The 57,671-nt window shown below is 56.6% G+C and carries 53 protein-coding genes and 1 tRNA gene (2 of these 54 running past the window's edge); 30 read left to right on the top strand and 24 right to left on the bottom strand.

The genetic code is table 11. The features are described 5' to 3' along the window. From ACR0LN_RS01815 to ACR0LN_RS01835, 5 genes are all read right to left on the bottom strand, one after another. Positions 1–983 carry the 5' portion of a sensor histidine kinase gene (locus ACR0LN_RS01815; protein WP_480427374.1) on the bottom strand. The gene continues 388 nt to the left of window position 1, outside the view, so the window shows 983 of its 1,371 coding nt (coding positions 1–983); its start codon is at positions 981–983; the stop codon falls past the left edge of the window. After that, a complete protein-coding gene (locus tag ACR0LN_RS01820) occupies positions 976–1,656 on the bottom strand; it encodes a response regulator transcription factor (RefSeq protein WP_480427376.1) in 681 nt (226 codons plus the stop codon). Before ACR0LN_RS01820 ends, ACR0LN_RS01815 begins: the two co-directional genes overlap by 8 nt. A 180-nt stretch (positions 1,657–1,836) precedes the next feature. After that, positions 1,837–3,273, bottom strand: a complete 1,437-nt coding sequence (locus ACR0LN_RS01825) for a Do family serine endopeptidase (protein ID WP_480427378.1) — start codon at positions 3,271–3,273, stop codon at positions 1,837–1,839. A gap of 750 nt (positions 3,274–4,023) precedes the next feature. Continuing rightward, the gene (locus tag ACR0LN_RS01830) at positions 4,024–4,623 is read right to left on the bottom strand and encodes a nucleotidyltransferase family protein (RefSeq protein ID WP_480427380.1); all 600 of its coding nucleotides are present in this window, start codon (positions 4,621–4,623) and stop codon (positions 4,024–4,026) included. Between the two features lie 31 nt (positions 4,624–4,654). Then, positions 4,655–7,072, bottom strand: a complete 2,418-nt coding sequence (locus tag ACR0LN_RS01835) for a GcvT family protein (protein ID WP_480427382.1) — start codon at positions 7,070–7,072, stop codon at positions 4,655–4,657. Positions 7,073–7,265: 193 nt separating this feature from the next. Between ACR0LN_RS01835 and ACR0LN_RS01840 the strand changes: the two genes are divergently transcribed. After that, a complete protein-coding gene (locus tag ACR0LN_RS01840; protein WP_480427383.1) occupies positions 7,266–8,834 on the top strand; it encodes an ABC transporter substrate-binding protein in 1,569 nt (522 codons plus the stop codon). A 43-nt stretch (positions 8,835–8,877) separates the two neighbouring features. Here the strand turns inward: ACR0LN_RS01840 and ACR0LN_RS01845 are convergent, their stop codons facing one another. The 4 genes from ACR0LN_RS01845 to ACR0LN_RS01860 form a co-directional block, all read right to left on the bottom strand. After that, on the bottom strand, positions 8,878–10,185 hold the full coding sequence (locus ACR0LN_RS01845; protein ID WP_480427385.1) for an HlyC/CorC family transporter: 1,308 nt from the start codon (positions 10,183–10,185) through the stop codon (positions 8,878–8,880). Positions 10,186–10,248: 63 nt separating this feature from the next. Continuing rightward, positions 10,249–11,202 carry a site-specific tyrosine recombinase XerD gene (locus tag ACR0LN_RS01850; protein ID WP_480427387.1) on the bottom strand — a complete coding sequence of 318 codons (954 nt, stop codon included), beginning with the start codon at positions 11,200–11,202 and terminating at the stop codon, positions 10,249–10,251. A gap of 2 nt (positions 11,203–11,204) precedes the next feature. Continuing rightward, positions 11,205–12,728, bottom strand: coding sequence for a hypothetical protein (locus ACR0LN_RS01855; protein ID WP_480427389.1), 1,524 nt, complete (start codon positions 12,726–12,728; stop codon positions 11,205–11,207). Continuing rightward, positions 12,718–12,867 (bottom strand): hypothetical protein, encoded by a 150-nt coding sequence (locus ACR0LN_RS01860; RefSeq protein WP_480427391.1) that lies wholly within the window; start codon positions 12,865–12,867, stop codon positions 12,718–12,720. Before ACR0LN_RS01860 ends, ACR0LN_RS01855 begins: the two co-directional genes overlap by 11 nt. Positions 12,868–12,946: 79 nt before the next feature. On the opposite strand from ACR0LN_RS01860, the gene ACR0LN_RS01865 reads away from it, so the two are divergent. Both ACR0LN_RS01865 and aroB read left to right on the top strand, forming a co-directional pair. Further along, positions 12,947–13,534 (top strand): shikimate kinase, encoded by a 588-nt coding sequence (locus ACR0LN_RS01865; protein ID WP_480427392.1) that lies wholly within the window; start codon positions 12,947–12,949, stop codon positions 13,532–13,534. Next, entirely contained in the window at positions 13,534–14,646 is a 1,113-nt protein-coding gene (aroB, locus tag ACR0LN_RS01870) for a 3-dehydroquinate synthase (protein WP_480427394.1), read from the top strand. The genes ACR0LN_RS01865 and aroB overlap by 1 nt, the downstream gene beginning before the upstream one ends. Here the strand turns inward: aroB and ACR0LN_RS01875 are convergent, their stop codons facing one another. Both ACR0LN_RS01875 and ssb read right to left on the bottom strand, forming a co-directional pair. Beyond that, positions 14,647–15,717, bottom strand: a complete 1,071-nt coding sequence (locus ACR0LN_RS01875; protein ID WP_480427396.1) for a site-2 protease family protein — start codon at positions 15,715–15,717, stop codon at positions 14,647–14,649. A gap of 18 nt (positions 15,718–15,735) precedes the next feature. Further along, on the bottom strand, positions 15,736–16,242 hold the full coding sequence (gene ssb, locus ACR0LN_RS01880; protein ID WP_480427399.1) for a single-stranded DNA-binding protein: 507 nt from the start codon (positions 16,240–16,242) through the stop codon (positions 15,736–15,738). Between the two features lie 205 nt (positions 16,243–16,447). Here ssb and ACR0LN_RS01885 point away from each other — a divergent pair, with 205 nt between their 5' ends. After that, positions 16,448–17,026, top strand: a complete 579-nt coding sequence (locus tag ACR0LN_RS01885) for a lytic transglycosylase domain-containing protein (protein ID WP_480427402.1) — start codon at positions 16,448–16,450, stop codon at positions 17,024–17,026. A 13-nt stretch (positions 17,027–17,039) separates the two neighbouring features. Here ACR0LN_RS01885 and ACR0LN_RS01890 read toward each other — a convergent pair whose 3' ends face one another. The 6 genes from ACR0LN_RS01890 to miaA form a co-directional block, all read right to left on the bottom strand. Then, positions 17,040–18,221, bottom strand: coding sequence for an MFS transporter (locus ACR0LN_RS01890; RefSeq protein ID WP_480427404.1), 1,182 nt, complete (start codon positions 18,219–18,221; stop codon positions 17,040–17,042). A 132-nt stretch (positions 18,222–18,353) separates the two neighbouring features. Then, complete coding sequence (locus ACR0LN_RS01895; protein WP_480427406.1) at positions 18,354–20,441, bottom strand: dipeptide ABC transporter ATP-binding protein; 2,088 nt, start codon at positions 20,439–20,441, stop codon at positions 18,354–18,356. Between the two features lie 91 nt (positions 20,442–20,532). Then, a complete protein-coding gene (locus ACR0LN_RS01900; RefSeq protein WP_480427408.1) occupies positions 20,533–21,996 on the bottom strand; it encodes an ABC transporter permease in 1,464 nt (487 codons plus the stop codon). A gap of 13 nt (positions 21,997–22,009) precedes the next feature. Further along, on the bottom strand, positions 22,010–23,056 hold the full coding sequence (locus ACR0LN_RS01905) for an ABC transporter permease (RefSeq protein ID WP_480427684.1): 1,047 nt from the start codon (positions 23,054–23,056) through the stop codon (positions 22,010–22,012). A gap of 137 nt (positions 23,057–23,193) precedes the next feature. Then, positions 23,194–24,864, bottom strand: a complete 1,671-nt coding sequence (locus ACR0LN_RS01910; protein ID WP_480427409.1) for an ABC transporter substrate-binding protein — start codon at positions 24,862–24,864, stop codon at positions 23,194–23,196. A 323-nt stretch (positions 24,865–25,187) separates the two neighbouring features. Next, complete coding sequence (miaA, locus tag ACR0LN_RS01915) at positions 25,188–26,081, bottom strand: tRNA (adenosine(37)-N6)-dimethylallyltransferase MiaA (RefSeq protein ID WP_480427410.1); 894 nt, start codon at positions 26,079–26,081, stop codon at positions 25,188–25,190. Between the two features lie 96 nt (positions 26,082–26,177). Between miaA and pyrH the strand changes: the two genes are divergently transcribed. The 11 genes from pyrH (at position 26,178) to ACR0LN_RS01970 (ending at position 39,977) form a co-directional block, all read left to right on the top strand. Beyond that, positions 26,178–26,930 carry a UMP kinase gene (gene pyrH / locus ACR0LN_RS01920; protein WP_480427411.1) on the top strand — a complete coding sequence of 251 codons (753 nt, stop codon included), beginning with the start codon at positions 26,178–26,180 and terminating at the stop codon, positions 26,928–26,930. Between the two features lie 243 nt (positions 26,931–27,173). Further along, the gene (locus ACR0LN_RS01925) at positions 27,174–28,400 is read left to right on the top strand and encodes an aminotransferase class V-fold PLP-dependent enzyme (protein ID WP_480427412.1); all 1,227 of its coding nucleotides are present in this window, start codon (positions 27,174–27,176) and stop codon (positions 28,398–28,400) included. 48 nt (positions 28,401–28,448) lie between these two features. Then, a complete protein-coding gene (locus tag ACR0LN_RS01930) occupies positions 28,449–29,873 on the top strand; it encodes a cryptochrome/photolyase family protein (protein WP_480427413.1) in 1,425 nt (474 codons plus the stop codon). Between the two features lie 69 nt (positions 29,874–29,942). Next, the gene (locus ACR0LN_RS01935; RefSeq protein ID WP_480427414.1) at positions 29,943–31,151 is read left to right on the top strand and encodes a class I SAM-dependent methyltransferase; all 1,209 of its coding nucleotides are present in this window, start codon (positions 29,943–29,945) and stop codon (positions 31,149–31,151) included. A gap of 16 nt (positions 31,152–31,167) precedes the next feature. Beyond that, positions 31,168–31,608 carry a TrgA family protein gene (locus ACR0LN_RS01940; protein WP_480427416.1) on the top strand — a complete coding sequence of 147 codons (441 nt, stop codon included), beginning with the start codon at positions 31,168–31,170 and terminating at the stop codon, positions 31,606–31,608. A gap of 29 nt (positions 31,609–31,637) precedes the next feature. Then, positions 31,638–32,753, top strand: a complete 1,116-nt coding sequence (locus ACR0LN_RS01945; RefSeq protein WP_480427417.1) for an NUDIX domain-containing protein — start codon at positions 31,638–31,640, stop codon at positions 32,751–32,753. A 69-nt stretch (positions 32,754–32,822) separates the two neighbouring features. Continuing rightward, positions 32,823–33,857 (top strand): cysteine synthase A, encoded by a 1,035-nt coding sequence (locus ACR0LN_RS01950; RefSeq protein WP_480427418.1) that lies wholly within the window; start codon positions 32,823–32,825, stop codon positions 33,855–33,857. Continuing rightward, positions 33,857–36,292: a DUF3772 domain-containing protein gene (locus ACR0LN_RS01955; RefSeq protein WP_480427419.1), complete on the top strand. Its 2,436-nt coding sequence runs from the start codon at positions 33,857–33,859 to the stop codon at positions 36,290–36,292. Before ACR0LN_RS01950 ends, ACR0LN_RS01955 begins: the two co-directional genes overlap by 1 nt. A gap of 90 nt (positions 36,293–36,382) precedes the next feature. Continuing rightward, positions 36,383–36,472: transfer RNA gene (locus tag ACR0LN_RS01960), tRNA-Ser, on the top strand. 175 nt (positions 36,473–36,647) lie between these two features. Next, the gene (locus ACR0LN_RS01965) at positions 36,648–38,279 is read left to right on the top strand and encodes a bifunctional aspartate transaminase/aspartate 4-decarboxylase (protein WP_480427421.1); all 1,632 of its coding nucleotides are present in this window, start codon (positions 36,648–36,650) and stop codon (positions 38,277–38,279) included. A gap of 24 nt (positions 38,280–38,303) precedes the next feature. Next, complete coding sequence (locus ACR0LN_RS01970) at positions 38,304–39,977, top strand: aspartate:alanine exchanger family transporter (protein WP_480427422.1); 1,674 nt, start codon at positions 38,304–38,306, stop codon at positions 39,975–39,977. On the opposite strand, the gene aspT is transcribed toward ACR0LN_RS01970, so the two are convergent. Next, positions 39,978–41,678 (bottom strand): aspartate-alanine antiporter, encoded by a 1,701-nt coding sequence (aspT, locus tag ACR0LN_RS01975; protein ID WP_480427423.1) that lies wholly within the window; start codon positions 41,676–41,678, stop codon positions 39,978–39,980. Positions 41,679–41,941: 263 nt separating this feature from the next. Between aspT and ACR0LN_RS01980 the strand changes: the two genes are divergently transcribed. The 5 genes from ACR0LN_RS01980 to ACR0LN_RS02000 are packed head-to-tail and all read left to right on the top strand — an operon-like array spanning position 41,942 to position 45,514. Next, the gene (locus ACR0LN_RS01980) at positions 41,942–42,532 is read left to right on the top strand and encodes a TetR/AcrR family transcriptional regulator (RefSeq protein WP_480427424.1); all 591 of its coding nucleotides are present in this window, start codon (positions 41,942–41,944) and stop codon (positions 42,530–42,532) included. Continuing rightward, positions 42,529–42,792 carry a hypothetical protein gene (locus ACR0LN_RS01985; RefSeq protein ID WP_480427426.1) on the top strand — a complete coding sequence of 88 codons (264 nt, stop codon included), beginning with the start codon at positions 42,529–42,531 and terminating at the stop codon, positions 42,790–42,792. Before ACR0LN_RS01980 ends, ACR0LN_RS01985 begins: the two co-directional genes overlap by 4 nt. 9 nt (positions 42,793–42,801) lie before the next feature. Next, on the top strand, positions 42,802–43,974 hold the full coding sequence (locus tag ACR0LN_RS01990) for an aromatic ring-hydroxylating oxygenase subunit alpha (protein WP_480427427.1): 1,173 nt from the start codon (positions 42,802–42,804) through the stop codon (positions 43,972–43,974). After that, on the top strand, positions 43,971–44,444 hold the full coding sequence (locus ACR0LN_RS01995; protein ID WP_480427429.1) for a hypothetical protein: 474 nt from the start codon (positions 43,971–43,973) through the stop codon (positions 44,442–44,444). Before ACR0LN_RS01990 ends, ACR0LN_RS01995 begins: the two co-directional genes overlap by 4 nt. 11 nt (positions 44,445–44,455) lie before the next feature. Further along, positions 44,456–45,514 (top strand): 2Fe-2S iron-sulfur cluster-binding protein, encoded by a 1,059-nt coding sequence (locus ACR0LN_RS02000; RefSeq protein ID WP_480427431.1) that lies wholly within the window; start codon positions 44,456–44,458, stop codon positions 45,512–45,514. Positions 45,515–45,575: 61 nt separating this feature from the next. Here the strand turns inward: ACR0LN_RS02000 and ACR0LN_RS02005 are convergent, their stop codons facing one another. Beyond that, on the bottom strand, positions 45,576–45,719 hold the full coding sequence (locus tag ACR0LN_RS02005) for a hypothetical protein (RefSeq protein WP_480427432.1): 144 nt from the start codon (positions 45,717–45,719) through the stop codon (positions 45,576–45,578). Between the two features lie 17 nt (positions 45,720–45,736). Next, entirely contained in the window at positions 45,737–46,015 is a 279-nt protein-coding gene (locus ACR0LN_RS02010; RefSeq protein ID WP_480427433.1) for an alkyl sulfatase dimerization domain-containing protein, read from the bottom strand. Between the two features lie 212 nt (positions 46,016–46,227). On the opposite strand from ACR0LN_RS02010, the gene ACR0LN_RS02015 reads away from it, so the two are divergent. Both ACR0LN_RS02015 and ACR0LN_RS02020 read left to right on the top strand, forming a co-directional pair. Next, positions 46,228–46,827, top strand: coding sequence for a hypothetical protein (locus ACR0LN_RS02015; RefSeq protein WP_480427434.1), 600 nt, complete (start codon positions 46,228–46,230; stop codon positions 46,825–46,827). After that, positions 46,814–47,479 carry a YrbL family protein gene (locus ACR0LN_RS02020; RefSeq protein ID WP_480427435.1) on the top strand — a complete coding sequence of 222 codons (666 nt, stop codon included), beginning with the start codon at positions 46,814–46,816 and terminating at the stop codon, positions 47,477–47,479. The genes ACR0LN_RS02015 and ACR0LN_RS02020 overlap by 14 nt, the downstream gene beginning before the upstream one ends. A gap of 32 nt (positions 47,480–47,511) precedes the next feature. Here ACR0LN_RS02020 and ACR0LN_RS02025 read toward each other — a convergent pair whose 3' ends face one another. Further along, positions 47,512–48,381: a LysR family transcriptional regulator gene (locus tag ACR0LN_RS02025; RefSeq protein ID WP_480427436.1), complete on the bottom strand. Its 870-nt coding sequence runs from the start codon at positions 48,379–48,381 to the stop codon at positions 47,512–47,514. A gap of 106 nt (positions 48,382–48,487) precedes the next feature. Between ACR0LN_RS02025 and ACR0LN_RS02030 the strand changes: the two genes are divergently transcribed. After that, positions 48,488–49,330: an alpha/beta fold hydrolase gene (locus ACR0LN_RS02030; protein ID WP_480427437.1), complete on the top strand. Its 843-nt coding sequence runs from the start codon at positions 48,488–48,490 to the stop codon at positions 49,328–49,330. 3 nt (positions 49,331–49,333) lie between these two features. After that, entirely contained in the window at positions 49,334–49,582 is a 249-nt protein-coding gene (locus tag ACR0LN_RS02035) for a hypothetical protein (RefSeq protein ID WP_480427438.1), read from the top strand. A 235-nt stretch (positions 49,583–49,817) separates the two neighbouring features. Here the strand turns inward: ACR0LN_RS02035 and ACR0LN_RS02040 are convergent, their stop codons facing one another. After that, positions 49,818–50,681 (bottom strand): LysR family transcriptional regulator, encoded by an 864-nt coding sequence (locus ACR0LN_RS02040; protein ID WP_480427440.1) that lies wholly within the window; start codon positions 50,679–50,681, stop codon positions 49,818–49,820. Positions 50,682–50,787: 106 nt separating this feature from the next. On the opposite strand from ACR0LN_RS02040, the gene ACR0LN_RS02045 reads away from it, so the two are divergent. The 6 genes from ACR0LN_RS02045 to ACR0LN_RS02070 are packed head-to-tail and all read left to right on the top strand — an operon-like array spanning position 50,788 to position 56,471. After that, positions 50,788–51,387, top strand: coding sequence for an amino acid synthesis family protein (locus tag ACR0LN_RS02045; RefSeq protein ID WP_480427441.1), 600 nt, complete (start codon positions 50,788–50,790; stop codon positions 51,385–51,387). Next, a complete protein-coding gene (locus ACR0LN_RS02050) occupies positions 51,359–52,138 on the top strand; it encodes an alpha/beta fold hydrolase (protein ID WP_480427442.1) in 780 nt (259 codons plus the stop codon). The genes ACR0LN_RS02045 and ACR0LN_RS02050 overlap by 29 nt, the downstream gene beginning before the upstream one ends. Further along, positions 52,135–53,055 carry a flavin reductase family protein gene (locus ACR0LN_RS02055; protein ID WP_480427444.1) on the top strand — a complete coding sequence of 307 codons (921 nt, stop codon included), beginning with the start codon at positions 52,135–52,137 and terminating at the stop codon, positions 53,053–53,055. The genes ACR0LN_RS02050 and ACR0LN_RS02055 overlap by 4 nt, the downstream gene beginning before the upstream one ends. Continuing rightward, positions 53,055–54,089 (top strand): LLM class flavin-dependent oxidoreductase, encoded by a 1,035-nt coding sequence (locus ACR0LN_RS02060; protein WP_480427445.1) that lies wholly within the window; start codon positions 53,055–53,057, stop codon positions 54,087–54,089. Before ACR0LN_RS02055 ends, ACR0LN_RS02060 begins: the two co-directional genes overlap by 1 nt. An 8-nt stretch (positions 54,090–54,097) precedes the next feature. Next, positions 54,098–55,576, top strand: coding sequence for an aldehyde dehydrogenase (locus ACR0LN_RS02065; RefSeq protein WP_480427447.1), 1,479 nt, complete (start codon positions 54,098–54,100; stop codon positions 55,574–55,576). Positions 55,577–55,604: 28 nt separating this feature from the next. Then, positions 55,605–56,471 carry an urea carboxylase-associated family protein gene (locus tag ACR0LN_RS02070; RefSeq protein ID WP_480427448.1) on the top strand — a complete coding sequence of 289 codons (867 nt, stop codon included), beginning with the start codon at positions 55,605–55,607 and terminating at the stop codon, positions 56,469–56,471. On the opposite strand, the gene argE is transcribed toward ACR0LN_RS02070, so the two are convergent. Both argE and ACR0LN_RS02080 read right to left on the bottom strand, forming a co-directional pair. After that, positions 56,468–57,625: an acetylornithine deacetylase gene (gene argE, locus ACR0LN_RS02075; RefSeq protein ID WP_480427449.1), complete on the bottom strand. Its 1,158-nt coding sequence runs from the start codon at positions 57,623–57,625 to the stop codon at positions 56,468–56,470. The two genes, ACR0LN_RS02070 and argE, sit on opposite strands and share 4 nt — an antisense overlap. After that, positions 57,622–57,671: the 3' portion of a M24 family metallopeptidase gene (locus ACR0LN_RS02080; RefSeq protein ID WP_480427450.1), read on the bottom strand. The gene runs 1,135 nt beyond the window's last position; 50 of the gene's 1,185 nt are visible here — the last part of the coding sequence; its start codon lies off the right edge, out of view; it ends in the stop codon at positions 57,622–57,624. Before ACR0LN_RS02080 ends, argE begins: the two co-directional genes overlap by 4 nt.

Consider the following 57,671-nt stretch of genomic DNA (forward strand, 5'->3'; position numbering starts at 1 on the left):
ACGGGGTCGTAAAGTTCGACAACGTCGGCCACCAACTGTTGCAGGTCCACGGGCTCGAATTGATCTCGACCAACGCCCGCCTCGGCACGTGATATCTCGGTCAGTTGTCCCAATACGCGCAGAACATGGTCGATTTCCCCGCTAGCCCGCGCGATATCAATCTCGCGTTCCTGATCCGTTTTGGTCGGATCAGCTAGCGTTTCCACCCTTTGCTTCAGACGGGACAGGGGCGAGCGCAAATCATGGGCGATAGAATTCGAGGTGGTGCGCAGATTGCTGACCAGTTCTTCGATCCTGTCCAGCATGGTGTTGAGCGTCCCGGATACCTGATCGAACTCGTCCCCGGTGCCGCGCAGGGGCATGCGCCGGGACAGATCGCCCGAGACAATGTTCTCAGCGGTGCTGGCGATGTCGGACAAGCGGGAAAAGACCAGCCGGGTGAACAGCCAGCCGGTCAAAACGCTTAACGCCAAAGCAATTCCAAGGGCGATTCCGACGGAGCGTAACAAAACCCGGTCAAATTGCTGTCGCGCCAGTGCGTCGCGACCGACCAAAAGGCGCTCGCCGCCGGGCAGGCGGATCGAAGCGGCTGAGATCGGCACAAGCTGGTCATTGTCGGCCCGGCGCAATTCAAGATCGACCCAACCACTGCCAGCCGCGATGTGTTCGGGCCACTGCTTGAGGTTCCCGGCCAGTTTCACCCCAAACCGGTCGGTCAACAGATACAAGGCATCCCGGTCCGAGGCGGTGGGGATGCGTCGTTCAATCGCGCGCATCAGCCCCAACAGGCCACGTCGTTCGTATTCATCGGCAAGCCCGGTCAGCTCGGCTGAAACGACTGAGCGGGTCTCGCCTTCAATACTTCGGTTCGCCGTTACATAAACCAAGGCCAGCACAGTCGCTGTCAGCAATGTGCTTAAGATCATGCTGGCCAGGACAAGACGTGTGCGTGAATTGTTGAAAGATAGCCTTATGTTATCCATCAGATATCATGTAGCCGGCTCCCCGGACGGTTTCAATCAATGGTGGCTCGCCACCCTCATCCAGTTGACGCCGCAGTTTTGAGATATGGACGTCGACGACGTTGGTATTCGGGTCAAAATGGTAATCCCAGACGCCCTCAAGCAACATGGTGCGTGACACGACGCGGTTTTTGCGGCGCAGGAAGAATTCAAGGATTTGGAACTCACGTGGAGTGAGGGTGATTTCACGCCCGTTGCGGGTGACTTTACGGGTCAGCAAGTCCATCTCGAGGTCGCGACAGGTCAAGGTTGGGCTTTCTTCGGCCTCTTGCGGGCGACGTAGCAAAGCCTCGATCCTTGCGTGCAACTCCTGAAAGGAAAACGGCTTTACCAGATAGTCGTCTGCCCCCGCGCGCAAGCCTTTGACACGTTCGTCAACGGCGCTCATCGCAGTTAGCATTAGTACCGGTGTACTGACGCCTGCGGCGCGCATCGACTTGATCAGGGACAGCCCGTCCAAACCCGGTAGCATCCGGTCCAGAACCACTGCATCAAATCCTCCGTCCGTGGCGTGGTAGAGCCCTTCTCGACCATCCTCGGCCGCTTCGACGACATAGCCTTCTTCACCAAAGCCCTTGGCGATGAATTCCCGTGTGTCCTCGTCATCTTCGACGATCAGCAGGCGACGGCTCATGATCCGAGTTCCTTTTTACCAGTATTTAAACACAAAATCGGCGCAAAGCACATGGTGCGCTAAACAATCTGCCGGGTGCGGAGTTACGCACCCGGCAGTCCCGGCGGTTTGCGGACAATTCAAACCGCCGAGGAGGCGCCCGCCAGATTTCCCCATCACGTGGCGCGCGCTGGTGTCAGATCAGGCGATTTCCACCGCAACGAAGATCTGATTTCCACCGCGATTGATCAGAACAAGTGCAGGGTCGGTCTTTTCGCTGTCCAACGCGGCCTTGAGCGCGTCTGGCGTTGCAGTTTCCTGTCCGCCTAGCTTTACAATAACATCGCCGCGTTGCAGACCAGCCTTGGCTGCCGGGCTATCGGGTGTCAGATCGGTGACGATCACACCGTCGACGTTCTTGCCCACTCCCATCTCGGCACGGTTAGTGTCGGTTAGCGGCGCCACGGTCACACCCAAAGCGGTGCCCGAGACGGTTTCGTCAACTGACTTGTCGAACTGTACTGATGCACTTTGATGTTGCCCGATGGTCAACTCGAGCTGTTGTACCTTACCATCGCGCAGGACGGTTAGAACGCTATCGGAGCCCACTTTGGTGGTGCCGACAAGGATCGGAAGGTCACTACTGGAATCCACGGCCTCATCGTTGAAGGTCAGGATGACATCTCCTTGTTGCAGCACACCTTCGGCCGGGCTGCCTTCGACAACGTCCGACACCAGCGCGCCGGTGTAGCTGTCAATGCCCATGGCCGCAGCGAGTTCGGGACTGACATTCTGGATCGATACACCCAGCCAGCCACGGCTGACCTGGCCGTCGTCGCGCAGGTCGGCTGCGATATGCTCAACGATGTTCGACGTCACCGCAAAACCCAGACCCACGGACCCGCCGGTAGGAGAGTAGATGGCCGAGTTCACACCGACCACTTCACCATCCATATTGAACAGCGGGCCGCCCGAGTTGCCTTTGTTGATGGCCGCGTCGGTCTGAATGAATTCGGCATATGGCCCTTCCGATATGTTGCGGCCTTTAGCCGAAACGATCCCGGTGGTCACAGTCGAATGCAGCCCGAACGGGTTGCCAATGGCGACGACGTCCTCACCCACGCGGATGACATCACTGTCACCCAGTTTCACGGCCTGCAGATCCTCGCCTGCGTCAATTTTCAGCACCGCAATGTCAGTCAGAGGGTCAGTTCCGACGATTTCCGCTTCGAATGTGCGGTCATCCGACAAACGGACAGTGACCGTCGACGCGTAATCGACGACGTGGTGATTGGTGACGATGTAACCGTCCTTGTTAAGGACAAACCCTGACCCGAGACCTTGTGCTGGCCCGCGCTGAGGAGCATTGAACCCTTCGGGTGCGCCAAATCGTTTGAAAAACTCACCGAACGGGTGCTGATCAAAATCAAAGTTTTGTCCCTGCGCAGGCATCGGCACGGCATTCTGCTCGGCAATGATGGTCACGACTGACGGCGATACGGTTTCCACCAGATCGGCCAAGGCCTCATCGGCCATCGAGGGCAGGGCAGTGGTCGCCAGCATTGCGGCGCTCAGTGCGCCTGCACCAACCCAACTGTATGTCCCAGGCAAAAGAAGCGAGGATTTGCGGATGCTCATTTTTGTCTCCTGATTATGTCACGCGGTTGCGGCCGCGTGTTGAGACAGGAGATGCGTCATCTGTCTGAGTGTTTCCTGAGCGATTTATTAAGAAATCTTAATTTTGCCACAAAGAGACGCTTTCATATCGCGGGATTTGGTCCGGGTCAGAGAATTCGCGCGAATCATGACCTGCGAATCGGTGGATTGTTGCCGATAATTGGCTCAAGTTGTGAAAAGGGTTGAATTGAATCAATTTTGTTAACAGATTGCCCCGCCAATTTCGCGGCTAAGGTGTAATCTTCTTTTGGTTGTGGCTCTTTTTATATGCAGCCGGGGATACCAAAAACAATCAATAGCATATTCGTCGGATAGCCGAATAAGTGTGCGCATAACTTAAATATGAGCCTGATTGCGTGGGCGAGGAAATCAACCCAGGGTAGAACGCGTTCTTGCGGATGTTGCGGAAAAACCATTCCGAAAACGGCAAAATTAACCTTTCAATCGAATTTTACGTTGTTTGAAGTCACCTAATGAGTGACGATGATCGTGCCCAAGCGAGGGGGAGCCGATGGCACTAGGGGGTGCCTGAGGCTTGTCACAGTCACTGGAAACGCTGAGCGGCATGTTAACGAGGGGGTCTTGTTTAGGTTCAGCGGCGGAATAGCCAAAATGTCTTTCGGCATTCTTGGCAGCGTTTCTAGGATTGATGAAAAGTGGTAGTCCTGTTTTGGGTAACGGCCCGGTCTTTATAGACCGGGCCGTGTTACATCAGGTAGTTTGTTTTGAGCGCCACGCAGCCCACGCTTCTGGTGTGTCAAGGTCCAGCAGAGCGTTCCCGCCAGGTAACAGTTGGATATGCACATTGTCTGCACAGGCGCGCACAATTGATTGTGCGCCATGGTCCCCAGATAAGCGTTTAAGCTGCTCGAACAGACTGCGATCAAACACGACCGGATGACCAGGCTTGCCGGCATCAGTGGCCCCGCGCCAGATCAGCTTATCCGGGTGGGACTGAACCGAGGACAAGACGGATTGTAGATCCTCTGTCGTGATGTCGGGCAAATCGGCCAACAATATCATCACGGCAGTTGCGCTGGTCGAAACATGGGCCATCGCACCACGAAGGCTGGCATTCATACCTTCTTGGGCGTCCAGAATTTCAGCTTTGCACAAGTCCAGACCTTCAAGGGCCTCGTATCGGGGATGTGGTGCCGGGGGCAGCGCGACAATAACCGGTGCTGCCTGCCGCGCAATCTGGGCCGCACGACGCAACAAGGGTTGGCCGTCGACTACTTGCAGCAGCTTATCGGTACCGCCCATGCGGCTGGATTGTCCTGCCGCCAGAAGGATGATGGGGATCTGAGTCATTTCCCCATCATGTATTCGCAACCGAGCAGTGTCATCCCCGCATACGTGCGCCATTTGCGTCAAACAGCGGTTCCGAGATGACTTTGGCCTTTCGCAATTGACCCAGGATTTCGATTTCCACGTCTAACCCATCCGCAACACGGTCAGTTGGTAGGAACCCCAGCGCGATCGACTTTCCAGCGTGGTGTGAATACCCGCCCGATGTGCAGAATCCGACGACCTTGCTGTCCAACCAGATAGGTTCGTAGGCGTTCACATCGGCATCATCTGCGTCTACCTCGAATGCAACCAATTTGCGTGCCGGTCCCTGCGCTCGGTCCTGTTCGGCTGCCGCCCGACCGATAAAGTCGGTATTCTTTGAAAATGCGATGAACCGGTCCAACCCTGTTTCAGCGGCCGTATAGTCGGGTGAAAACTCCCGCATCCACGATCCAAAGAACTTGTCCAAACGCAGGCTCATCATCGCGCGCATACCAAAGGGGACCATGCCGTGTGGTTGTCCTGCCTGCCACAGGGTCCACCAGAGTTGCCTTTGCGCCATCGGATCGCAATAAATCTCGTATCCCAGATCACCGGTATAGCTGACCCTTTGTACAATGCAGTCAGTCATACCAATTGTCATACGCCGCACATCCAGGAACCGTAGGTTCGAGATGTCGTCTCGGGTGCAGTTGGCCAAAACCTTTGCGGCTTTGGGACCTGCTATCTGAAAGCCGTTCAGCCGGTCGCTTATGTTTTCTATGCGCATTCCGTCTTGCTGGTGCTGCAGGAACCACCGCATGTGAAAAGCTTGGCTGCCGTATGAGGCGGTCAAATGGAATTCATCTTCGCCCAAACAGGAAACGGTGAAATCCCCGATCAGTTTGCCGTTGGGTGACAACATCGGCGTCAGCGACACGCGCCCCGGTTTTGGAATACGCCCGGCCATGGTCCGATCCAGCCAGCTGCGCGCGCCGGGTCCGGTGATGCGATACTTGCCGAAGTTGTGGACCTCGTTGATTCCGACGGCGTTCCGCACAGCACGTACCTCGCGGCCTGTTGCGTCGAACGCGTCCGAGCGGCGGAACGAGGGGGTCTCGTACCCCGGCTCGTCGTCTTGTGCGAAATAGTTCGGCACCTCCAGCCCGTATTGCTGCCCCCAAACCGCGCCCAGATCGCTGAAAATATCGTACATCGGTGTCGTGCGGTTTGGCCGCGCGGCGGGCAGTTCCTCGTTCGGATAGGCGACGCTGAACCGTTTCTGATAGTTCTCGATGACTTTAGGGCGGGTGTAGCCGGGGCTGGTCCAGTCGCCGAAACGCGCCACATCCATGGCGAACACATCACGTTCAGGCTCGCCCTCAATCATCCATTGCGCCAATGTCAGGCCCACGCCACCGCCCTGACTGAACCCTGCCATGACGCCGCAGGCCGACCAATAATTGCGCATCCCCGGCACCGGCCCGACCAGAGGGTTCCCGTCCGGTGCAAAGGTGAATGGCCCATGGATCACAGATTTCACGCCGGCCTCAGCCAACACTGGAAAGCGTTTGTAGGCGAATTCTATGCTGTCTGTGATCTTGTCATAGTCGTCAGGCAGAAGTTCATGGCCGAACTCCCAAGGGGTACCATCCACCGCCCACGGTTTGCAGGGCTGTTCGTAGAAACCGATGCATAGCCCGCGACCTTCCTGCCGCAAGTAGCTCTCACCAGCGGGGTCCATGACATGCGGGTGTTCACCGCCAGCGTCGATGATCGCTTCGATCTGAGGGATCGAGTCGGTCACCAGATACTGATGCTCCATAGGGTGCAGCGGGAAGTAAATGCCCGCCATCGCACCAACCTCACGCGCCCATAGCCCGCCCGCATTGACCACATGTTCGGCGTGGATGGTGCCTTTGTCAGTGACCACGTCCCATGTGCCATCGGCTCTCTGATTTGTTTCCCGCACCATGCAATGCGTTTCAATCGTCGCGCCACCCATACGCGCGGTCTTGGCGTAGGCGTGCGTTGTGCCCGACGGGTCCAAATGCCCGTCCAACGGATCATAGAGCGCGCCGATAATGCCGTCCGTGTTGGTGATCGGTGCAATTTTCTTGATCTCGTCGGGCCCGACGATTTCAGTCTCAAGACCCATGAACCGATGCTTCGCGCGTTCAGCCAGAAGCATATCGAACCGATCCCGATTATCGGCCAGTGTCACGCCGCCCACGTGGTGCAGTCCACAGGACATCCCGGTGATGTCTTCCAGTTCTTTGTAAAGCCGAATCGTATACCCCTGCAGCGCCGCCATGTTGGTGTCGCCGTTCAGAGTGTGAAACCCACCCGCCGCGTGCCATGTCGAACCACTGGTCAGCTCCGACCGCTCCAGCAGCATGACGTCGGACCAGCCCAGTTTGGTCAGGTGGTACAGCACAGAACAACCGACGACACCGCCGCCAATAACCGCCACGCGGGTTTGAAGTTTCATGAACGCCTCCGTCAGTGTTTTTGCCAGTCTGATCAGTAGGGTCGCGGATGCAACGCCGAATGCGACAAAACGTGTCGCTGCCGCAAATTGCGCTTACCCGCGACATGCGGCAAACGCGGTCACGGTTCTGTTACAGAATCAAACTACGAGGCGCCCGATTGGCCCCACGTAAACCACTCTACAAGGATAAGAGATGAGCAAGTTTGATCCCCAACCCCGAGCGCTAAGCCGTCGTGAATTCATGGTCAAAGCAGCAGCCCTGGGCCTCAGCGCCACTGCGGCAAACCTGATTTGGGCCGAGGCCGGTCTGGCCGACACACCCAAGAAGGGCGGGCATTTTGTACTGGGGCTGAAAGGTGGCGAAAGCACCAACACGTTGGACCCGGCACTGTCTGCTTCGCATGTGACGGCCAAGGCGCTTCGGGCTTATGGCAACACTCTGACTGTCGTGACCGCCGACGGTGGGATTGCCCCGAGCCTGGCAGAAAGCTGGGAAGCGACTGAGGACGGTAAGGTCTGGACCTTCCAGATTCGCAAGGGCGTTGAGTTCCACAATGGCAAGACCCTGACGCCCGAGGATGTGCAACTTACACTGGCGCGCCATTCGAACGAAGACTCGCAGTCGGGTGCCCTGGGCATCATGCGCGGGATCGAGGATGTGCGGGTAGACGGCGACTATGTTGTGATCACTCTGACCACACCCAACGCCGACCTGCCGTACCTGATGTCGGATTATCACCTGGTTATCCAGCCCGGTGGTGGCGTTGATAATCCGGGCGAGGGGATCTCGACCGGTGCTTACAAGGTCGTCGCCGATGAACCCGGCATTCGCTACGCGTTCGAGAAATTCGCCAACCATTGGGATGAGACCGTAGGTCATTACGACAGCCACGAGATTTTGGTTCTGAACGATGACACCGCGCGTTCGGCCGCGCTGCAGGCCGGTCAGGTGCATGCGATCAACATCGTGCCGCCGCGTACCGCAAAGCTGTTCGGCCGTGCGCCGGGTGTGACCCTGAATGCGTCGTCGGGCCGTGGTCACTATATCTTTGTGATGCACACCGACACGGCGCCATTCGACAACAAGGACCTGCGTCTGGCGCTGAAATACGCGATCAACCGCGAAGAGATGGTCGATAAGGTGCTGCGCGGCTTTGGCTCGGTCGGGAACGATATTCCGATCAACGAAGCCTATCCGCTGTTCGATGACGCGATGGAGCAGCGTCAGTTCGATCTGGCCAAGGCGGCTGAACACTACAAAGCCTCAGGTCATGACGGGTCGCCCATCGTTCTGCACGTCTCGGACGCAGCCTTTGCTGGGGCCATCGATGCGGCGCAGCTGTTCCAGCTGTCGGCGCAAGAGGCCGGCATCCCGCTGGAAATTCAGCGTGAACCAGCGGATGGTTATTGGTCGGAAGTTTGGAATAACAAGCCGTTCTGTGCGTCTTATTGGGGCGGTCGTCCGGTACAGGATCAGATGTGGTCGGTTGGTTACCTGTCCACTGCAGACTGGAACGACACCCGCTTTAAGAACGAAGAGTTCGATGCCTTGCTGTTGAAGGCGCGGGCCGAACTGGACACCGCGAAGCGCAAAGAAATCTACGCGCAGATGGCGCGGATCGTTTGGGAAGAGGGCGGTCTGATCAATCCGATGTTCAACCAGTTTATCGACGGATACTCGGACCGTGTGACCGGTTGGGCCGCGCATGCGAATGGCGACCTGATGGACGGCTATGTCGCAAGCCGCACCTGGTTCGCGTAACACCGTAGCAGAACCGGCGCCCGTTGTTGGGCGCCGGTTTTCACTACAAAGGCCGGATTTTCAATTCAGTCACCCGATTGCCTTCCTTGGCGGTGACTTCGAACCGAAAACCGTGGAACGAAAACACCTGACCCACCACCGGGATCATCTGCGCCTCGTGTATGACCAGCCCGGCAACAGTGTTCGCCTCTTCATCCGGCAGTGACCAGTCCATTGCCCGGTTGGCATCGCGGATCGTCATCGCGCCTTCGACAAGGAATTGCCCGTCCTCAGTGCGGGTGACAGGGACATCCTCTTCGATGTCGAATTCGTCGGCGATTTCACCGACGATTTCTTCCAGAATATCCTCAAGCGTGATTAGGCCGCGCAACGATCCGTATTCATCCACCACCAGCGCAAAGTGGCTTCGGATGCGCAGAAATTCCCGCATCTGATCGTCCAGCGTAGTGGTTTCGGGGACGAAATAGGGGTCGTTGGCGACCTTGGTTATGTCGAATCCGGCCAGCCGGTCCGAGTTGCCCTCGGTACCTCCTACTTGAGCGTACATAGCCCGAAACAGGTCTTTGGCATGAACCACACCGATGATGTTTTCCGGTTCGTCCCGGAATACCGGCAAGCGGGTGTGACGGCTTTGCAGACACTGCTCAAGGATGGCGTCAGGCTCAGCGTCGGCGTCGATCATCTCGATGTTGGAACGGTGAAGCATGATCTCTTCCACCGCGCGGTCACCCAAATCCAGCGCACCAAGGATGCGGTCGCGGTCTTCTTTTTCCACCACGCCTTCGGAATGACCCAGTTGCAGGGCTCCGGCGATCTCTTCTCTCACTGCAAGGATGTTACTGTCCGGGTCGATCTGAACACCGAACAGGCGCAGAACGCCACGCACCAGCAGGCGCACTGCTGCAACGATGGGCGAGAAGACTGTCACAACAACGCTGATGATCGGAGCAACCGCCGCAGCCGCTTTTTCCGAATTGGTGATGGCGTAGGTCTTGGGAAGAACTTCGGCAAAGATCAACACCAACAGGGTCATGACCAGAGTTGCCAATGCCACGCCGCTTTCGCCAAAAAGCCGCGTAAACAGTGCAGTAGCCAGCGACGCCGCGAGGATGTTCACCAAGTTGTTGCCCAGCAGAACCGAGCCGATCAATCGCTCGTTGTCATCGGTGATATCCAGTGCTTTTTGCGCCCCGCGCGAACCCTTATCGGCCTGCGCCCGCAACTTACCGCGCGACGACGCGGTCAATGCCGTTTCAGAACCCGAAAAAAAGCCCGACAGGACGAGCAAAAGCAGAATAGCGCCAGTGGTAAACCAGAATGCGCCGTCGATCAGAGAGGGTGAGGGTTCCATCGGTCCTTGATTGTTTGAGTTGCTGCATCCGTTATGGTGTCGCGACCACTGCGGATCAAGGGGTTAGCCTTTGTCTTCTGGGTCTTTCGCAAGGGGGTGATGCTCTAACACCAGTTCGGCCAGACGTTCGTCCAGAACGTGAGTATAGATTTCAGTGGTTGCGACGTCGGCATGCCCAAGCAGGGTTTGGATCGACCGCAGATCCGCACCATTTGCCAAAAGGTGCGTTGCAAAGGCATGGCGAAGCGTGTGCGGCGTGACCTTTTCTGGCGAGACGCCGCCTTGAACCGCCAGTTCCTTGACGAGCAAAAAGAACATGTGACGGGTCAGGTGCCCGGATTTCCCGCGCGAGGGAAACAGAAACTTGGATCGCTGGCCGCCGTCGGCCACAAGTTGATCTTCGGCCTCGTCCCTGACATCGAGCCATACTGCCAACGCCTCTCGGGCGGGTGGCGACAGCGGCACCATCCGTTCCTTGCCGCCTTTCCCCAGAACCAGCAGCATGCGTGGATCGCCCCGCGCGGAGGAAACCGGCAATGAGACCAGCTCGGTCACACGCATGCCGGTGGCATAGAGAACCTCCATCAGGCAGGTGTTGCGCACACGGTCTGCCTCGGTGCGCCCCGTCTGACGGGCGGCTTGCAGCAACCGGTCGACCTCGGGCACGTCCAGTGTTTTGGGTAAGCGTTTTTGCCGGCCGGGCCCTTTGATCTGAATGGCCGGGTTGGTGTCATGCCAGCCTTCTTCAAAAGCAAAGCGGTAGATTTGTTTAATCGCCGACAGCCGGCGCGCGCGGGTGGATTGCGCCAACCCCTGAGCATCACAATCGATCAGGTAAGCTTCGATCTGATCTCGTTCAGCCTCGGCAAATCCTAGTTTGTGACGCTGCAACCAAGCAGCAAAATCCTTCAGATCACGGCCATACGCCAATTGGGTATTGTCGGTCGCGCCCAGCTCAGCCGCTTGCGCTTGCAGGAAGGTGGAGATCCAAAGCTCTGCAGTTGCTGGCGACGCCATGATCAGGTGCCCTGCAAAATCAAAAGGTTCAGGGCCGCGCGGCGAGCGGTGTCTTCCAACCCCACGCGTCGCAGTGTTGCGATGGCCGCAGTCAGATCAACTAAATTGCCGCGCGCGCCATGAGCGAACAACTCCATTGTTTCAAGAATAGCTTCGCCCAATTGGTCGTTAGCTAGCATCGCTTCAATATCCGACGGGATTGGCGCGGCCCAGGCAAACCCCTGAGCCACGGCATCAGCCTGTGGGGACGGAGTGCGTGCGCGTCCTGGATCGCCTTGGGCCACGGCGGCCAGAAACAGTGTGTCCTCAGACTGATCAGGCGGGGACAAGGCGGCAGTTTCATAAAGCTCGGAGAGTAGGAGGATGCGCCAACGTAAGTCCTCGGCTTTAGCATCCGGCAAAGGAATTTGCGCCAGACGATCGGCGAACAGCTCGGCAAAAGGAACCTCAAGCCCAACATTGCGCATTTGAGCCCAGACAGAGGGTAACGCTTTGGCAGTCGCTCCGGGCTTGCCAGACTCAAGCGCGCTTTCGAATTTCTGAATGGCCGCAACGCGGTCCCAGACAGCGCCCGAGGCGGCAGGATCACGCTCGGTGTATAAGCCCAGCAATTGGTTGGGTGTCAGCGCTCCGATCCGTGTCAGTCGCTCAGCTGCCTCGATCTGCGCTTTCCACCCGGCCACATCCCGGAGGTCTGCATTGGCAAAAGCACGCGGCAGGGGGGCAGAGGGCAGTCTTTCACCGATTGCTTCGAACAAACGAAAAGTCAACGGGTCGGGGTGATCCGGTTGTGGCAGATACTCGGCATCTTCGAACAGTTCGGGGCTGAGGAAGCGGTCCAGTACATCCAGATCCTCGGGCGGCAAAATCTGCAGCGCATGGGCAGCCTCAAGCGTCAGCGCAGCAGACGCCCAGTCGCCCCGGCGAGCCTTGCAAAAAATCTGGGCCGCATAGTCCTGTGACAGATGCGGTTGTGCGATCAGAGCGGTGCAACTGCGATCTTCGTCCCCGGTCAACAAGGTTGCATCAAACCAGCGCTGAAACCGCTCCCGGCTGTCAGTGGGGCCTGCTAGTTGCACCAAAGACTGGGCGGGATCGGCGGCACCCAGTTGCATTAGGCGGTCAAGGCGGGCCAGCAACAGGATTTCTTCGGCATCCGGCCCAGCGGGTGCGCGCGCCTCGGACAGAAGCAATGTGAACAGTAGGCGCTGCATAGCTGGATTATACCTGACCGGTACGCGCCCGATGAGCTGCGACAAACGATCAGGGTCACTGTTCTGCCAAATACCGACCGGCAGACCAGTAACGGACGAAGAAACCAGCCCAAGCGGCGGCGACAGCGCCTCAAGCGGTGTGACTTCGACATCCGGTTGCATGCCAGTTTGCGTCACCGGCGGTTCCAGCAGAACGGTTCCCGGCAGGTTCTCTGGCGGGTTGCTCAGCCAGTCTATGACGGTAAGAGGTTCCTGCTGCGCCTGCGCCGATCCGGCCAGGAACAACGCGAACACTGCGGCCTTATTCGACATTCAGGATTACCGGTTCTCGTATCTCGTCTTGCGGTGCCGAAAAATCCACACCAAAGAACGGCGCTAGATAGGCGTACGCCACCAGCCCGATAAAACACAGGCAAATCAGATATATCAGAAACTTGATCAGACGGCCCATTGCTCAACGCTGCCTCATTTTTCTCTTTTGTCTTAGTTATAGCTAGCATTTTCCCTAAGATCACGTCATTCACGGTGAAATGAGCGAAATTAAGCATAACACCCATGACACGGACGCGAATGCAGCGTTTGAACTGCACAAAACGGTCGTTCTTGTAGGCATGATGGGGGCTGGAAAGACGGCGGTGGGTCGAGCACTGGCCGCACGGCTTGGCGTTCCCTTCCTCGACAGCGACGCCGAGATCGAATCGGCGGCCAATATGACCATCCCCGAGATTTTCCAAAGAGATGGAGAGCCGTTTTTTCGTGCGAAGGAAACGCAGGTCATCGGGCGTTTGCTGGATGAAGAAAAAGGAATCCTCTCAACCGGGGGTGGGGCATTTCTGGCTGAGCAGAACAGATCAATGATCACCGAGCGCGGTGTATCTGTTTGGTTGCGTGCCGATCTTGAGGTCCTGTGGAACAGGGTTAAACACAAGGATACACGCCCCTTGTTGCGCACGGCAGATCCCTATGCGACGTTGCGCGGCTTGTATGAAGATCGGGTGCCGGTTTATGCCCAAGCGGACCTGATCGCTGAGTCCGATGGCGAGACCTCGATCGAGAATATGGTGAACCGGGTGGTGGATGCTTTGACAACACGCCCCGACGTTTTGGAACGGAAGTAATGCACCAAACTGTTCATGTAGAGCTGGGCGAACGCTCGTATGATGTGGAAATCGGCCCGGACCTGCTGGTACAGGCGGGCACCCGGATCGCGCCCTTGTTGCAGCGCCCGAAGGTTGCCGTTGTGACCGACGAAAATGTCGGCGCTCTTCATCTCGATGCTTTACGCAACGGCTTGGCCTCGGCCGGCATTGAAATGTCATCGCTGACTTTGCCTGCAGGCGAGAGCACAAAAAGCTGGCCGCACTTTGAGCGCACGGTCGAATGGCTGTTGGCGGAAAAGGTCGAACGTCGTGACGTGGTGGTTGCACTGGGTGGCGGTGTGATCGGCGATCTGGTCGGCTTTGCCGCCGCTGTACTGCGCCGGGGTGTGCGTTTTGTACAAATCCCGACCTCGCTTCTGGCGCAGGTGGACAGTTCTGTCGGTGGCAAGACCGGGATTAATGCGCCGCAGGGCAAGAACCTGATTGGCGCGTTTCATCAGCCCTCGCTGGTGCTGGCTGATACGTCGGTGCTTGGTACTATGACTCAGCGGGATTTCCTGTCTGGCTACGGCGAGGTCGTGAAATATGGGCTGCTGGGGGATGCTGCGTTCTTCGAATGGCTGGAAGCGAACGGAACCGATGTTTCGGGCGGAGATATGGCCGCACGGGTGCGCGCTGTGACGCGTTCTGTGCAGATGAAGGCTGATATCGTGGCCCGCGACGAGACCGAGCAAGGCGACCGCGCGCTTTTGAATCTTGGACACACCTTCTGTCACGCGCTGGAAGCAGCTACCGGCTATTCCGACCGCTTGTTGCATGGCGAAGGCGTGGCCATTGGCTGTGCCCTCGCGTTTGAACTGTCTTCTCGTCTGGGTCTGTGTTCACAGGAAGACCCCAGCCGAGTACGGGCGCATTTGCGTGCGATGGGAATGAAAACCGATCTGGCCGATATCCCCGGCGAATTACCGGGGGCAGAGGCTCTGGTCGATCTGATGGCGCAGGACAAGAAGGTCATCGACGGCCAGTTGCGATTCATTCTGGCCCGGGGAATAGGCGAGGCTTTCGTGACGTCCGATGTGCCACGTGATGCCGTGTTGTCGGTGCTGAATGACGCCTTGGCGACGGTCTGATCAACGCCCGCGGATAACCATCAGCTCACCAATATTTTCGCGGGTGATGTAACCGACCATGTTACCGGCCTGCGTGCAAACGGCGACGGCTGGGGCACCTTTGTAAAGGTTCTCCAGCACCGACTCGAGTCCGCTTGTCAGCTGTACCTGCGGGATATCCGTTTCCATAATCGAGGTTGCAGGCTCCGAGCGCGGGTTATCTCCGGCCAGCGCCGCAAATAGGCGGTTGCGCGTCACGAAACCCAACAAGGCGCCCTCGGAATCCAGAACCGGGAATTCGTGCTGCGTGGTGTGAATGACGGCTTGCGCCGCGCTCGCCAACGTGTCGGAAGGTGACAGAGCGTGGAATTCCGTAATCATTGCGTCACGCGCCAGAACCCGGCGCACGACCGCACGCATGGCGACATCCTGACTTTCCGAGTTTGCGGCGATGAAGACAAAGACCGCGATCAGCACCAATATGGCGTTGCCGGTGCTCAATCCCCAAAAGCCGAATGCCACGGCAACGATTTTCCCGCCCAAGGCGGCAACCTTGGTGGCTTTGACACTGTCCATTTTCAAACACAACAAGGCCCGGAAAACTCGGCCTCCATCCATCGGAAAGGCGGGGATCATGTTGAAGGCGGCGAGCAGCAAGTTCACATAAGCCAATCGGTTCAGCAGGCTTGGGCCGGTCGAGTCAATTTGGGCCATCGTTTCCAATGGCATTCCGGCACCAAACGCGATCAATACAATCCAAATGACTATGTTTACGGCTGGTCCGGCTAGGGCGACCCAAACCTCTTGCATCGGCTGTTCCGGCATCCGTTCCAGCCTGGCCAGCCCTCCGATCGGTAGCAAAGTGATGTCTGGGGTTTTGATGCCGTACCGCCGGGCCATCAGGGCATGGCCGAATTCATGGGCAACGACGCAGGCAAATAATGCCAGAACGAAGACCAGATTTTCGATGGCTGCTGGTACTCCGCCGGTGGAATAGGCAGCGAATCCAACCCAGACCAGCAGCAGAAAAAAGGTGACATGGACCCTCAGTTCCGACCCTAAAATTCGGCCGATTGAGAAGGACCATGTCATGGTATGTCTCCGTTTCTTTTAGAACGGAATCTCGTCGTCGTCGATTCCGCCGGATGCCGGGGCAGGGGAACTGGATTGGCCGCCATATGGGTCACCATAGCCGCCGCCGGCCTGACCGCCACCATAGCTGCTGGACTGACCGCCGCCGTAGCCACCGCCGCCGCCACCTTCGCCGCGCGAATCCAGAAGGGTCAGCTCACCGCGATAGGGACGCAGCACAACTTCGGTCGTATAGCGATCTTGGCCGGATTGGTCCTGCCATTTGCGGGTTTCCAGCTGGCCTTCGACATAAACCTTGCTGCCCTTGCGCAGATATTGCTCTGCAATCCGGGCCAGAGGCTCCGAGAAAATCGCGACAGAATGCCATTGAGTCCGATCACGCCGTTCGCCGGTATTGCGGTCTTTCCACGTTTCCGAAGTTGCAAGGCGCAAGTTGCAAACCTTACCGCCGTTCTGAAAAGACCGGACTTCGGGGTCGGCACCAAGATTCCCGACCAGAATGACCTTGTTGACTGAACCCGCCATGTATTTCCCCGTTTTGATTTGACGTGAGAGCGCCCGAATCTGGCGCTGAGTTTCCAAGCGACCCTATACGGCCTGCGTCTTGGTTGAAACACAGATGATTGTCGCAACACTAGGCAAGAAAATGTTCGGGACCGGTTTGGCAAGCTTTCATTATAACCTGAAATACCTATACTCCATCGAGTTTGAACGAGCAGGACAGGCATCTATGCGTTTACTGGTAGGCTGTTTTTCGGTTGTTTGCTTGGCAATGGTCGCGGCACCTTTGGCGGCGGATACCCTGTCGTCAAAAAGCCGCAAGGATATTTTTCTGAAGCAGTCCAAAGTTTTAGATAGCCGCGCAGCAACCCAGTATCGGGATTCTGAACGTCTGAAGCCGAAGACCGCTCAAACGCAGTTCAATAAGCGCTACACCGGGAAATATCGTGGTGAGTATATGACGCTGGCACGTCAGGCTGCACGCAGGCACAATGTTCCCGAAGATTTGTTTTTACGGTTGGTGCAGCAGGAAAGCGGTTGGAACCCGCATGCGAAGTCGCACAAGGGTGCTTTGGGTCTGGCGCAGTTGATGCCGGGTACGGCGCAGCTTTTGGGCGTAAACCCGCATGATCCTCAACAGAACTTGGAAGGTGGCGCGCGATACCTGTCGTGGCAGTATCGCAAGTTCAAATCCTGGCGCTTGGCCCTGGCGGCTTATAACGCGGGCCCGGAAGCCGTCGAAAAGCACGGCGGTGTACCGCCCTATAAGGAAACCCAGAACTACGTAAAGGTTATCTGGGGCGGATAAACCGCACTGTCACTTATGTTGCAGTATGCAATTCGCGTTTTCGTAGTCGAGCGGTGATCAGCAGTACGACCAGTGCGCAGAACATTGGCAGGCTCGCGGTTAGAATGGCGGTCTGAAAACTTGAAAATTGGGCGATCATGCCCACCGAAGGACCTGCAGCAAGCGCTCCGATAAACAGGCTGTTGACATACAAGGCGTTCGCCCTTGCCATCCGACCGTTTGCGAAACTCTGCACATAGGTCAGGCTGACCCCCGCAAACAGTCCATAATATGTGCCTTCCAGCGCTGAGCCTAACATCATGGCAGGCAGACCGGTGACTTGTGACAGTACGAAAAAGGCGCACAGACCAAGCGCTCCGGAAAGGACCAGAGCGGGCAAGGGCGCGATATGGCGCAACATCAACGGTGTCATCAGGATGATGACGATTTCAGTTGCGGTTTTAATCGACAAAGACAGGCCGGGCGCGAAGCCGGGCAAACCGGCCTCACGTACAAAAAACAAGGGCAGGGCGCTACTGCACAACACATGCGCGGCTGAAATGAACAGGCAGGCGATCACCGCCAACCAAAGTGCCCGGTCGGCACCAGATTCCCCTTGTTGCGTCTTCTTAGCCACCTCGGACCGCGCGTCCCAAGGCATCGTGTGCCACCACAGCGTCGCCCAAATCGTCGCCGCGCCCAAGGCAAAAACGAATGTTCGATCCGCACCCCATTGCCCTGCGACAAAGAATGCCAACGCGGGGCCCATCATCCAACCCAATGAGGTCATCGCCCGCAGCCACGCATTGAATGACGTGATGTCGAAACCGTAGCGCTCGGCGCTGATGCGGCCATAGCTGTACATTGTGGAAAGTGAACTGCTGCTAAGGCTGAACCCCAATACCCCAACGGTGATCAACGTCCAGTAAGATGGCCAGATCAGCACAGACACCAGCGCTGTAACATACCCCGTGATTGAGGCCCCCACCAGTGGCGCAAAGCGGTACCCGCTGTCCAAGCGTGCCGCAAAGATACGGTTGAGCGTGACCGTCAGCAAAATGCCCAATGCGCTGTAGATACTGATGTGCCAGGGCGGGTGACCAAGTTCCTGCACAATGTAGAACGGAATAAAAGGGGCCGTCATGCTGGCGCAGAACGTGCCGGATAGGTGCAGTCCCAATATGGCCCGCGCACGGCGGTCGGCGATGAGTGTCACAATGTGCTCGCTAAAAAATCTTTGTCGCTAAATGAATACCAGCGATTCCCGAGCGTAAAAGGATTAATTCAGCAGAAAAGGAAAAGGGGGCACCGGCCTTGTACCGGTGCCCCCCGAAATCACCCTAAGTGCTTATTCCGCAGCGATTTTGATCACCGGTTCCATCCGGGCCAGAATGTCTTCGGCAAGGTGACATTTTACCTGATGCCCCTCTGCCAGTGTTTTCACCGGGGGCACGTCGCTTTCGCACAATCCGCCCGGAACTTCGGACTTCCAACGACACCGGGTCTGGAATGGACAACCCGGAGGCGGGCTCATTGCCGACGGGATGTCGCCTTCCAGCACGATATGCTGCTTTTCAATCGACGTGTCCGCAATCGGCACGGCGCTCAGAAGGGCTTCGGTGTAAGGATGGTAGGGCGGAGCAAAGACTTGATCGGTGGTGCCCAGCTCGACCACGTGACCCAGATACATCACCATCACCCGGTCGCTGAGATAGCGAACGATGGACAGGTCGTGGCTGATGAACAGAAGCGTGGTCTTGTGTTCGCGCTGGATCTCCATCAGCAGGTCAGTCACCGCGGCCTGAACTGACACGTCCAGCGCCGAGACTGGTTCGTCAGCAACCACGATCCGTGCGTCCCCGGCGAAGGCGCGCGCAATGCCGACGCGTTGCTTTTGACCGCCGGACAATTGCCTTGGCATGCGATCTGCAAAGGCGCGGGGCAGCTTCACCAAATCCAAAAGTTCCAGCATGCGTTTCTTGCGCTCGGCTTCAGAGTTGCCAACACCGAAAATCTCCAGTGCGCGGATGATCTGACGGCCCACGGTCATCGACGGGTTCAGCGTGTCAAACGGGTTCTGGAACACCATCTGAACTTCACCCACAGTCTTGGCATCGCGCTCTTCAATGGGGACAGCCTCAATGTTGCGATTGTCCAGCAGGATCTGACCGTCAGTTGCGGTTTCCAGGCCCATCAGAACTTTGGCAAAGGTGGACTTACCGCAACCAGACTCGCCCACAATGGCGAGCGTTTCCGACTCATGCGCCTCGAAACTCAAGGTTTCATTGGCTTTTACAACCTTTGTCTCTCCGCCTCCGAACAGAGCATTCGCAGCGACCTCATAATGTTTCTTGAGGTTGTCCATCTTCAGAACGGTGCGACCGATCTCGGCCTTTTCCTTCTGTTCGCCGACGGTGATAGGCGCGTTCCAGTCGATCTCTTGGAATTTCAGGCAGCGCGTATGGTGGCGGTCATTACCTGGCACAGGCTCCATCAAGATATTCTGCGCGTCACAGCGGCCTTCCTCGAAATAGTCGCAGCGCGGGCCAAAGTTACAGCCCGGTGGGCGCTCGTGCGGCAGAGGGAAGTTCCCCGGAATTGCCACCAAGGGCCGCGCGTTCTTGTCTGCACCGGGCAGGGGGATCGATCGGAACAGCGCCTGCGTGTAAGGGTGCTGCATCTCGTCAAAGACATCGTGGATCGAACCGCGCTCGACCGCCTCACCGGAATACATCACGCAAAGCCGGTCGCAGGTTTCCAAAACCAAACCAAGGTTGTGCGAGATAAACAGCATCGAAGTGCCGTATTTCTTGCCCAGATCCTTGACCAACTCGACCACGGCAGCCTCGACGGTCACGTCAAGCGCGGTCGTGGGCTCATCCAGGATCAGCAGCGAAGGCTTGGACATCAATGCCATCGCAATAACGATCCGCTGTTGCTGACCACCCGATAACTGATGCGGGAATGAGTTCAGCATCCGCTCGGGGTCGGGAAGGCGCACATCGGTCACCACTTCCAGGGCGCGCGCATAGGCCTCTTCAGCTCCGACGCCTTCGTGGATCATCGGCACTTCCATCAGCTGCTTGCCGATCTTCATCGCCGGATTCAGCGAGGCCATCGGTTCCTGATAGATCATCGCGATCTCATTGCCGCGAATGTCGCGCAGCTCGTCCGAGGTCATCTGGGACAGATCACGCCCCTTGAACTTGATTGTGCCGCCGACAATCCGACCGTTCTTGCCGAGGTCCTGCATGACCCCCAGCGCCACAGTGGACTTGCCGCACCCGGATTCTCCGACCAGCCCAACGGCTTCGCCGGGTTGTACGCTTACCGAAAAATCCATAACGGCAGGGATTTCGCGAAGACGGGTGAAAAACGAAATCGACAACTTATCGATCTCCAGAATTGGCCCGTCATAATCCGCCAGTTTGTTCATCTTGCTTACTCCTCACCAAATGCGGGGATCCCCTTCATCTGGCTAAAAATACCTCGGGGGTCCGGGGGCAGAGCCCCCGGCCTCGATCACATCAGTCCTTCAGACTTTCCTCGCGCAGACCGTCAGCCAGCAGGTTCAGACCAAGAACCAGCGATAACAGTGCAAATGCAGGTGGCAGGGCAGGGTGTAGGTAGATCGACAACAGCTTGCGCCCCTCGTTGATCGTCGAACCCCAGTCAGGGCTTTCCGGCGGAAGCCCCAGCCCGAAGAAACCCAAAGTTCCCAGAAGGATGGTTGTGTAGCCGATGCGCAGACAGAAATCGACGATCAGCGGGCCGCGCGCGTTGGGAAGAATCTCCCACAGCATGATGTACCACGGGCCTTCACCCCGGGTCTGTGCAGCAGCCACGTAGTCGCGGGTTTTGATGTCCAGCGCCAGACCTCGCACGATGCGGAACACCGTGGGTGAGTTCACGAAGACCACCGACACGAACACCACGAGGATTCCACCTGGAATGTTGAACAGGTCCAGATAGGTGGGCAGTCCCCAGATGCGATAGCTTTCTGTGTTGATGATGTAGCCTCCGGAAGAAATCAGAGACAAATAAAGCCAGATCGCAACGCCCAGAACCCCGATCAGCAACGGTGTGCGGAATTTCGGGCGTGTGTAATAGCGCGAATTCAGCAGAACGCCGATAAACAGGATCGGGAACACGAACAGAACGGCGGCCATGTAGTTCGGCACACCGGTCGCCACGATCTCGGGCGTCACCAACAGATAGAACAGCAGGATTACAGGGAAGGCCAGGATCAGGTTGGCGAGGAATGACAGGAACGTGTCCAGACGTCCGCCGTAATATCCCGCAGGCAAGCCCAGCGTGATGCCGACCATGAAGGCGAACAACGTAGCCAATGGAGCGATTTGCACCACGATCCAGGCGCCCTTTACCATACGACTGAAAACGTCGCGGGCCAGGTTGTCACCCCCAAGGAGATACCAAGTGTATTCCCCTTCTTCCGGGCTTGGCAGAGGTGTTCCGGGCACCTTGTTCTTCATCCCGGATACCTGCACCAGGGGGTCATGAGTGACGATCAGGTCCAGAGCGCCAAAGATTCCTGTGAAAACCCAGAACATTACAAGTCCAAAGCCGATCATGCCGATAGGGCTGTCAAACAGCTTGCCGTACAACCCCAACTTACGTTTGAAGGCGATGGACATGGCGTACAGGATAACTAGCGACAGCCAAACTGGCAAAAATTGCTGCGAAATCGCACCAATTATTCCTGCGCCAGTACCCATGAGGATACCCAGCACGATGTAGGCCAGCGCAAGGGCGACGCAGGCCGCGAAGCTGTAGCGCAGTGCTTTTTGCGTCATTCCACGCACGCCCGAGCCCGAGCTGAGCGTGCCGTCCAGATTTACGCTCATTGGCGTTTCTGGCAGTACGATGCTGCCGACAATCCAGATTACGATAGATATCAGAAGGGCTGCGATTGCGATCATCAGCAGCGGATTCAGGAAGGCGATAGAGCCGGTCCAGGTAAGCGGTTCCATAATCTATCCCTCCTTACGAAATGCGGATGCGCGGGTTGAGGTAGACATAGCCGATATCCGAAATCAGCTGCGTCACCAGCACCACAAAGACCGACACGACCGAAATCGCCAGCAGCAGCTGAATGTCGTTGTTGCCCGCTGCCTGAACCAGCGCCCAGCCAAAACCCTTGTAGTTGAAAAGGGTCTCGACGATCACCACGCCGTTCAGCAGCCATGGGAACTGCAGCATGATGACGGTAAAGGGCGCGATCAGCGCATTACGTAGTGCGTGTTTCATGACGATGTTCGGGAATGACACACCCTTTAGGCGCGCAGTCCGGATATATTGCGCCGTCATTACCTCGGTCATTGAGGCGCGGGTCATCCGGGCGATGTAGCCCATGCCGTAAAGTGAAATGGTCAGTACCGGCAGGAAGAAATTCTCGAAGGTCGGGTTTTCCATCGCCTGCGTCGCCGTACCCTTGAACCATTTCAAGCCCACGGTGGACGATGTGAAGATCGCGATGAAGATCACGCCCGACACATATTCAGGTGTAGCTGTGGTGATGATCGAGAACGTAGACAAGGACCTGTCCAGTGCCGAGCCTTCACGCATCCCCGCCAACACGCCAACGATCAAGGCCGATGGGACCATCAATATCAGAACCCACATCATCAGGTAACCGGTATTGCCCAGTCGCTTGCCAACGATTACGCCGACTTCGTCTTTGAACACCGTCGAATAGCCCCAATCGCCCTGCAAAACCCCGCAATACCTCGGCGTCATTTCCTCGGTCATACCGGGACGGGTACAGGTGCCTACGAATGTGCCATCTTCCAAGGTTTTGGTGAAACCGGGTGCCACGCCCAGCCACTGGCCATACTTAATCAGTGTTGGTTGCAGGTAGCCGCGGTTACCAAGCCAGGTTTCGACCTGTTCGTCAGACATCCGCTGGTTACCTTGCGTTTTTGCCAGCTTTTCCAGGTTTGGATATAGATTGGTCAAAAAGAATACTACGAAAGTCAGGCACAATGCTGTTAACAGCATGACGCCAAACCGTCGGAGGATGAATAGTCCCATGATGGCCCCTGTTGTTCGGGTGTTCCGCAGATCAATGGACCATTGTCTGGCCTCGGACATGTCCGACCCCGTGTCGGCAAGTCTGCGGCTGGAAAGGGGCGCCCTTTGAGGCGCCCCATTTATTTAGAGGAACGGGATCAGGCTGCCCAACCCCACTTATAGTGATGGTGTTCGAACGACACGTGCATGTCGGTGCCGACCAGACCATCCTTCATGTGGCGATACAGCGAACGCCAGTACGGTTGGATCGTGACGCCTTCTTCCTGGATCATCGCTTCGCCCTTGGCGACCACTTCGCGACGCTTGTCAGCATCCGCAATGGCCAAGGCTTCCGTCAGCAGGGCGTCGAACTCAGGGTTCGCCCAACCAAACTCGTTCCAGGCTTCGCCCGAACGATAGGCCAGGGCCCAAATTTGAACGCCCAGGGGGCGGTGGTTCCAGTTTGTCGAGCTGTATGGGTACTTCGCCCAGTCGTTCCAGAAGGTGTTACCCGGCAAAACGGTCCGCTTGACCTTGATGCCCGCGTCGCGCAGCTGTGCAGCAACGGCGTCCGTGGTATTCCGGCGCCAGTCGTCGTCGATCGAGATTAGTTCGTGCTCGAAATCGGCCATGCCAGCTTCTTCCATCAGCTTGCGAGCACCTTCCGGGTCCACTTTCTGAGGCGGTAGTTCGAAGTAATCCGGGTGAATCGGGCCAACATGGTGGTTTTCGGCCGGAGAACCACGACCGCCGAAACCGAGTTCCAGGCAGACCGCATTGTCGACCGCCATTTGCAGAGCCTGGCGTACACGCTTGTCCGCATAAGGTTGCTGACCGTCGATCTCCGCCAACTGGTTGGGGCGAATAACGATGGTGTTCATGGTTACAACTTCGGATTTTACGTAGCCTAAGCCGTCCATAACGTCGATAAATTCACCAACGGACTCGTACAGCATGTCGACTTCGTCCGACTCCAACGCGGCCAACCAGGCCGAGGGATCAGTACCGTAATCGATATACTCAATCGAATCCAACGCCGGGCGGCCGAAGACTTCTTCGCCCCACCAAGTGTGGTTTTCGTTGCGAACCAGTACGGCTTTCACGCCAACTTCCAGCTCATTCATCAAATACGGACCGGTGCCCACGTTGTTCAGCAGATCGGTTTCACTGAACGAGCTGTGAACGATTGCGGCAGGGTAGTCGGCCATACCCGCGATCAGCGAGATGTCCGAAGCCGGCAGGTTCAGTTTGACCGTATTGGCGTCGACGACCTCAATCCCGCCATCAACGGCCTGTCCGGTATCTGCATCGACCAGTGTTGCGAACCGGCCGGCCATTGAGTTCGTTTCCGAGCTCTTGTCGCACCAGCGTGCAATGTTGCGAGCAACGTCGTCCGCAGTGAAGTCGTCACCGTTGTTCCACTTTACGCCCGGACGGACCTTCAGCGTGTAAACGGTTGCGTCGTCGTTAACTTCCCAGCCTTCCAGCAACATACCGCGGAATGTACCGTCCGAGTTGTATTCGACCAGATATTCCAACGTCCCGCGCGATACGTTTGCGATCTGCGACCAATCGTAGGTGCGCGGGTCCTTCAGGGCGCGAACTTCCTGTTGAACGCGCAGCGTGCCGCCTTCTTTTTTGGCGTCTTCGCCTTCTGCATGGGCTGGTGCAGCAAGGCCGATCATGCCATAGGCCGCAGCAGCCGTAACACCCAGACCTGTCGTGCGGGTCAGAAACTCGCGGCGGCTGAGTTTACCGTCCCGATACTCCTGAGCATGCATTTCTGCTGCCCAATGTACCGGTGCTCCGGTGAATGTTTTATGTTTCATGAATGTCGCTCCCTGTGACACATTTTTTTATGAAGAGGATTGGAACCGCTCAGACCGATTGGCGCCGGTCGGCAGGTTCTCGGAAGTTGTTTTGGATACTGAACATCCCCATGCGTCTATTCGGCCCCAGAATTCCGAAGAGGTCAATGTTCGAAATCGTCATTAGTAGTACAAAAACGACATGCTGGGCGCGTGTTTACCAGTGTACTTGGCCGAGGCCGGCGGAATTCGACTATGTATACTGTCGTAAACAGTCATTTTCCGCGTGATGGGGAATCGTCAGATGGGTTTCGAGGTCGAAAGATACTTAACAATGAAACGCATCATTCTGAAAAACCTATGTGATTCCATTTCTTCATTCGCGCGCGAAACCAAGTGCGTTGCCGTTTGGCAAATTGGCGGGTCGAAATGGTTGCGCGCTCTCTGGCGGCGTCCAATGACAGGTGGCCGTCCAAATATGCCATAAGCTCGGGTACGCCGATCGCTTTGAAGGCAGGCAGCATGGGATCATACAAGTCGCGCATCGTCTTGACTTCGTCCAACGCACCAGTGTCCAGCATCTGATCGAACCGCCGGGTGATGCGGTCCAGAAGCCACTGTTTGTCTACGTCGAAAACGATTGGCATGGTGTCCGCAAGGTTCAAAACCGGAGGTGGCGTCTCCGACTGCCAGTCGCGCAGGCTGCGCCCGGTGGTTCTCTGAACCTCCCAGGCGCGTTGTACGCGGGCGCGGTTCTGTGTATCGATTCCGTTCAAGGTCTCTTCATCAACACCAGAGATCAGGGTGGGGAGGTCCAGTTGATCCGCTTCAGACCGAACTTCGGGCGGCGTGGCTGGGATATCGGCCATACCCTCGGTCAGGGCCGAGAAATACAGCCCGGTGCCGCCAACGATGATCGGACGCTGTTTGCCGGACAGCAACGGCGTCACCTCGCGCAGCCAGTGGCCGGTTGAATACTCCTTATTATAGGGGACATGGCCATACAGCAAATGTGGCGCGCGAGCTTCTTCCTCGGTCGAAGGTCTGGCGGACATCACCCTCCAGCAATCGTAAACCTGACTGGCATCTGCATTGACAATCACGCCGCCGAACGTCTCGGCGATCCGCAGGGCCAGCGCCGATTTGCCTGAAGCCGTCGGCCCGGCAATCAGTACAGGTTTATTTTCGGGGATGGGTGGCAGGCTGTCCAAAATCTTCGAACTGTCATTATTGGCCATACCGGCTGCCCCAATCCTCACCAACCGCATTGAACCTGCGGAGCTTTTGCTTCATTTTGCGCCGGAAAATAAACCCGTGCCAGCCCGGAGCGCAATATGAGCCTTTCCCCGACAATCGAAACTACCGTAGCCCCCAAGACAAAGTATAGCCGTGTAATGCTTAAAATCTCTGGCGAGGCGTTGATGGGCGATCAGGGGTTTGGCCTTCACCCGCCGACCGTTCAGCGTATCGCGCAAGAGGTCAAATCGGTGCACGATCTGGGCGTTGAAATCTGTATGGTCATTGGCGGTGGCAACATTTTCCGCGGCCTCAGCGGTTCCGCGCAAGGGATGGAGCGGACAACGGCCGACTATATGGGCATGCTGGCCACGGTAATGAACGCGCTGGGAATGCAATCAGCTCTGGAGGAGATTGGGGTGTTCACGCGTGTGATCTCGGCCATTCGCATGGATGAGGTTTGCGAGCCATACATCCGTCGCCGCGCCGTGCGCCACCTTGAAAAGAAACGGGTCTGCATCTTTGCCGCGGGAACCGGAAACCCTTATTTTACGACCGACACCGCCGCGACACTGCGCGCCAACGAAATGGCCTGTGAAGCGATCTTCATGGGTAAAAATGGTGTAGACGGCGTCTATGACAAAGACCCGAAACAGCACGCAGACGCGGTGCGTTATGACACCGTTACCTATGACGATGTGCTGGCCAAGCGGCTGCGGGTCATGGATGCTTCGGCCATTGCGCTGGCACGCGACAACAATCTGCCTCTGATCGTCTTTGGGCTGGACGAACCCGGTGGGTTCCGCGGCATTCTGGCGGGCGAAGGCACTTACACAAAAGTTCAGGGCTAAGCCAACAATTACGAAATTTGCAAAGCCGGGCCTCAGCGCCCGGCTTTTTTAGTTTTGGTCTCAGTAGGGTTCTTGACGAAGCACCATGCTATGGGCAATTTGGCGCCGCTCCTGCGCTTTGCGGGCGCTGCAGACATCCCTGGATGTCGGCTGGGCTGGAAGACCTGCCATGGTTTCTGAGGGTTCCGAAATCATGCTCGGGCACCTCTTGGATTTACGAGCATGATCAAGGAGGCATGTGCCATGAGCACTCTGGATATCAATTTCGTTCGGTCGCAATTTCCGGCCTTTTCCGAACCCAGCTTGCAGGGGCAGGCATTCTTCGAAAATGCGGGGGGATCATACACTTGCGAACCGGTTCTTGAGCGCCTGACGCGCTATTACACTCAGCGCAAGGTTCAACCTTACGGCCCCTATGATGCCAGCCGTTTGGCTGGTGAGGAGATGGACGAGGCCCGCGCCCGCATGGCTGCAATTCTGGGCGTTGATGCAGATGAGCTGAGCTTTGGCCCCTCGACCACGCAGAACACCTATGTTCTGGCGCAGGCGTTTCGCCAGTGGATGAAACCGGGCGAGGCGATCATCGTCACCAATCAGGATCATGAGGCGAACTCTGGCCCGTGGCGCCGGTTGGCCGACGAGGGCGTCGAAATCCGTGAATGGCAGATTGACCCGGAAACCGGATCGCTGAATCCGCAGGATCTTGAGAACTTGCTGGACGAGAAAGTGCGTCTGGGCTGTTTCCCGCACTGCTCAAACGTGATCGGAGAGATCAACCCGGTCGCCGAGATCACCGCCATTACCCATGCAGCTGGCGCGTTTGTTTGCGTGGACGGCGTGTCATACGCGCCGCATGGATTCCCGAATGTTGGCGATTTGGGGCCGGATATCTATCTGTTTTCGGCCTATAAAACCTATGGCCCACATCAGGGATGCATGGTGATCCGGCGCACGCTGGGTGAGTTGCTGCCGAACCAAGCGCATTATTTCAACGCTGACGTTCTGTATAAGCGATTTACTCCCGCCGGACCGGACCACGCGCAAATCGCAGCAAGTACCGGGATGGCGGACTATGTTGACCTTCTGTGCGACCACCACAACGGACCCAAAGGCGATGCGACTGAGCGCGGGGCCTTTGTGCATGACCTGATGCGCGGGCAGGAGGTCGCTCTGCTGCAGCCTGTTCTGGATGCAGTGAAAGACCGTAACGCTGTTCGCCTGATCGGCACATCGGATGCCTCGCGCCGTGCGCCAACGGTGGCGTTGTCTCTGAACCGGAACGCTGAAACCGTCGCCGCTGACCTTGCCGCGCACGGGATCATGGCAGGCGGAGGCGATTTCTATGCTGTGCGCCCGCTGCAGGCGATGGGGGTCGATTTGGAACAGGGTGTTCTTCGGGTCAGCTTTACGCACTATACCTCTCAACAGGAAATTGATCAGTTATTGAACGCACTTGACGCCGTTTTGTGATCCAGTTTTCGCTCGGCTTCGTAATGCGAAGAAAACAACCGGGCGGTCATGGAAAACAATCAGTCACCGATCATAATGTGGTTCCGGCGGGACTTGCGCCTGTCGGACCATCCTGCGTTAAGCGCGGCGGTAAGAACCGGTCGTCCTGTTCTGCCGGTGTTTATTCTGGACGACCTCGTGCACGCGCTCGGAGCTGCACCAAAGTGGCGGCTTGGGCTGGGGCTCGAAACCTTCTCGCAATCGCTTGAGCAGGCAGGCAGCCGTTTGATCCTGCGGCGCGGAGAGGCCCTGAACGTGCTGCGGGAATTGATAGCCGAGACAGGGGCTTCGGCTGTTTATTGGTCGCGTGCCTACGATCCTGATGCTATCGCGCGTGATACGCAGATCAAAGCAGAATTGAACCAGCAAGGGGTTGAGGCCAATTCCTTCGCAGGTCATCTGTTGTTCGAACCATGGACCGTCGCCACCAAGGCAGGCCAACCGTTTAGGGTGTTCACTCCGATGTGGCGGGCCGTTCAGGGGCGCGATGTGCGAGCACCGGAAGCTCCTCCTCCGGTGATCGTCGCGCTTCGGCAATGGCCTGTTTCTGACAGTTTGGCCGACTGGAATTTGGGCGTTAAGATGAACCGGGGGGCTAAGGTTGTTTCAGCATTCGTGCGGCCTGGCGAGCAGGCGGCATTCGAGGCACTGCACCGGTTTTTGGACCGAATCTCAAGCTATTCCGCCGATCGTGATCGTTTGGACCAAGAGGGCACGTCTGAATTGTCGGAATACCTTTCGTTAGGCGAAATCGGCCCTCGCAGCATTTGGCACGCGGTTCAGAGTGCAGCGATGAATGGTGTTCACGGCACCGACGCTTATCTGCGCCAATTGGTCTGGCGGGAGTTTGCATATCACCTGATGTATCACACGCCTCGCCTGCTGACTGGAAACTGGAAACCTGAATGGGACGCCTTTCCTTGGAACGTAGATGCCCACCACCCCGATGTGATTGCGTGGAAACGCGCCCGCACCGGTGTTCCAGTCGTCGATGCCGGGTTGCGTGAGATGTATGTGACGGGGCGGATGCACAATCGCGCTCGTATGATCGTCGCCAGTTACCTGACCAAGCATCTGATGACACATTGGAAAATCGGGATGGACTGGTTTGCGGACTGTCTGGTCGACTGGGATCCGGCAGCAAATGCGATGGGCTGGCAATGGGTGGCAGGTTCAGGCCCCGATGCCGCGCCATTCTTTCGCATCTTTAACCCAGAGACGCAGCGTGAAAAGTTTGACCCAGATGGGAATTACTTGAAACGATGGATTGCTGAAGGGCAGGCCGATCCGCCCACGACAGCATCGGCTTATTTTCGTGCTGTCCCGCGTTCATGGTCGCTTGATCAGGAAGCAGTTTACCCCGAACCCGTCGTCGAATTGGCCTCTGGACGAGCTCACGCTCTGGCGGCCTATGAAGGCCGAAAAACCGGGTAAGGAACTGAAAACTTGCCAGAAACACAAACTCGGCCTAGCTTTGAACTGCGACCGCATAGGGGAGAGCGGATGATCCTAACCACGACTGAAGGGCAAAAAGACCTGCCCAGATACTTTGCTCAAGTCTTCAAGATGCTTAACCGGATGGAGTCCGGACGAATGGACATCGCCTTGCCGGATGGTCGCGTGTTCCGGTCTGAGGGCGCCAAACCCGGACCAGTCGCAAGGGTCGATATCCACGATCCCGACGTTTTCGCGCGCTTGATACGTGAAGGAGAGTTAGGTTTTTCGGACGCTTACCTTGAAGGGGATTGGAGCACCCCCGACCTGCGCTCCTTCATGGATCTTGTGCATTTAGGTACTGAAACCGTTTATGACGACTTCACGGGCAAGTTTCTGGTTCAGGCCTACGAGCGTTTGCGTTTTTGGCTGCACCGCAATCACCGACGTCAGGCCAAAAAAAACATCTCGTATCACTACGATTTGGGAAATGACTTCTACAGTTTGTGGCTGGACGAAACGATGACCTATTCCAGCGCCTTGTTCGAAACGGGGCAGGAAAGCCTGGAAAAGGCGCAAACGGCGAAATACGCCAGTCTTGTGGACGAGATGGGTGCAAAGCCCGGGGATCACATACTCGAGATCGGCTGCGGCTGGGGTGGCTTTGCCGAATATGCTGCAAAAGAGCGTGGCCTTCGGGTCACAGGTTTGACCATCAGTCAGGAGCAGTTGAGGTTCGCCCAGCAGCGCATTGAAAACGCAGGTCTTTCAGACCTTGTGGAGTTCAAATTGCAAGATTACCGCGATGAACAAGGTCAGTACGACGGTATCGCGTCGATTGAGATGTTCGAGGCCGTAGGGCAGAAGTATTGGCCCGTTTACTTCGAAACCGTGCGAGAGCGTCTAAAGCCGGGCGCTCAGGCCACGCTACAAATTATTACGGTTGCGGATCATAGATGGGAAATCTACAAAAATGGCGTTGATTTCATTCAGAAATATATTTTCCCAGGCGGAATGCTTCCTGCCCCATCGGTGCTGAGGCAACAGGTAACTGACGCAGGATTGAACGTGGTAAAATCCAGGGAATTCGGCAAAAGCTACGATCTGACCCTGCGTCGTTGGTATGATACGTTCAATGAGAAATGGGACGAAATTTCCGATATGGGTTTTGATGAGCGTTTCCGCCGCATGTGGAACTATTATTTGACCGCGTGCGGCGCGGCCTTTGACACTGGCAACTGCGATGTGACACAGATTACTATAGCAAAACCCAGTTAACCGACGGAAAGCCCGAATGCCTACCGCTCCGCGTCTTATTTCTGCTATTTGCCTTTTGGTGGTGGCCTTTATGGTCTCGAGCATGATCATAAACAACGGGGAAGAGGGCAAGGACTACGGGTCGTTCACATACGTCAATATGCTGATAGGTTTCGTTTGTGGCTGGAAGGTTATGGGCAAACGGGTTGGTCGCGGATGGACGTCCGCGGTCAATAATGGTTTGACGGGCATGGCCGCAACGGTGTTCTGGTGCTTGTTCGCACAGGGCTGTAACGAAATGTTTCGGTTGGCCATGCGCCACCGCTATGACGGCCCGTTTGAAGCTCTTATTTCGATTTTCGAGATCAGTGTTGAATACAGCAAACTTTTGCTGACTCCGGAAATTCTGTGGACTTTGGCGATCGGGGCTCTTATCGCGGGGCTTGCAGCCGAAGAGGCCAACCGCCGCTGGCGTTAAAATTCCTGATTAAAAACGAGTTTTGATCTGTGTCCCATTTGTTCTTTTACGGCACGCTTAGGCATTTGCCGTTGCTTGAATGTGTGATTGGCCGCGCGTTGTCGCAACTGACGATTTCCGAAGCCAGCCTTCCGGATCATGCGGTCTATGGCGTAGCGGGACAGGCTTTTCCGATGATTGCGCCCCAAAAGGGCAGCAAGGCCGAAGGCGTGTTGGTAAAGGGCTTCGATGCTGAGGACATCAAACGATTAGCCTATTACGAAGGTGGATTTGAATACGACCTTAGATCTCAGGACGTGAATCTGAGCGACGGATCAAAAACTGAGGCAAAGGTATTTTTTCCAGAGCCGGGCCTTTGGACGCCTGACGCACCCTGGTCGTTGCAGGATTGGGTCGATGAATGGGCCGAAGTGGTGGTGCTCGCCGCTCGGGAAGAGATGGCATATTACGGTAAAGTCGATGCCAGCACGATTGCCCGTAACTTTGCGCCGATCCGAACCCGGGCCTGGGCGAAACTGGCCGCCCGCAAACGCAATACCGGCGATCCGCGCGACTCGGCAAAGGATGTCATCATCCAAAGTCACAGGCGCGCCTACGTCAATTATTTCGGCTTAGAAGAGCTTGAGGTGCAGCATCGCCAGCATGACGGGACGATGGGCCCGGTTCTGAATCGCAGCGGTTTGATGCAAGGGGCGGCGGTTGTAGTACTGCCCTATGACCCAGTGCGGGATACGGTTCTGTTGGTCGAGCAATTCCGGGCGCCGGTCTTTCTAATTGAAGATCCTGAACCCTGGATGTGGGAACCTGTGGCGGGCATGATTGACCCTGGCGAAACTCCCGAGCAGACGGCTCATCGTGAAGCGCTTGAAGAGGCAAATGTCACGTTGGACGAATTGGAGTTTGCCGGCGATGCTTATTCTTCAAGCGGGTCATCTACCGAGTATGTTTACCTCTATGTCGGGCTGGGTGACCTTACGCAGACGATCGATAACGGAGGATTGGCGTCCGAGGGTGAGGATATTCGGACCCAAATCCTGCCTTATGATGCTTTCATACAGAAGGTAGATGGCAACGAATTCAAGGATTTGCCTTTGCTTATGCTTGCCAACTGGCTGGCCCGGCATCGGGATCGTTTGCGCGGTTAAGTATCGCCGCTTGTGGTTGCCGCACGGCAACTGTAAATCTTCGATGACACGTAATGAAATGAGGGCGCCATGCGCATTGCACGAGACCTTGCCGACGCAGTCGGGAAAACACCGCTGATCCGGCTGAAGCGCATCAGTGAAGAGACCGGTTGCGAGATTCTCGGCAAGGCCGAGTTCATGAATCCGGGTCAATCGGTGAAGGATCGCGCCGCTTTGTATATCATCCGTGATGCTGTTGCGCGTGGTGAGCTGAAGCCTGGCGGCACCATTGTCGAGGGTACGGCGGGCAATACCGGTATCGGCCTTGCGCTGGTCGGAGCGTCGATGGGTTTCAAAACCGTGATCGTGATCCCGGAAACGCAGTCTGAAGAAAAGAAAGACATGCTGCGTCTGGCGGGGGCACAACTGGTGCAAGTCCCAGCCGCGCCGTATCGCAATCCGAACAACTTCGTGCATTATTCGCGCCGACTGGCAGAGGAATTGGCACAGACTGAACCCAACGGCGCAATCTGGGCCAACCAGTTCGACAACGTGGCCAACCGTCAGTCTCATGTGGAAACAACTGGCCCCGAGATTTGGGAGCAGACCGGCGGTAAAGTTGATGGCTTTGTCTGTGCGGTTGGGTCCGGCGGAACGTTGGCCGGTGTGGCCGACGCGCTGCAGCCCAAAGGGGTGAAGATCGGCTTGGTCGATCCGATGGGGGCAGGGCTCTATTCTTATTACACCACCGGTGAGATCGCGATGGAGGGCAGCTCGATCGCCGAAGGTATCGGGCAGGTGCGCATCACAAAGAATCTGGAAGGGTTCAAGCCGGACTTCTCGTACCAGATGACCGACAACGAAGCGCTGCCGCTGATCTTTGACCTGCTGCGCGAGGAAGGTCTGGTCATGGGCGGCTCGACCGCTATCAACATGGCAGGCGCAGTGCGTCTGGCCAAGGATCTGGGGCCGGGACATACCATCGTGACGATCCTGTGCGATTATGGCACGCGGTATCAGTCCAAGTTGTTCAACCCTGAATTCCTGCGCGAAAAAGAGCTTCCTGTGCCGGATTGGATGACTGAGGCTCCGCGCAGCATTCCCGGCGTATTCGAGGACGTATGATGCTGCGGCAGGTCTGCCGGTTCGTAGCGCTCTTTCTGGTTTGTTTTGCAATGCTTGGCGGCCCAGCGGTCGCTGATCTGACGGATAAGCAAAGCGAATACTACCAGAATTGGCTTAAAACGGCGGATCGTGCCGAGGTCGAAATCGAAGCCGACCGCGCGTCGAACGCGTCGCTCGAAAACCTGCGGGCGGAAATCCACGGCTACCGTGAAGACTTCAACAAGGCGCGCGGTGCCAATACCGAACGCATTCAGACGCTGGATGCCCAGATCAAGGCTCTGGGACCCGCGCCCGAAGGCGATGCGACTGAACCTGAAGAGATCGCTGAGCTTAGGGAGCATCTCGAAGAACAACTGACCGATCTACAGGTGCCGCAGATCATCTCGGAAGAGGCGTTCAGTCGCGCAAACGGTTTGATTAGCGAAATCGACCGCCTGCTGCGTGACCGTCAGAAAAAAGAGCTGTTAGAGCGCGGCCCGTCGCCGCTGAACCCGGTGTATTGGGGGCCTGCCTGGGTCGACATCGTCGAGGCCGCACGCGGCCTGTTCAATGAATCGGCGTATAACCTCAAGGCCAACACTGTTCGCGACAGGCTCAGCAACCGCGGGTTGGGCATTCTGTTTTTGACTGTGGCAGCCGGTGTGCTGCTATTTTACGGTCGGCACTGGTCTGAAACGGCCGGTGAATACATGCGAAATCTGGGGGGTCGGGGCAGCGGAGTCTGGACCTTTTTGGTCTCATTGCTGCGCATCCTTCTTCCGTGGCTTGGGGTTTGGTTGCTGGTACAGGCAATCATCATGACCGGCATTCTGGGGCTACGTGGCACTCTGTTGATCCAGAACGTGCCGTATTGGGCAGCGCTGATTTTCTACTACGATTGGATTGGTCGGCAGGTTCTTGTTTCGCAGGAAGCCCAGAACTTTAACCGCCTGTCCCGAAAAAGCGTCAGGAAACTGCGTGTATATCTGGATATTCTGGCAGTTTTCCTGATCGTCTATGAATTCGGGTTGCTGTTTGATCAGATCGAGAACATCTCGGACGCAACTCGCGCTGTTATTAGCTTCCCTGTGGTGGTCGGAACCGCGCTGGTTTTGCTGCGTGTCCGGCGGATCAATTCCAAAACACCAGCTTCCGAAGGCTCTGAGGAGGCTGAGACACCACGCAGCGCAGGTCTCACGCAACTGATGAATTTTGTGCGTAGGGCGCTTTTCCTATTGGGTATGGCCAGCCCGATTTTGGCGGCCGTGGGATACACTAACGCGGCTGAGGCCATTGTTTTCCCGGCCGTGAAGACACTGGTGCTGTTTGCAGCCCTTGCCATCCTACATCGCTTCCTGACCTTTGTGTATGGCTGGATCAGCGGTCAGGGCGAGGCCGCGCGGGACTCGCTGTTCTCGGTTCTGACCGGGTTTGTTATCGCGATTCTGACGCTGCCTGTTCTGGCGCTGTACTGGGGTGCACGTGAGACCGACCTGCTTGAGGTTTGGTCGCGGCTGTTGCTTGGGTTCGATATCGGTGGTGTCAGGATTTCGCCCAGCAATTTCTTTACCTTCGTCGTTGTCTTTGTCATCGGCTATGCGCTGACGCGCTTGTTGCAGAGCGGGTTGCGGAACTCGCTGTTACCTAAAACCAGCATTGATCCAGGCGGGCAGAACGCCATTGCGGCAGGCACCGGATACGTGGGCGTAACCTTGGCGGCGCTGATCGCTATTATGATTGCCGGCTTTGACCTGTCTTCGCTGGCTATCGTTGCCGGTGCGTTGTCTGTTGGTATCGGCTTTGGCCTGCAGACGATCGTTTCGAACTTCGTGTCAGGCATCATCTTGCTGGTTGAGCGCCCGATTTCAAAGGGTGACTGGATCGACGTCAACGGGATGATGGGATACGTCCGCGACATCTCGGTTCGCTCCACCCGGATCGAAACCTTCGACCGGACCGATGTGATCGTCCCCAACTCAGACCTGATCAGCGGCGTAGTAACGAACTACACGCGCGGCAATACAATTGGTCGGGTCATCGTGCCGGTGGGCGTGGCATATGGCACGGATACCAGAAAGGTCGAGAAGATACTGGGTGAGGTCGCCAACTCTCACCCGATGGTGTTGGCGCATCCTGCCCCCAGCGTGGTGTTTCAGGGATTTGGCGCGGATTCTCTTGATTTTGAAATACGAGCGATTTTGCGGGACGTGAATTGGGTTCTGTCGGTGAAATCAGACATGAATCACGAGATCAACCGACGGTTTGTCGAAGAAGGTATCGAAATCCCGTTTGCACAGCGCGATGTCTGGCTGCGCAATCCTGAGGCTTTGCAGGGGCAGGGTCCAGCAAAACAACCTGTGACCACAACGGATGAAACGCCAGTCGGGCAACGCTCTGCCAAGCCTGTTGACATGACCGAGGCCGACCTGGCGGATAGCGACGGGGATGAGGTGTAGTCGGCCTGGCGACGGACCAGCAGAAGGTTAAAATTTAGCCTTATTCGCCCCTTGCAAATCCCCCGGCGATGGTCCAAATATCGCGCCCACGGAGAGGTGGCCGAGTGGTCGAAGGCGCACGCCTGGAAAGTGTGTAGGCGGGAAACCGTCTCCAGGGTTCGAATCCCTGTCTCTCCGCCATTACCCTTCTTGGAATTCGGCCAAGTGCACCTAGTTGCCCCGGTTTTGAGAATTGAAGCTCACCGCTAAGCTAAGCTTACCTCCTTCGCCTCAGACTGTTGTTTACACAGATACATTTCCTTGCGTACGATCCGGGTGAATTTGTCAGATCGTTTTAACGTAAGGGTTTAACATCATGTCAGAAACACTGGACCTGCATAAGTTTGAAAACCTAAGTCCTTTTCAGATTAAAGATGAGCTGATCAAGCTGGCGCAGAAAGAGTCGCGTCAGATGGCCTTGCCCTATCTGAATGCCGGTCGCGGTAACCCCAACTGGATCGCCACAAAGGCGCGTGAGGCGTTCTTTCTGTTGGGCCAGTTCGCCATGACCGAAGCGCAGCGCCATCGTAATGAGCCGCAAGTGGGTCTGGCCGGGATGCCGCAGGGGCCGGGATGCTATGAACGGCTCAAGGCGTATTGCGGGGATTCGATTGAGAAGAACGGTCCTCCGGGCGCGGATACTCTGGCCGCTGTGGTGGATTTTGCGATTGATAAATTCGACTTTACCCCGGATGATTTCGTCCTGGAACTGACCGATGGCATTGTGGGCGACCACTATCCGATGCCCGACCGCTGTATGCAGCACAATGAAGCCATCGTTCATGAATACGTAATGTGGGCAATGTGTGCCGGGCACAGGCCCAATGCAAAGTTCGACATCTATGCGGTCGAAGGCGGCACTGCTGCGATGTGCTATATCTTCAAGGCGCTCAAGAACCAGAGGCTGCTGAATGCGGGCGATACGATCGCCCTGGGTACGCCGATCTTCACTCCGTATTTGGAAATGCCGGTGCTGGAAGACTACGGGTTGAACGTGGTGGATGTGTCCTCGGAGGAGGAAGATCATTTCCAGCTGACGGATGAAGACCTCGAACAATTGGCCGATCCGAAGGTCAAAGCGCTGTTTTTGGTCAATCCGGGGAATCCTTCCTCAGTCGCGATCAGCCCCGAGGTGATGACCCGGTTGGTTGAGTTCGTCAAAACGCGCCGTCCCGATCTGATCATCCTGACCGATGACGTCTACGGCACCTTTGTTCCGAACTTCCAGTCGGTGATGGGGCATCTGCCCGAGAACACAATCGGAGTGTATTCCTATTCCAAGTATTTCGGCTGCACCGGCTGGCGTCTTGGTGCGATCCTGGTGGCCGAGGACAATATCTTCGACAAGATGATTGCGGATGCCCCTGGCGAGACCAAAGCCGTCGTCAACGCGCGGTATGAGACGCTGACGCCAGATCCGTCTTCGTTCAAGTTCATCGACCGGATCGTGGCGGACAGTCGCGATGTAGCGCTGAATCACACGGCAGGTCTGTCGCTGCCGCAGCAGGTGATGATGACGCTGTTTTCGCTGGTCGAGTTGATGGACGAAGACAAAGCCTATCAAAAGTTCTGCTGGGGTATCTTGCAGCATCGTTTTGACGAGTTGGTCGAAGGGATGGGCATCGAGGTGCCCGACAACCCGCTGTTCGACAAGTATTACGGCATCATCGACTTTGAATTCTGGCTGCGCAAATACGTGGGGGAAGACGTCGTCGAGTGGATCAAGGACAATGTTCATCCGCTCGATATCTCGTTCAAGCTGGCACAGTACCACGGGATCGTGCTGTTGAACGGATCAGGCTTTGACGCACCGAACTGGTCGGCGCGAGTATCCTTCGCCAATCTGGATGACAGCGCCTATCGTCAGATCGGCCGCGCGGTGCGGGCAGTTGCGACCGGATATGTGCAGGCTTATCGCGCTTCGAAAGGGCTACCGCTGCACGGTTAAGCGCGCAGTGGAGGGAAGCTTGCCATGGAACTGATCGGGTCGATCTTTGGGCACCATCCGGCTCTGGCCCTGTTTTGCAGCCTTGCCCTTGGCTATGCACTGGGTCAGATCTCCATCGGCTCGTTTACCGTGGGTTCAGTGGCGGGGTGCCTATTGGCTGGGGTTTTGGTCGGTCAGACCGGAGTGGTGCTGTCGGATGAACTGAAACAGACCTTCTTCATGCTGTTTCTGTTTTCCATTGGATACCGAACCGGCCCGCAGTTCTTTCAGTCGCTGAACCTGCACGCGTTGCCCCAGATTGCCGTAACAGTGCTGCTCTGTGTGGTTGCCCTTGTCGTGGCGGCTGTGCTTGCGCCCCTGATGGGGCTTTCCGTGGGGATCGCCGCCGGGCTATTGGCAGGTGGCGTCACTGAAAGCGCCACGTTGGGCGTGGCCATCGACGCATTTGCCAAGTCTGGGGCAGATGAGGCTGCACAGCAGATTTTCGACAGTGAAATCGCGACCGGGTTCGCTGTCGCTTATTTCATCGGGGTCATCGCGACGATCTTTTTCCATACGCAACTGGCGCCTCGTTTCTATGGTCGATCGCTGAAAGAAGCTTGCGCGGAATACGAAGCCAAACTGGACAACAACGGTGCTCCGATGGTGTCCGAACACCGCGATTTCGAGGCCCGCGCCTATCGTATTAATCCCGAACTCGCAGGCCACACTATAGCCGAGCTTGAGGCGCACGTACCTGAGCATGTCCGCGCCTTTTTTGACCGGGTTCGGCGAGGGGATAAGATCCTGCCGACCTCGCGCGATATGGTATTACAAAAGGGCGACGTCGCAGCCATCGCTGGGGTGAGGTCTTACTTAATCAACTACACTGACATGTTTGGCGAAGAGGTCGAGGACCCCGAGCTTCTTGATCTTCCGGTTCAGACCAACGATATCGTTGTCACCAACACTGCGGTGGTCAACAAAACGCTGGCCGAACTGTCGGTCCGCCCCGAGGCGCGGACCATTTATCTGCGCGGGATCATGCGCAGCGGAGAGCGGCTGCCTATCTTTCCCGGCGTGACATTGCACAAGGGCGATGTGCTGACAGTATCCGGCACCCGCAGTCATATCGAGGATGCTGCTGCGCGTCTGGGCTATTTGGATCGCGAGACCAGCAAGACAGACATGATCTATGTCGCGTTTTTCATCCTTCTGGGCGGGCTCATCGGAATACCTGCATTGAAATACGGGGCAATTGAACTGGGGCTGGGCACCTCGGTCGGGGTGTTGTTGGGCGGTCTGGTGGCGGGGTGGCTGCGGTCGATGCACAGGACGTTCGGCTTTGTGCCCGAGGCGACACTATGGATTTTCGACTCACTGGGATTGTGCGTGTTCGTCGCCTGCGTGGGGATCACATCCGGGACCAGCTTCGTGGCCGGAGTGATGGATAGCGGACCGTCGCTGATCTTTGGATCGGTGGCGATTGTGCTATTGGCCCATGGCGCGGCGGTTGTCGTGGGCCGCAAGGTCTTTGACATCAACGAGGGCGTTCTGGCCGGAACCTGTTGTGGGGCAGGGACCTCGGCCCCAGGTCTGGCTGCCGTGCAGGAAGCAGCGCAGAGCCAGGTGCCGACGTTGGGCTATGGCCTTGGCTACGCCGTTGGCAATGTGCTGCTGGCCCTTTGGGGCTCGGTCATCGTGATCCTACTGATGTAGTTACGACACGAAGGCGACGACCAGCGGCCCCCAGAGCGTCAGGAAGATGTTCGCCACCGCATAGGTCATTGTGAACGCCGGTGTAGGGGTCGCGTTCCCGGCCTTTTCCAACAGCGTTGCAAAACCGGGGTTGCCCGATCTCGAACCTGTGACCACTGCGCAGGCTTCCACCGGGTTTTTGATGCGTAGCGCGAAATAGTTGATTGGAAACTGCACGATCATCGGCATCAGTGTTACGACGACCCCCAGCAAGAGCAGGGTAATGCCATATTGCTGGATTGCCTCTAGCGCTGGTTTGCCTGCGTTCAGGCCGACGACTCCGACGAACACGGCCAATCCAAAGCTTTGCAGGAAATTCGCAGCCCCACGATTGATGCCGCCGATCTTGGGTCGTCGGATGCGTAGGTATCCGATGATCAACCCGGTCACGAGGCATCCCAGACCCGAGCCTAGCGCAACCTTCGTGCCGGCAATTACAAAGCTGATCTCACCGATCAGATATCCAACGGCCACACCGATTCCCAATGCAATGAAATTCGTGACCGAGGCTGCGGGCGGCACATACCCGGCCATCTTTGAAACCCGGTTCAGATCATCCTTGTGGCCGACGATGCTCACCTCGTCACCTGCGTGGATTTCAGTGTTGTGCAGCACCGGCACGTCATGGCCCATGCGCGTGATTTTTGAGATATGAACTCCGCGCCGTTGATCTGCTGTCAGCGCGTCACGCAATTCAGCCAACGTCTTTCCGGTCAGCCTGCGGTTAGTGACAACGACATTGCGGCGTTCCTCCACTACCGTCAGTTCAGGCGGGTATTCTCCGACTTCGCCGCTGGCGGTCCCCTCGAACTGCGTCAGTGTGGCCACCAGACCCGAGACCACGATCACATCCCCTGCGCTGACAATCGTCTCCGGTGTCGGGTCAACCGGGGCGCCATCATGCAGCAACCTTTCGACGATTAAATCACCCTCATAACTGCCTTCGATGGCCTTCACAGATTGCCCTGCAACTGAGGCATCGGCATTCACCTGATAAGCGCGGGCGTCAAAGCGATTCATCGGAAGGAACTCGCCTTCCTCCAGCTTGCGACCGCCGCCGCTGAGTTTCTGGGCCAGCTTGATCGCCTCTTGCCGCAGGTCGACGCGCATAATGATTGGAATGACACTGACCGCCAGAATGGGGCCGATCGAGCCAAAGATATAGGTGACCGAATAACCAACAGCGATGTTGGTTTTCAGCTTTTCAGCCTCGTCCGCAGCCAGGCCCAACAGGTCGATTGCGTTGCCAGCGGTGCCAATGATCGCGGATTGCGTCAACCCGCCTGCCGCCAGCCCCGCAGCCAGCCCTTTGTCCAGCCCGGCAAGCCTGGCTACAACGATAACGAAGAACAAACCCCACAGGGTCATCATGAACGCGGCGAGAAGTTTGGTCAGAGCCGTTCGGTTCAGTGCCGCAAAGAATTGGGGTCCACCATTGTAGCCGACCATAAAAATGAACAGAGAGAAAAAGACATTCTGAACGTCCGTGCTAAGGGTGATGCCTCCGATCTGCCCCACGAATACGGCCGCCAGCAAGGTTCCGGCAATGCCGCCAAGTTCAAACTTGCCGACGCGAAATTTACCAACGCCGTACCCAAGACCCAAGCACAAAAAAAGTGCCATAATGGGAAAGGCGCGGAGCTGTTCAATGATCAATTCCATTACGAAATCTCCAGGGTTCCGGACTGGTTGTTTCGGCGTCTTAGTGTGCTGATTAAAAAGAAAATTTAGACTTCTGCAGACACATCCGAGACAGGTAAGCACCAAGAATGGATTCTGTCAAATTTGGTGGATTGGAATGCTTTCCTGCAACCGAATTTCAATAAACGTCAGAGCCCTTGTTGCATATTGGTCAATGTAAATCGTCACTATTGACAAATAACGCATTGGTGTTAATTGTCATCAGTGACAATAAAGGGGCGCAGATGCCAAGACCTTCGCTGAAAGACCAAAGATCGCAAGAAATTCTCGACGCCTACCTGACCTGTGTGGCGCGGTTTGGCCTTGATGGCGCAACGCAAGAGCGGATCGCGGAAGAGGCCAATGTCAAACGTCCTCTGCTGCGCCACTACCTTGGGAACAAGGATGAAATGATAACTGCTCTGGCGGACCATGTGATCGCGGGTTTCGCAGAGTCTTTGGAAGGGTTGCGTCAGGCTCTGCCCGATAATGCAATGCCCTCGGACCTTGTGGAATTGCTTTTCTCCGAGGACAGTGGAACTGATCCTAGGTTGATGTTGGCATATCAGGCGCTGGTGACGGCGGTTCCAGAACGGCCGGATCTTCGGCAAGGATTGATGGACAGTCTCAAAGAGTTTCTCGACGTTGTGGAGGCAATCCTCCGGCGTGCGGCCACTTCAGCGTCGGACGCGAACATTCGCGCCGCGACGCAAGGGATTTCCGCGATCTTTGTCAGCTTGGATGCATTGTCCCCGTTGGACCCACCCAACATTTGGCGCACGGAATTGAAACTGGCAGCGTCATTGTTGGCGTCTGTTCTGGAGGCAAAAGAATGAACCCGGCCAGAACCACGAACTACATCGCTCTGCCGATTCTGCTGATCGCAACCGTGCTTGGCCTCTACTGGGTCTGGGGGTTGCTTTTCGTCTGGTGGATCGTCCCTACGATTATAAGCGGACAGGCTTTTCTGGTGTTCGAGATCAACCGCGAGGAAGATCCGGCTCTTTACTGGGCCATTGTCGGTCTTTGGGCTGTGCTGGGCCTGATGATGATCGCCGCTAGACTGTTTCCCCAATATGCCCATTTTCTAGTCTGAGGCGCTTTGATGACGACGATGTACCACCAACTGCCTGTTGCGGCCTACACCTCGCAAGACTGGTTCGACCAAGAGCAGCAACTCATCTTTTCGCGCACGTGGCGTTTTGCTGGTTTGGTCGAGGATATTCCGGGGCCGGGGCACTACCTGTCCATTCAGGCGGGGCTGAACAACCTTTTTATTGTCATGGGACGAGACCATAGGCTGCGCGCGTTCCACAATATCTGCCGCCACCGTGGTACCCAGTTGATCCGTGCAGTCGGCAAAACGCAAAAGGCACTGACCTGCCCGTATCACGACTGGACGTACGATTTGGAAGGCAACCTGGTTTCGGTCCCTGACGAAGCGACCGAATATCCCAAGGGCGTCGATAAGTCCTGTCTTGGCCTCAAACCAGCCAGTGTGGATGTCTGGCGCGGCATGCTGTTCGTAAACCCCGACCCGGAGGCGCCGACCCTTGCTGAATGGTTTGGAGAAATTGACCCCTTGCTCGGCCCACACAAGCCCGAGGAACTGATCGAATACACCGAAGGCCGGAACAGCTATGAGATCAAAGCTAACTGGAAGATCATCGTTGAAAATTACATCGACGTTTATCACCTGAGACACCTGCATTCGAACACGCTGCACATGTATAACCATGCCTGCGCTGAATATGGTTGGAAGGGACCCCACTATCATTTCTGGGAGCCTCCGTCAGCGGACTACGCCAAGGATCACGAAGCTAAACTTCCGATGCCGCGCACAATCCCCGAACCTCATGTCGGCGCGTGGGTTCCTATGCTGTTTCCCGGCATTGGCATTGGGGCCAGCGAGGAAAGCTGGAACTTGTTCCTTGTAACCCCGTTGGCTCCTGATTTGACAAGGGTCGAGAACCGCACAAAACTTGCCAACGCGTCAGATTGGGCGTTTCAGAAACAACAGTGGAAAAGCTGGAGCTTCTGGAAGGATTTCGGCGGAGCGAAATATCAGGGTGGCGATGTCCTTCGTGACGACGATCCAATGGCCTCTGGTGATTTCACGACCGAAGATATCTATGCCTGCGAACAGCAACAGAAATCCCTCAAAAGTCCGTATTTTGAAATCGGCCCTGCCGGCATCGGCGAAAGCCCGGTTACCCAGCATCAAAAGGTGGTGCTGGATTTCCTGCAGAATGCCAAAGTTGGGGGAGAACAATCATGAAACCAGTGCAGGCCACGATTATCGGAGTCATTCTAGCATCAGTACTGGTGCTGACGGCGCATGCAGACGCGCCTGAAGTTGTCGCCGCGCGGATCGTGCAGGCCCAGGATGAACAAAGCCTATTGGCAACCCGGAGCGATTGGCATCCCGACGCTGAACATCAGATCATCATAAAATACGGGTTGGGCCAGAAAGACGATGTTTTCGCGTACCGCGTTTCAGATGATGCGAGTTTTAATGAGGCTGAACTTGAAGAAGCGTTGCAAGGCTACAAGGAAACAAGGCGATCCAAGCCCGAGATTTCTTCGCGAACAGAGCAGGGTGTTTCCCAAGTCACCGCCGTGACCCACGTCGACTATGACTGGCAGGGTTACACAGGCAAGATGCTGCAAACAGATGAGTTCATCTTTGAGCCATATCTGGGCACAATGGTCGTTCGCTCATTGACCACGATCTACGATTATCGCTGAAGCAACACGCAATGCAAAACGTCTTTCATGCCCTGACCGTGACCGAGATACGTCAAGAAATTGGCGGTGCAGCAACCAGTGTTAATTTCGATGTCCCGCGCGCTCTGACGGGTCAATTTAAATGGACCGCCGGTCAACACCTGACGATCCGATTTACGATCAGCGGAGAGGAATACAGGCGCAGCTATACGATTTCGAACCCTCCGGGTTCGGAACTGCGGATCACCGTCAAACGCGTTAAGGGTGGCGTCGCCTCCAACCACATAGGTGACACGCTCAGAGCAGGTGACAAAGTCGACGTGATGCCGCCGTACGGCCACTTCACGCTGCTGCCCGGAGGTTTGAAACGCCGCACGCATTATTTCTTTGGGGCAGGGAGCGGCATCACGCCTTTGTTCGCGATGATCAAGTCCATTCTGGAAGAGGAACCCCATTCCTCGGCGCATTTAATCTATGCCAACACCAACGCCGACAGCATCATTTTCCAGAAAGAGCTTGACCAGTTGCCAGACGATTACCCGCAGCGGACAACTGTTCGCCACATCCTGTCCAAACCCGCACTGCTGAGTTGGTTCACGCCGTGGCGCAGCGGACGCTTGGATGCCGATGCAATCAAAACAGCTATATCCGAGACCCCGCCAGTCGCGCAGGACACCCAATATTGGGTGTGTGGCCCCGGAAGTATGAACGCTGATGTTCGTGCAACATTGCTTGGGCTGGACGTGCCGGATGACCGCATACATTCGGAAAGCTTTGGTGGCGATACAGAAGGCGACCTGAGCGTGCAGGGAATTGCAGCGATTGCTAGAATTGTGCTGAACGGCACGGCCACTGACGTTCCCGTGGCTGCCGGTCAAACCATACTCGATGCCGCCAGAACCGCAGGATTGACCCCGCCGTTCAGTTGCCAATCCGGGGTCTGTGGGGCCTGTGTGGCTCGCCTAACAGGCGGAGCCGTCCACATGCGAAGTCGTATGGCGCTTGAAGATGATGATATTTCAAATGGGCTAATCCTGTGCTGTCAAAGTGTGGCGACTACAAATAGCCTGACCGTCAAGTTTAAGAACTGACTGCAATCAGCGACTGATTGCACATTTTGAATTGGGACGCTGCGCGCACAGCAGAAATTCATTAGAAAAAGCCCGGGGCAATGCTCAGGGTAGAACCGCCGTTTGAGTTCGACAGCGTCGGTTGGGCAAAGTCATTGGCTGGCCGTGTCAGGTCCCGCGTGCCGGTCCCAGGCATAAGTTCGAAGCCCAGGTCGAACTGATCCATTTTCGAGGCCAATTGTTCTAGATTTCGGTCGCCTCAAGGCACTTGCCGCTGTCGAACAGTTCCTGTCCCTCGACCAAGCTCGGCGCGGCGCTGCCCATCGTCTCAACAAACAACGGCGCACTGTCTTCCGGTGACGGAGGCGTTAGCGTGGTCGGGTTGACACCCAAATAGCCCAAATACCGTTTGATCACAGCGCGGCTGTCGTGTTCGACCGAACAGTGATAGCTGCGTGCTGCCCACCGTTGTTGTAGGCATTTCGGCACCTCGTACTCATTGTAAACCTGATGGATCGTCACGCACTTGTTGGCCAGATTCAGCAGGCCGTTGCTTAGGTTGGCTCAGGTGTCGCGCTCCGTCCCCATGACCTCTTGATTGCAGTCACTGCCGAAACGAGGCCAAGAGCGCGAGGCGAACGTGACCTTGGCCTCTTGTCCGAACTCATAAAGCGCATCATTGATGTGTTTCGACCAACTAAGCGCATCCCGCACCAGCGCATCGCGCAGATGTTGTGGATGGTGCCGGCGATTTTCAAGGGCTCCGTCAGGTTGGAAAGAGGGCGGCTGCCCTGAACCCAAATGACACGGTCATTTTGGCCCACTACGGAATGCGGCTTGCCTTCAGCGGTGAATGGGAGGTCGGTTTGGCCGTTGTAGTTAAAGCGACTACGTTGAATCCCATGCAGCCTCAAGAGCTTCCGTTTCCGGAGGTGGTCCAGGGCTTTGATCAGGGCGAGTTCAAGCAGGATCCGGCTCGGGTTGAACAAATCGACATGCCCGGGTTCTTTTGGACATACTTAAGGCGAACAGCGCCGAATGCTGAAATGGGGAATGACGCCGAAGCTTGTTCAGCTTTAGAAAACCTGCCGATTCTGCGGCCTAGTTTCGCCACCGGAGCCTCAGAACCTCATGCGAATTGGCAACTGGATTCGGAGTTTCAGCAAAAAACTGATGAGCAGTCTGCACAGGTGAGGCTTGCCCGTATTTTAATCGTGGTTGAGCAAAGCGCGCACTTTCCTACTTCACAATTGTGTTTTGGGCATCCATGCGATGATTTCACGGCTATTTGGGCAATTGTAACAGTTTTGGGAACCTTTTATGACAAATCTTAGAATTCGGCATCCGGCGCCGCCGTTGATGCGTGTACTAAATAAACTGGACGTAACAGATATGATTGACCTGAGTGGCCACACTCCTTTGCGCGACAGCAACAACTATAAGATTTTTCAACACCCTGAGATCGAGGGCGCGTTGCTGAAGGTTCGGGTGGATGAACCATCGCGTAAGCACTTTTGGCCACGCTACGCAGAGCGGCGCTATGGTAATCTGCGGCAGTGGAGCCGTGAGGCGAATGAATACCTGGCGGCCCTTCATCGCGGCTGCCCCGAAATCGAACGTCTGGCCCGGTTCATGGGGTATGCGCCGACTTCCGAGGGACCAGCTTTGGTTGTTGAAAAATTGACAGGGCCGAATGGCGAGCTTGCACCGACACTGAAGGCTGAGAGGGCTGGACTGGCTAAAGGTTCCGAGGCTCGAAAAAAACTGCGCGAGGAATTCCTGGAACTGCTGGACGATCTTGAACGTGGGCGGATTATTGTTGGCGACATGGGCCCAGAAAACATCGTTCGCGCGCAAGAGCGTGGCGGGAAGTTGGTCGTTATTGACGGTCTGGGTGAGAGGGTTTTGCTACCGTTGACCTTGTTCAGTGACTTGGCTTTCCGAAAATCAATTGAACGCCGCCGGCAACGTTCGTTCAAGTCATAAGAGCAGGTGTAGTTTTAGTGCGGTCGTTGCGTTTAAACCGCAACCCGCAAAGGAATGGCGGCTTTGACTTCTTTGCGGATTTCTTCAATTAATGCCATCGCTGCCTGGTTTTGGCGCTTCAGCGATGTGCGTGCAACATAGGCAATGTCGGGTGGGTCCGGGAATAGGCCGTCGATTACCTCAATATCCTGTGTGATGTGCAAACCGTTCAGCAGCGCAACGCCAAGTCCAGAGCGGACAGCAGATTGGATACCCGCAGCGCTGGGACATTCCAGAACGCTGTCAAAACGATACGGACCGTGCCCCATGCCCCATTGCCTATAAAAACACTGGCTGTCGAATGATAGAAAAGGCACGGGGGCCGTTACGTCCACGCGAAACTCAGCCGACTTGACCCAGTGTAGACTATCCTCGAACAAGATCAGATCGCTGGGCAACGCGTCCTTGCGAAAAATTTGCATGATCGCGACGTCCAACTCTCCCGCTTTTAGCCACGACTGAACATTCAAGCTTTGACTGGTACGTGTGCGAACCTGAACATCTGGGTATAAGCGTTGGAAACGCCCCAATATTCTTGCAATGCCACTGGTGGTGGTGTCCTCGGTCATGCCCAATCGAATGGCACCGGTCAGAGGCTTTTTGCCCAAAGACGCAAGTGCTTCATCATGCAGTTCCGTGATCCGTCGGGCATAGTCGCACAGTCTTTGACCTGCGTCGGTAAACAAGGGGCCACCTGCGCGACGGGTCAGCAGGTCGCAATCCAACGCATGCTCCAGTCGTCTAATCTTATGGCTCACGGCCGATTGCGACAGGGCCAGATGTTCCGCTGCACGCGTCACTCCACCATGTGTGGAAATGGCCAACAAGGCGCGCAAGGCGTCTATTTCCAAGCGTTCATTCATGCGCCCCTCCATGACAAAAGTAGATATAATAATGACAAACATTCATTTGTGTCACACTCTAGCGCTGGTTTAGTCAAAGGGAAAGAAAATTCCCAGGAGGCTAAAAATGTCATACCTCGTCACCGACCACGCACTGATCAACAACGCTCGCATTGCCCACGGAACCTTTGGCTCAGGGGACGCTGTTGTGCTGATTCACGGTACGCCGTCGTCGTCTTATATCTGGCGTGACGTGGTGCCTGGCTTAATCGGCGCTGGCTACAAGGTTCATGTATACGATCTGCTGGGCTTTGGCCTGTCCGAGCGGCCTTGGGCACCATCGGTTGATACTTCGGTCACCGGGCAGGTACCGATCCTTGAAGGGTTGTTGGATATGTGGGGGTTGGACGACCTGCATGTCATAGCCCACGACATTGGTGGCGCTGTGGCCTCGCGCTTTGCCGTCCAGTCGCCCGAGCGTGTCCGGTCGTTGACTTTGATCGATATCGTCAGTTTTGACAGCTGGCCGTCCAAGCGCACCAAAGAACAGATGCAAGCAGGTTTGCAGCAACTGGTGGATGCGTCAGACGCAGATCACAGGGCACATTTTCACGAGTGGCTGCTGTCCGCTGTGCATAACAAAGATCGCTTGGTTCAGGCGTCAATGGATACATATCTCGACCTCATAAGTGGTCCTATTGGACAAGGTAGCCTTTTCCAGCATCAGGTCCGGCATTATGGCGCCAAACACACGAACAACATCAACTACGAAAAACTCGGCGCATTGCCGGTGCAATTGATTTGGGGTGCAGATGACGCGTGGCAGGTCGTGGATTGGGCGCACAAGCTGCACAATACAATTCCGGGGTCCGAGCTGCACGTCTTGGAGAACTGCGGTCACTTTGCGATGGAAGATCAACCCGATCGGATCGCCTCCCTGCTGGTCGACTTTCTCAAGCGGAAGGGGTGAAACATGGCCAAAGTTGAAACTTCGCGTCGTGCTTTGACGACAGTTTATGAAATCACAGGATCAGTGCTTGCGATGGCGTACGCGTTGTTGATTGCCTCGAATATCGGGGCAGAGATGCTGGGTTTTGCACTATTGCTCCTTTCGTCAGGACTGTTCGCGGCTTGGGCCGTCATTGACCGCCGGTGGACCTTTCTCTTGTTGCAGGGATTTTATGCAACTTCGGCCATCATCGGGCTGATCAGATGGGCTTAAACTTCGGATGGCATTGATGCGGTTTGCCAAACACGATGCCCAATGCGCAGAGACGGTTATAAGGATTGTTTCTGCTATTGGCTTGGCGCTGCTCGGCGGGTTTTACTTTTTGTCGCCGGTCCGCGCCACTTTGATGACAAGGTAACCCAAATCCGGGGGACGCGAACCTTTCGGGCGGTATTCGCTCAATCTGGGTTGCTTCGATATCCTCGCGTATGTCATCGCCTTGTCTGCATCAGGCCTTGGGCCACCTATCGCTATGAAGTGTTTCAAAAAACCATTGTTTGAAAGCACTTACTTCGGGCGAACTGCGCGTCACAGCCAGATAATACCCCTCAGTCGCAGGAGTTGAGCTCTGGCAGGCACGTACGACCTGTCCGGTCCTCAGGGCGTGTTCGGCGATCAGGGAGTTGACCAAAGCAACGCCATTCCCGGTCGTGGCGAGTTGCAGCGCCAGCCCATAGGAATCTACGTAGAATAACGGTGTGTGAGTAGATTGGTTGGTTGCATCGGCCCACGATGCCCAATTGTCAGATGTGCCTACGGCTTCGATCAGCGGTAGATCGCTAATGTCACCGAAAAGATCGGGCGCCTTTACTGCAATCAATTCGTTCGGCAACAGTGCCGAAGCATCCCGGCCGACCTGTTTTGCTGACCCGAACCGGATTTCGATATCCGCGCGCGAGGCGGCGTATTCGTCAGGCCAGATCGTGCTGACGAAACGTATGGACGTGTCAGGGTTGTTGGCCCGGAACTGAGGAAGCGCCGGCGAAATCACCCATTCCAGAACACTGACCGAGGCCGCAACGGTGATGTGCCGCGCCCGTTCCTCCGCCAGATACGGAGAGGCTGCCGAATGCAGCATCTCAAGCGCGGCCTCGACTTGCGGCAGCAGTTTGCGTCCTTCGTCAGTCAGTGACAGACCCCGCGCGTGGCGGTGAAACAAAACCACGCCCAACCGTGTTTCCAGCGATCTGATCTGTTGACTGACTGCGGATTGGGTCAGACCAATTTCTTCTGCGGCAGCGGTGGAACTGAGCCGCCTGGCTGCAGCTTCGAATGATCTGAACCAAGTCAACGGGGGAAGCGTTTTCGCCATCGGTAACCTACATATTAGAGTCACTAATACCTAAGACCGAAGTTCTTTCGTTTGTCAAAAGGGACCTTGGCCAGAGATATTCGCCCAAGCAAAACAGGGGGCGCTCGTGGAGCCAAATATTCGGAAAATCGTGACTTTTGACGAGGAAATTCTGGTCGAAGGGTTTCGCAAGGCAGAACGTCCGTGGCGGACGTTTGCGGTGGCAGCCGTGGTTACAAACCCATGGGCGGGTCGGTACGTCGAAGACCTGCGGCCCGAAATTCTGAGCTTTGCCCCCATCCTCGGTGAAGTCCTGACCAGCCGAATGATAGCGTTGGCCGGTAGCGGTGAGGCCATCGAAGCCTATGGGAAAGCCGCCGTAGTGGGACTGGACGGAGAGGTCGAGCATGCCTCGGGCCTGATCCACACACTTCATTTTGGAAATCACTTCCGGCAGGCAGTCGGCGCAAAGTCTTACTTGTCTTTCACCAACACCCGTGGGCCAGCAAACGCGCCGATCATGGTGCCATTGATGGATAAGAACGACGCAGGCCGCAGGTCGCATTATCTGACACTACAGTTCGCCATTCCAGACGCACCGCGTGCCGACGAGGTCGTTGTGGTGTTGGGTGGTGCCACTTCGGGGCGGCCGCATCACCGGATCGGAGACCGCTATCAAGACTTGAAGGATTTGGGTCATGACGTGGACAACCCGGCCTCGGTCTAAGATTGGCGGTCTGACCGCGATTGATGCGGGCATGGGGCCTCTGGTCGTGCTGTTGCATGGCGTCGGTTTGCGGGCCGAGGCGTGGGGCGGGCAGATCGATGCGTTGGTTTCGGACGGGTTTCGGGTCGTGTGTCCAGACATGACGGGTCATGGCGAAGCCCCGTTTTCTGAACCGGATGGATTGGAAAGCTATGCCACGGCGGTCAATGCCGTGTTACAGGAACCGACTGTCCTAGTCGGGCATTCGATGGGCGCGTTGATCGCGTTGCATTTGGCGGCGTCGGATAACCCAAATATCAAAGGCGTTGCTGCTCTGAACGCGATATTCAAGCGCCCAGAGCCCGCCCGCCAAGCGGTTCTGGCCCGAGCGTACGGGTTGGATGAGACGCAGCCGAACGATCCCTCGGTGACGCTCGGGCGATGGTTTGCGGATCAAGCATCGGTCGAACGCGAAGCCTGCGCTCTCTGGCTGCAGCAGGTTGATCCACGCGCATACAAAGCCGCTTACACCGTCTTTGCCGAAAGTGACGGCCCGACCGAGGCGCAACTGGCCGCGATAAAATGCCCGACGTTGTTCTTGACTGGTGCGGATGAACCGAACTCGACCCCCGGGATGTCGCAGAAAATGGCTGAGTTAACGCCGATGGGACGAGCCGAGATTATCTCTGGCGCGGCGCATATGATGCCGATGACACATGCGTCTGAGGTCAACGCCGCCCTGTTGCAGTTTATGCTGGAGTGTACGTCATGACCCAACAAGACCCACGCGCATTGCGCGCCGCTTTTGGCAGCTTTATGACCGGAGTAACCGTTGTAACTGCTCGCGATGCGACCGGGGCGCCGGTGGGGTTTACGGCCAATTCCTTTTCTTCTGTTTCGCTTGACCCGCCATTGCTATTGGTGTGCCCAGGCAAGTTTCTGTCCAGCCATGAGGTCTTTGCCGATTGCAGCCACTTCGCCGTCAACATTCTGGCCGAAGGGCAGCAAGAGGTCTCGAACACTTTCGCGGGGTACAAGGGTGATCGGTTCGCTAAAATTGCGCATCGAAATGGTCTGCACGACCTTCCCCTTATCGAGGGCGCGCTGGCGCAGTTCTGCTGCGAAACGCATCAGGCCATTCCGGCAGGGGATCACACCATTCTGATAGGTTGCGTGCAAGAGTTCTCTCATACCGTAGGCGACGGGTTGGGCTATGTTGGCGGCTCGTATTTCAGCCTGGGGCTGGAGCGCGAGATGGACGCCAAGGTTCCGACGGTATGCGGTGCGATCATCACATCCGGCGACAAGGTTCTGCTTGAACGTGACGGTGAAACGTTTCATCCGATTCAGGTCTCGGGCGCAAAGCGTGGCGGCCAGCGGAACAGGTTGGTGCAGGGTCTGGCCGAACGAGGACTGCATGCAAGGGTCGAACAGGTTTACTCCTCGTTCAACGATGCCGAAACCAAGTTGCACTACACGTTTTTTCTGGCGTCTGCCGATCAGACCGCATCATCGGACAATGCCGAATGGGTGCCGGTCGCGGAATTGCCCGATCTGACTTACGTCTCGAAAGGCATTCACCACATGATGACCCGCTTTGCGCGCGAGTCCCAGACTGGCGATTTCGCCCTGTATCTGGGCGACTCCGAGCGCGGTGACATTCACAATTTCGCTAAAGGAGCCGATTGATGGAGTTTTCTCTGTTTGCCCATATGGAGCGTCTGACGCCCGATCAGCCCCACGACGTTCTGTACGACGAATTTGTCAGCTTGGTGAAAATGGCCGACGAAGGTGGCATGCGTGCGGTTTGGACGGGCGAACATCACGGGATGGAGTTCACCATCGCACCGAACCCGTTTTTATCTCTGGTCGATCTGGCGCATCACACCAAGAACGTGCGGCTGGGAACCGGGACGGTGATCGCGCCGTTCTGGCATCCGATTAAGCTGGCCGGTGAGGCCGCGGCGGCGGATCAAATCACCAAGGGGCGAATTGAGTTGGGAATTGCGCGGGGGGCATATTCATTTGAGTATGAGCGCCTGATGCCGGGAATGGATGCGTGGGAAGCGGGGCAGAGGATGCGTGAATCCACACCTCTGCTTACTATGATATGGCAGGGAGACTGCGCGCACGAAGGCGAGTTCTATTCATTTCCCGCCACGACCTCGGCCCCGAAACCGTTGCAGGAAGGTGGCCCGCCGATCTGGATCGCAGCGCGTGATCCGAACAGTCACGAATTCGGTGTCCATAACGGGTTTAACATACAGGTCACTCCGCTGTGGCAAGGCATGGAAGAAATCGAGACGCTGATGGGCCGCTTCAACGATGCCTGCGAAAGCCACTCTGGCCCGCGTCCCAAGATCATGTTGCTGCACCACACATATGTCGGCAAGGATGACGCGGACGTGGCGCAGGGTATCGAGGATTTGCGGCGCTACTACAATTATTTCGGAGCGTGGTTCCTGAACAAACGCCCAATTCAGCAGGGGTTGATAGAGCGCATTTCACAACAGGAAATGGACGCCAATCCAATGTACACCACCGAGAAACTTGGTCAGGACCTGACAGTAGGGACAACCCAGCAGGTGATCGACCGGATCAAACGATACGAGGATCTGGGCTATGATGAGTTTTCGTTCTGGGTCGATAGCGGCATGACCAACGATCGCAAACGCGCCTCTCTGGCGCGGTTCATCGACGACGTCATGCCAGCCTTTCAGTGAGGACCACCATGGGAAATCTTCCGCATTTTCAACTGTTCATTGATGGCGAATGGACCGAGGGCTCAGATACGCAGGTCATGACGTCCGAGAACCCGGCAACCGGACAGGGATGGGCGACATTCGCCTGCGCCTCGGCAACCGAAGTTGACCGCGCCGTTGCGGCGGCAAAACGTGTTCTGGATGATCCAGCATGGCGAGATATGACACAAACCGCGCGCGGTAAGCTGTTGTATCGGCTTGCTGATCTGGTTGCAGAACATGCCGCCAGACTGGGTAAGTTGGAGACAACGGACAGTGGTAAGCTGCTTGCAGAAACTTCGGCGCAGACCGGCTATGTCGCTGACTATTATCGCTATTTCGCGGGGTTGGCGGATAAGGTGGAGGGCACGGTTCTGCCCATCGACAAACCGGATATGCACGTCTTTACCGCGCGCGAACCGATCGGTGTTGTCGCTGCCATCGTGCCGTGGAATGCGCAGATGTTCCTGACAGCCACCAAGCTGGGCCCGGCCCTGGCAGCGGGGTGTTCGGTGGTGTTGAAAGCCTCGGAAATCGCGCCCGCGCCGATGCTAGAGTTCGCGCGCTTGATCGAAATGGCGGGTTTTCCGCCGGGGGTTGTCTCGGTCATCACCGGTGACGCTGAAAACTGTGCCATTCCGTTGACCCGCCACCCGGATGTGGATCGGATCGCCTTTACCGGAGGGCCGGAGACAGCGCGTCATGTGGTGCGTAATTCTGCCGAGAACTTCGCAGTTACTTCGTTGGAACTGGGGGGCAAGTCGCCGATCCTTGTGTTTCATGACGCCGATCTGGATGGCGCCGCGAACGGGCTGATCGCTGGGAACTTTGGGGCCTCGGGTCAAAGCTGTGTGGCTGGAACGCGTGGCTTAGTGCATCGGTCGATCTTTGAGCCTTTGATTGAGCGGATCGAACAGAAAGCCAGCGCAATCCGGCTGGGCGACCCGCTGCAATCCGACACGCATGTTGGCCCGCTATGCACAGCCGCTCAGGTTAGCAAGATCGAGGCGACCTTGGCCACGGCACAAGGGCAGGGAGCAGTTATCCGATTCGGCGGAGCGCCCGCGGATCGTCCGGGCAACTACATGACGCCAACTCTGGTTCAATGTACCTCACCCGAGACCGAAACGCTGAAGGTTGAGATGTTCGGACCCGTGATGTCTCTGCTGCCCTTCGACACCGAAGAAGAGGCCATCGCTTTGGCAAACAGCACGCCCTACGGGTTGGGCTCGGGCGTTTTCACGCAGAATTTGGCGCGGGCGCATCGTGTGTCGAAACGGATCAGGGCCGGGATTTGCTGGGTGAATACGTACCGCGCGATTTCTCCGATTGCACCCTTCGGTGGGTTCAATCAGTCGGGCTATGGGCGTGAGGCCGGGGTCGAGGCGATCCTGGACTATACCCGGACCAAGACCACGTGGATCAGCACCGCGCAAGAGCCGATGGCGAACCCGTTCATTATGCGCTAAGCCTGTGTAAAAGCAGGGGAGAGCGCTCATGATACTGGAACATCCGAACTTCGTTGCACCTTTGGATGCTGATGAGCGCAAAGCCATTCCTCCGGTCATTTGCTATCCGCCTGAGACGCTGAAACAGCCCGACCTGACGGCCTTGGCGAAGCTACGCAAGGGGGCCATTAAGACGGCTGAGGCGATAGCGGCCCCGCGGGATGCTGCATGTATCGACGTCCCCGCCGGCGCGTTTGTTCGGGTGCTGTCGGTCGATGGTCCGCAGGTCGGCGACCTGAACATGTGGAACAAGCACGACCTGACCGAACGGTTCTATTCCGGCAAAACCCGCGCTCTGCACGGAACCCACCTGTCAACTGGTGATCGGATGTGGTCGAGCTTTCCCAACATGCGTCCAATGGCGACCGTTGTTGACGATACGTTGGATTGGTACGGGTTCGACGATTTTGGCGGCTCGGTTCACGACGTGATCGGAACGCGCTGCGATCCCTATACTGGTCGGTTGCTGTCGGGCGATGACTATCACTATTGCTGCCATTCAAACCTGACCCGTGCGTTGGCCAGCCATTGTGACCTGCCTCTGCACGAAGCCGAGATGCTTGTACATGACGTGCTGAACGTGTTCATGTGTACTGGGTTTACCCGCGATACCGGGCAATATTTCATGAAAGCCAGCCCAGTGCGGCCCGGCGACTATCTGGAGTTTTACGCCGAGATTGATCTGATCGTTGGCCTGTCAGCTTGTCCCGGAGGGGATTGTTCGTCCGAGCATTCCTCTGACGTCGCCGCCTGCTATCCGTTGGTGATGGAAGTGTACGACCCTGGCGCGGATGCGCGGGCCGCGCATGTGCAGCCTGCGCGTTCTGCCTATGACCGCACTCACGGAACGGGCTAAGCAGTCATACGACGCCCCAGCCGTTCCAACATACGACAACAAAGATCAAGCTGTTCGATCTCAACATACTCGTCTGCCTTGTGCGCCTGTGTGATCGAGCCCGGCCCGCAGACAATCGCGTGTACGCCCAGCTGCTGAAACAACCCCGCCTCGGTCCCGAATGAGACGACACCGGTCCCGTTGGCCCCCGTCAGTTCGGCCACAAGCTCGCGCGCGGCGTTTTCTTCCATCGGCTCGAGCCCTTCAACCTCGGCTGTCACGTTCTGAGTGATGCTGGCTTCGCTATGAACGGCCTGCATCTGGGGCAGCAGAGTATGCGCGACATAATCTGTCATGGTTTCCCGTACCAAATCGGCGTCCGAGGACTGCACCGGGCGGACTTCCCAGCCCACCTCAGCCCGGCTGGCGATGACGTTATGGGCGACACCGCCAGAAATAAAGCCGACACTGATTGTCGACCAAGGCGGCTCAAACATGCTGCCCTTGGGCGCGCGTGCCTTGAGGATCTGACGCAGCTCCAGCAACTTGTTGACGTATCGCGCAGCATATTCAGCCGCGTTGACGCCGTCCTCGGGGGCCGAGCTGTGCCCTTCGAGCCCGACAAATTCGGTGGTGTATTCGAAACAGCCTTTGTGCCCTTCGATCACCCGCATCTCGGTGGGTTCACCGATGATGGCAATGTCGGGAACGATCCCGCGTTCGGACAGGTCTTTGACAAGGTTCTGTGCGCCGAAACAGCCGGTTTCCTCGTCATAGGTAAAGGCAAAATGCAGGGGCTGGGTCAGCTTGCTGGTGTCCAGCGTCTCGGCAAAGGCCAAAGACGCCGCAATGAAACCCTTCATGTCACAACTGCCGCGACCATAAAGCTTACCGTCGCGTTCGACCATTTGAAACGGATCGGAGGTCCAGTCCTGATCGGCCACGGGAACGACATCTGTATGGCCTGACAAAAGAATGCCGCCGGGCATATCCGGCCCCAATGTTGCAAAGACATTGGCTTTGGCCCCGGTTTCGTCCCGTGTCTCGATACACCGCGCGCCCAGTGCCTCAAGCCGTTCGGTCAGGTAGCGGATGATTTCAAGATTGCTGTCCGCAGTTATCGTTTCAAAGGCGATCAGGTCGGCAAGGATTTCGGTGGTTCTGAAAAGGGTCATGGTTTCACAAAAAGTTTTCGGGGCCGGTTGCAGAAACACTCGGCGG

Source organism: Ruegeria sp. AA6, assembly GCF_056542865.1.

Bases quoted from the DNA above. Each gene is read 5' to 3' on its own strand.
- ACR0LN_RS01820 (WP_480427376.1), bottom strand. From the start codon at position 1,656: ATGAGCCGTCGCCTGCTGATCGTCGAAGATGACGAGGACACACGGGAA.
- ACR0LN_RS01825 (WP_480427378.1), bottom strand. From the start codon at position 3,273: ATGAGCATCCGCAAATCCTCGCTTCTTTTGCCTGGGACATACAGTTGG.
- ACR0LN_RS01830 (WP_480427380.1), bottom strand. From the start codon at position 4,623: ATGACTCAGATCCCCATCATCCTTCTGGCGGCAGGACAATCCAGCCGC.
- ACR0LN_RS01835 (WP_480427382.1), bottom strand. From the start codon at position 7,072: ATGAAACTTCAAACCCGCGTGGCGGTTATTGGCGGCGGTGTCGTCGGT.
- ACR0LN_RS01840 (WP_480427383.1), top strand. From the start codon at position 7,266: ATGAGCAAGTTTGATCCCCAACCCCGAGCGCTAAGCCGTCGTGAATTC.
- ACR0LN_RS01845 (WP_480427385.1), bottom strand. From the start codon at position 10,185: ATGGAACCCTCACCCTCTCTGATCGACGGCGCATTCTGGTTTACCACT.
- ACR0LN_RS01850 (WP_480427387.1), bottom strand. From the start codon at position 11,202: ATGGCGTCGCCAGCAACTGCAGAGCTTTGGATCTCCACCTTCCTGCAA.
- ACR0LN_RS01855 (WP_480427389.1), bottom strand. From the start codon at position 12,728: ATGTCGAATAAGGCCGCAGTGTTCGCGTTGTTCCTGGCCGGATCGGCG.
- ACR0LN_RS01860 (WP_480427391.1), bottom strand. From the start codon at position 12,867: ATGGGCCGTCTGATCAAGTTTCTGATATATCTGATTTGCCTGTGTTTT.
- ACR0LN_RS01865 (WP_480427392.1), top strand. From the start codon at position 12,947: ATGAGCGAAATTAAGCATAACACCCATGACACGGACGCGAATGCAGCG.
- aroB (WP_480427394.1), top strand. From the start codon at position 13,534: ATGCACCAAACTGTTCATGTAGAGCTGGGCGAACGCTCGTATGATGTG.
- ACR0LN_RS01875 (WP_480427396.1), bottom strand. From the start codon at position 15,717: ATGACATGGTCCTTCTCAATCGGCCGAATTTTAGGGTCGGAACTGAGG.
- ssb (WP_480427399.1), bottom strand. From the start codon at position 16,242: ATGGCGGGTTCAGTCAACAAGGTCATTCTGGTCGGGAATCTTGGTGCC.
- ACR0LN_RS01885 (WP_480427402.1), top strand. From the start codon at position 16,448: ATGCGTTTACTGGTAGGCTGTTTTTCGGTTGTTTGCTTGGCAATGGTC.
- ACR0LN_RS01895 (WP_480427406.1), bottom strand. From the start codon at position 20,441: ATGAACAAACTGGCGGATTATGACGGGCCAATTCTGGAGATCGATAAG.
- ACR0LN_RS01900 (WP_480427408.1), bottom strand. From the start codon at position 21,996: ATGGAACCGCTTACCTGGACCGGCTCTATCGCCTTCCTGAATCCGCTG.
- ACR0LN_RS01905 (WP_480427684.1), bottom strand. From the start codon at position 23,056: ATGGGACTATTCATCCTCCGACGGTTTGGCGTCATGCTGTTAACAGCA.
- ACR0LN_RS01910 (WP_480427409.1), bottom strand. From the start codon at position 24,864: ATGAAACATAAAACATTCACCGGAGCACCGGTACATTGGGCAGCAGAA.
- miaA (WP_480427410.1), bottom strand. From the start codon at position 26,081: ATGGCCAATAATGACAGTTCGAAGATTTTGGACAGCCTGCCACCCATC.
- pyrH (WP_480427411.1), top strand. From the start codon at position 26,178: ATGAGCCTTTCCCCGACAATCGAAACTACCGTAGCCCCCAAGACAAAG.
- ACR0LN_RS01925 (WP_480427412.1), top strand. From the start codon at position 27,174: ATGAGCACTCTGGATATCAATTTCGTTCGGTCGCAATTTCCGGCCTTT.
- ACR0LN_RS01930 (WP_480427413.1), top strand. From the start codon at position 28,449: ATGGAAAACAATCAGTCACCGATCATAATGTGGTTCCGGCGGGACTTG.
- ACR0LN_RS01935 (WP_480427414.1), top strand. From the start codon at position 29,943: ATGATCCTAACCACGACTGAAGGGCAAAAAGACCTGCCCAGATACTTT.
- ACR0LN_RS01940 (WP_480427416.1), top strand. From the start codon at position 31,168: ATGCCTACCGCTCCGCGTCTTATTTCTGCTATTTGCCTTTTGGTGGTG.
- ACR0LN_RS01950 (WP_480427418.1), top strand. From the start codon at position 32,823: ATGCGCATTGCACGAGACCTTGCCGACGCAGTCGGGAAAACACCGCTG.
- ACR0LN_RS01955 (WP_480427419.1), top strand. From the start codon at position 33,857: ATGCTGCGGCAGGTCTGCCGGTTCGTAGCGCTCTTTCTGGTTTGTTTT.
- ACR0LN_RS01965 (WP_480427421.1), top strand. From the start codon at position 36,648: ATGTCAGAAACACTGGACCTGCATAAGTTTGAAAACCTAAGTCCTTTT.
- ACR0LN_RS01970 (WP_480427422.1), top strand. From the start codon at position 38,304: ATGGAACTGATCGGGTCGATCTTTGGGCACCATCCGGCTCTGGCCCTG.
- aspT (WP_480427423.1), bottom strand. From the start codon at position 41,678: ATGGAATTGATCATTGAACAGCTCCGCGCCTTTCCCATTATGGCACTT.
- ACR0LN_RS01980 (WP_480427424.1), top strand. From the start codon at position 41,942: ATGCCAAGACCTTCGCTGAAAGACCAAAGATCGCAAGAAATTCTCGAC.
- ACR0LN_RS01985 (WP_480427426.1), top strand. From the start codon at position 42,529: ATGAACCCGGCCAGAACCACGAACTACATCGCTCTGCCGATTCTGCTG.
- ACR0LN_RS01990 (WP_480427427.1), top strand. From the start codon at position 42,802: ATGACGACGATGTACCACCAACTGCCTGTTGCGGCCTACACCTCGCAA.
- ACR0LN_RS01995 (WP_480427429.1), top strand. From the start codon at position 43,971: ATGAAACCAGTGCAGGCCACGATTATCGGAGTCATTCTAGCATCAGTA.
- ACR0LN_RS02000 (WP_480427431.1), top strand. From the start codon at position 44,456: ATGCAAAACGTCTTTCATGCCCTGACCGTGACCGAGATACGTCAAGAA.
- ACR0LN_RS02005 (WP_480427432.1), bottom strand. From the start codon at position 45,719: ATGGATCAGTTCGACCTGGGCTTCGAACTTATGCCTGGGACCGGCACG.
- ACR0LN_RS02020 (WP_480427435.1), top strand. From the start codon at position 46,814: ATGACAAATCTTAGAATTCGGCATCCGGCGCCGCCGTTGATGCGTGTA.
- ACR0LN_RS02025 (WP_480427436.1), bottom strand. From the start codon at position 48,381: ATGAATGAACGCTTGGAAATAGACGCCTTGCGCGCCTTGTTGGCCATT.
- ACR0LN_RS02030 (WP_480427437.1), top strand. From the start codon at position 48,488: ATGTCATACCTCGTCACCGACCACGCACTGATCAACAACGCTCGCATT.
- ACR0LN_RS02035 (WP_480427438.1), top strand. From the start codon at position 49,334: ATGGCCAAAGTTGAAACTTCGCGTCGTGCTTTGACGACAGTTTATGAA.
- ACR0LN_RS02040 (WP_480427440.1), bottom strand. From the start codon at position 50,681: ATGGCGAAAACGCTTCCCCCGTTGACTTGGTTCAGATCATTCGAAGCT.
- ACR0LN_RS02050 (WP_480427442.1), top strand. From the start codon at position 51,359: ATGACGTGGACAACCCGGCCTCGGTCTAAGATTGGCGGTCTGACCGCG.
- ACR0LN_RS02055 (WP_480427444.1), top strand. From the start codon at position 52,135: ATGACCCAACAAGACCCACGCGCATTGCGCGCCGCTTTTGGCAGCTTT.
- ACR0LN_RS02060 (WP_480427445.1), top strand. From the start codon at position 53,055: ATGGAGTTTTCTCTGTTTGCCCATATGGAGCGTCTGACGCCCGATCAG.
- ACR0LN_RS02065 (WP_480427447.1), top strand. From the start codon at position 54,098: ATGGGAAATCTTCCGCATTTTCAACTGTTCATTGATGGCGAATGGACC.
- ACR0LN_RS02070 (WP_480427448.1), top strand. From the start codon at position 55,605: ATGATACTGGAACATCCGAACTTCGTTGCACCTTTGGATGCTGATGAG.
- argE (WP_480427449.1), bottom strand. From the start codon at position 57,625: ATGACCCTTTTCAGAACCACCGAAATCCTTGCCGACCTGATCGCCTTT.